This is a genomic window from Herbaspirillum sp. 3R11 (assembly GCF_004563925.1).
In the GTDB taxonomy this organism is placed as follows: domain Bacteria; phylum Pseudomonadota; class Gammaproteobacteria; order Burkholderiales; family Burkholderiaceae_D; genus Herbaspirillum.
Genome location: NZ_SPNJ01000002.1, coordinates 917,137 through 974,807, shown reverse-complemented (window position 1 = coordinate 974,807; position 57,671 = coordinate 917,137). Strand labels below are relative to the sequence as shown.

Here is a 57,671-nt window from a genome sequence, read left to right as displayed (position 1 = left end):
CCCGATCGAAAAATTGCTGTTCGACGGCCAGACCATCACCGTGCAGGTGATCAAGGATCCGATCGGCACCAAGGGCGCGCGCCTGTCGACGCAGATCTCGATCGCCGGCCGCATGCTGGTGTACCTGCCGCAGGACAAGCACATCGGCATTTCCCAGCGCATCGAGAACGAAGCCGAACGCGAACTGCTGCGCAGCAAGGTGCAGAGCCTGCTGCCGCCGGAAGAAAAAGGCGGCTTCATCATCCGCACCATGGCCGAAGACGCCTCCGATGCCGACCTGCAGATGGATGTCGAATATCTGCGCAAGACCTGGGCCAGCATCATCGCCCAGACCAAGACCAAACCCGCGCCGACGCTGATGTACCAGGACCTGAGCCTGGCCCAGCGCGTGCTGCGCGACTTCGTCAGCGACGACACCTCGAACATCCAGGTCGACTCGCGCGAGAACTTCCAGATGCTGCAGGAGTTCGGCACGCTCTACACGCCATCGGTGCTGCCCAAGCTGATGCACTACCGCGGCGAACGCCCGCTGTTCGACCTGTACGGCGTGGAAGAAGAAATCGAACGCGCACTGGGCCGCCGCGTCGACCTCAAGTCCGGCGGCTACCTGATCGTCGACCAGACCGAAGCGATGACCACCATCGACGTCAATACCGGCAGCTTCGTCAACGGCCGCAACTTCGACGACACCATCTTCAAGACCAACCTGGAAGCCGCGCACGCGATTGCGCGCCAGCTGCGCTTGCGCAATCTGGGCGGCATCATCATCCTCGACTTCATCGACATGGAAAACCTGGAGCACCGCAGCGCCGTGCTCTCGGAACTGAACAAGGCCTTGCATCGCGACCGCACCAAGATTTCGGTGTCCAATTTTTCGGCGCTGGGCCTGGTGGAAATGACGCGCAAGCGCACCCGTGAGTCGCTGGCGCATATCCTGTGCGAGACTTGCCCGGCCTGTAAAGGCAGGGGCCAGGTCAAGACTTCGCGCACGGTCTGCTACGAAATCCTGCGCGAGGTGCTGCGGGAGGCGAAACAATTCAACCCGCGTGAATTCCGCATCTTGGCGGCGCAGGTGGTGGTCGACATGTTCCTCGAAGAAGAATCGCAGCACCTGGCCATGCTCGGCGACTTCATCAAGAAGCCGATTTCACTGCAGGTGCAGACCGATTATCAGCAGGAGCAGTACGACATCATCCTGATGTAAGAGGCGGGCCGGAAGGATGGCCCGAATCAGGCGTGGAATGGCCGATAACAACGCATGACAGCGGTTGTCCCTGCGCTCGTCCTTGCCCATAATCAGCGTCGTTGCGGAGATCCCAGATCCCCACCTCCTCACCTTGATTATGTCCAGACAGCGCCGCCATGATGCCATCCGTTACTGTAGCCTCCTCTCTTCCCGATCTCCTTGCCCCCGGGCTTGACCTCGTCTTCTGCGGCATCAATCCAGGCCTGCGCGCAGCGGCGAGCGGACACCATTTCATGGGTAGGAGCAATCGTTTTTGGAAGACCGTGCATCTGTCCGGCTTCACGCCCGAGCTCATCGATCCGCTTGATGATCGCAACATTCTCGATCATCGCTGCGGCCTGACGACTGTGGTCGAGCGGCCGACTGCGCGGGCCGATGAGTTGCTGCGAGATGAGTTCATTCGTTCCGCCGAAACACTGCGAAACAAGATGGAACAGTTCAAGCCGAAGTGCCTGGCGTTCCTGGGCAAGCCTGCCTACCAAGCGATGACGGCACAGCCGAAAGTTGCGTGGGGAAAGCAGCCGGAAAAATTCGGCGGCGCAATGGTGTGGCTCCTGCCGAATCCCAGCGGACTTAACCGCGGGTTCAGCCAGGAGATGCTGGTGCAGGCGTACCGGGAATTGCGCGATGCGCTTGACCACGCAAACTTTGACGCGGTTTTGAACAATCCCGGCCTGAAACCAGCGGCATAGGCCGATTTATTGCATTTACAGCAACTGCCGTTTACCCCCGTTTTACAAGCAGCGCCGGTCATTTAGGGCGGCCCTTGCATTACAATGTGCGGTTTCTCCGATTTGCGGCCTGACCGCGTCCGCCAGGGCGCAATCAGGCCCGCCAAGGACCGCCTGGATGGTTGTATTCACCTCTGTCGCCGTATTCCTGTTTTCCGCCATCGCTCTGGTGGTGGCGAGCGGCTTTTCGCTGGGCGCCGCGTTGCTGGCGTTGGGGGGAATGGCGCTGCTGTTCAGGCGGCCGGCGGGATGGTGGATGGCGCCCCGGGACTGGGCGCTGGCGGGCGTGCTGGCGGCCTATTTCCTGATCAACGTCGCCGCCAATCTGTTCCATGGCGCACCCGCGCGCGACTATGACGCGCCGCTGCGTTTCCTGCTGGCGATTCCCGCTCTGCTGTTGCTGCTGGCATGGCCGCCGCGCGCCGCGGCGTTCTGGTCCGGACTGGCGCTGGGCGCGATCGGCGCGGGATTGCTCGGCGGCTGGCAACTCCTGATGGACGGCGTATTGCGTCCTGGCGGCTCCACCAATCCGATTCAATACGGCAACATCAGCATCACGCTGGGCATCCTGTGCCTGTGCGGATTATCGTGGGCGAAACAGCAGACACATGCGCGCGCGTGGACCGGAACACTCTGCATCGGAGCCGCCGCCGGCGTCGCCGGTTCGCTGTTGACCGGCAGCCGCGGCAGCTGGCTGGCCTTGCCGGTATGCCTGGCCATCTTTGCCTGCACGCAGGGGAGCGCTCTCGGCAAACGCCTGGCGGGCGCCGCCGCGCTTGCGCTATGTGCGATCTCCGTCGTACTGTGGGTGCTGCCGCAATCGGGATTGAAAGCGCGCATCGAACTGGCGTTCTCCGAGGCCGACGACTATGTCGTCAGGGGCAACGCCGATTCGTCCGTCGGCGCGCGCCTGGAAATGTGGCGTACCGGCATCGCGATGTTGCCGGGGCACTGGCTGGCGGGCTGGAGCAAACAAGGCATGATCGAGCGCAAGGCCGAGCTGGTGCGCCAGGGTCTGGCGGCGCCGTCGATCGAAGAGCATACCCATCTGCACAACGAATACCTCGATGCGCTGGTCAAGCACGGCCTGCCCGGTTTGCTGGCGCTGCTGGCGCTTTACCTGACGCCGCTGGCGCTGTTCGCCCGCCGTCTGCGCGACGGCGACGGCGACGGCGCGGCGCGCAGCTACGCGCTGGCCGGCACGCTGCTGACGGTGGCCTACCTGACATTCGGCCTCACGCAGGCATTTTTGACACACAATAACGGCGTCATGATTTTCGGCTTCATGACGGTCATCCTGTGGGCAAGCTTACGCACCCGCGAACGGCTGACCGTGGCATGATCGCCCCTCGTATTTCCATTTGCAGCAATCAGTAAGGAACAACATGCTTTTGTCGCACAACATGAAGAGGCTCGCCGCCTTGCACTGGCCCCACAAGAAACGCCTCGCCATCGCGTTCCTGGCCATGATCGTCACGGCGGCCACCGAACCGGTGGTGCCTTACATCTTCCAGGTGTTGCTGGACAAGGGCTTCGTCGGCAAACCGGCGTTCTCGCTGTGGCTGGTGCCGGTGGCGGTGATCGGCATCTTCTTCATCCGCGGCATCGCGACGTTCACCAGCTCGTACATGATGACGTGGGTGTCGACGCGCATCCTCAATGAACTGCGGCGCCAGATGTTTGCGCGCATGCTGGATCTGCCGATCAACTTTTACGCGACCAACACGGTCGGCAAAGTGATCAATTCGATGATGTTCGAAGTGCAGCAGATCATCGACATGGTGACCAAGGTATTCACCTCCATCGTGCGCTCGGCGCTGACGGTGCTGGGCCTGCTGGCCTGGCTGCTGTACCTGAACTGGGTGCTGACCATTGTCACGCTGGTGCTGCTGCCGCTGGTGACCATCGTCGTGCGCACCACCGGCAAGCGCCTCAAGAAACTCAACCGCGATTCGCTCGCGGTCAACGCCGAACTGACCCAGGTCATCGAAGAAACCACGCGCGCGCAGCAGGTCATCAAAGTGTTCGGCGGCCATGACTACGAAAAAGGCCGCTTCCACGAGCGCGCCGAAAACCTGCGCCGCTACACCATGCGCATGACCACGGCGTTTTCGGCGACAGTACCGATCACGCAGTTGATGACCGCCTGCGCAGTCGCGATCGTGATCGTGATGGCGCTGATCCAGTCGGGCAACGGCCAGATCACCGTCGGCGGCTTCGTCTCCTTCCTCACCGCGATGCTGATGCTGCTGGCGCCGCTCAAGCAATTGGCGGAAATCAACGGCCCGCTGCAACGCGGCATGGCGGCTGCCGAAGAAGTCTATATCCTGATCGACAAGCCGACCGAACGCACCGGTGGCGAAACGCTGAGCGCGCGCAGCACCGGAAAACTCGACCTGATCGACGTCGAGTTCTCTTATCCAGGTCATACCCAGTTGGCGCTGCAAAAGATCAACTTGAACGTGCAACCCGGTGAAACCATTGCCTTCGTCGGCATGTCCGGCGGTGGCAAGTCGACACTGGTGAGCCTGATCCCCGGCTTCTATTCCGCCACCGGCGGCCAGATCCTGCTCGACGGCAAGCCGATCGAGTCGATTTCGCTGATCAGCCTGCGCAATCAGATCGCCATGGTCAGCCAGAACACCGTACTGTTTGACGATACCCTTGCCGCCAATATCTCGTACGGCGACGCCCAACCCGATCCGCAACGCGTGCATGCGGCGGTGGTGGCGGCGCATCTGACCGATGTCGTCGAAGGGATGCCGGAAGGACTGGCAACCCGCATCGGCGACAACGGTTCGCGCCTGTCCGGCGGCCAGCGCCAGCGCGTGGCGATCGCACGCGCGATCTACAAGGACGCGCCGATCCTGATCCTCGACGAAGCCACCTCCGCGCTCGACACCGAGTCCGAACGCGCCGTGCAGGCTGCATTGGACCAGTTGATGGAAGGCCGCACCACCTTTGTCATCGCCCACCGCCTGTCGACCATCGAACGCGCCGACCGCATCGTGGTGCTGTCGCACGGCCAGATCGTCGAGGTCGGCAGCCATCAGCAGTTGCTGGCCAACGAAAGCGTCTACGCCAATCTCTACCGTCTGCAATTCTCCCAACAAGCCGATTGACTCCGCCGAGACAACAACAAACGTCAACCATGCCCCAGACACTGATCCCGCCAGCGCTGCTGAAGAAGTCGGACAAGATCCTGTTCATCGCCCATCTGGCGCTGGGCGACTTCACTTACCTGCAGAATTTCTTCCAGGCCTTCGCACGCGCCAACCCGCATCTGAAAGTCCATCTGTGGGTTGACGAAGTGCGCCGCACCAGCGACCCGGCACAGTGGAAGCATCTCGAAAAATATTCGCTCTACGACTGGGTCGCGGCTTGCCCGTTCTTCGACAAGATCTACACCCGCACTTACAGCCCGGCGCTGTACCAGGAGTCGATCGAGGAAGCGCAGCGCGAACACTATCCCATCGTGGTGTCGCTGGCGACGCTGCGGCCGCACCTGTACGCCGGCCTGGCGCGCAGCATCAGCCCGGACGGGCTGGCGATCGGCATGAAGAAGCGCGTCAAGTTCTACCAGCCGCACCATCAACTGGCCTATCGCAAGCTGAATGCATCGATCCCGCCGTACACTGTCGACCGCGCCAATCCGCAACACATCAGCGATGTTTATGCGCACTGGTTCAACCAGCTCAGCGGCCTGGAAGTCGGCGCAGCCGAGCGCTTCCCGTTCGTTGAAATTCCGCAGCAGTGGCGCGACTACGCGCAAGTCAAACTGGCGGCCTGGGGTTTCAAATCGGCGGATGGCAACACCGGTAAGCTGGTGTTCATCAATCCTTACGCCAAAACCAAAAAGCGCTGCTGGCCGCTCGAGCATGTCGCCGAACTGATCATCGCGATGAAGAAGCTGGACGCCTGGCGCGACAGCAGCTTCATCGTCAATGCCGTGCCGCAGGAGCTGGAGCACGCACGTTCCGTCATCAGCGGCTACCAGCTGGAGCGCACCGAACTGTTCAGCGCCGAAGAGAATTTTTTCCAGTTGCCGGCCATCCTCGAACGCTGCGACCTGATCATTTCGGTCGAAACCGCCGTGATGCACCTGGCCAACGCCGTTCACGTCCCGGTGATTGCGCTGATGCGTCAGAAGAATCCGGAATGGGTGCCGATCGATCGCGCCAACAGCACCGTCATCACCGCCCCCAACCGCCGCGACTGGGTCAAGGCCGTCACCGTTGAACAAGTATTGAAAGCCATCCAATGAATCAGCTCGTGAATCAATCAGTGAGTCAGCAAGCCGCGCCCGTGGGCAGCAACGGCAAGCCATCGTTCCACATTGCGTTCTGTGTCGACAACAATTATTTTCGTGCCATGGGCGGCACCATCTCGTCCATCATCGACAACAATCCGGGCCAGCATTTCACGTTCCACGTGCTGGCGTTCGAGGTTTCCGATGACCACCAGCGGCGCCTGAAGAAGCTGGAAGAAATGTATCCGGTCAGCACCCAGCTGCATCTGCTCGACCTGAGTTCATTTACGCAGTTTTCGCATTTCATCGGCCACTCGCATTACTCGCTGTCGATCTTCACGCGACTGGTGATTCCGACTGTACTCAAGGGACAAACCGACCGCGTGCTGTATCTGGATGCCGACATCCTGTGCGTCAACAAGCTTGATGAAATGGTCGACATGGACATCAGCGGCGACATCGCCGTGGTAGTGCCGGACGCGCCGGTCACGCTGCAGCGCCGTGTCGCCGCACTGAAGCTGAAGCACAACGAATACTTCAACGGCGGCGTGATCTTCATCAACATCGACAAGTGGATCAGCGAAGACATCACCCAGCAGACGCTGGATGCACTGCTCGACAGCAAGACGGACATGCGCTTCAACGACCAGGACGCGCTCAACATCGTGCTTAACGGCCGCGCGCGCTACATCTCGCCGCGCTGGAATTACCTGTACGACCTGATCCACGATCTGAACGTCAACAAGTTTGCATTGCGCCCGGTCGGCAAGGCGGTGTTCGTCCATTTCGCCGGCGCCGTCAAGCCCTGGACCGACTGGAGCGGCCACGACGCGCGCCATCTGTTCCGCAAGTATCTGTCGCTGACGCCGTGGGCCGACATGCCGCTCGATCCGGAACCGAAGAACACCAAGGAAATGCGCATGCACTCGCGCTTCATGTACCGCCAGGGACGCCCGCTGGAAAGCCTGAAGTGGTATATCCGGTATCTGCGCAAGCGCGCCGCCAAGTAAATATCGTCCTCGTCTACAGAACAACGCTACCTGATCCGCCGATAGAATGCCCATCACCAGCAAACACATACTCATCAGTCGCCAGGACAACATCGGCGACGTTATTCTGACGTTGCCGATGGCCGCGCGTCTGAAGCAACTCAATCCCGGCGTCCGCATCACAATGCTGTGCCGCGCCTACGCGGCGGAGGTGGTGCGCTACTGCACGGACATCGACAACGTCGTTGAAATTGAACGTATCGAAAACGATCTGACCGGTTATTTGAAACGATCGGACATCGACACTGTGATATTGGCGCAGCCGGACCGCGCCCTGGCGATTGCAGCGTTTCGTGCGGGCATCCGTCACCGTATCGGCAACGCACGGCAGAAGGTATATCAATTGATTTACTGCAATCGCCGCGTACGTTTCAGCAAGGGGTTATCTGAAAACCATGAGGCGCAGATCAATTTTGAATTTCTTCGCCCGTATGGTGAGAATCACATTCCAGATCGCACTGAGATACCTTCGTTCTATCACTTTAGTATTCCGGCCGATGCTGCGAGCACCGAGCATCTCAAGCCCTATGCATTTAATCTGGTTCTGCATACAAAATCGAATGGCCACGGACGTGAATGGCCGATTGAATCGTATCTGGAACTCGCGCAATTGTTGGCCTCGCGACCGGAGGTGCATGTCTGGCTAACCGGTAGCAAAGGCGAAGGAGAATGGCTGAACGAAAATGCGTCGGACCTGGTCCGACTTCCGAACGTCACCAACATCAGCGGCACCCAGACGCTTGCGCAGTTAACCAGTTTCATCAATCAGGCTGACGGCCTGATCGCCAGCGGCACCGGCCCCTTGCATCTTTCTGCCGCAATCGGTCAGCGTACTTTAGGCTTGTTCCCGCCGACACGTCCCATGCATCCTGGTCGATGGGCCGCCATCGGCAGACGCGCCAGCAACCTTTGCCTGGCTGAAAGTGGATGCGATGGCTGCAGCCGACGCGATAAAATGACTTGTGATTGCATGCGCCTGATTACGCCAGCAGCAGTTCTGGAAGTTGTAGAAAGCTGGATCGCGGACAAATCTCCGACAGTCGCACAATAGCTGGAAAAATGAAAAAATTGAGCACCGGGTGACGTCTCAGACAGCTCGCCATTGCATAGTCTGCACGTCGGGCAACGCATCTATGACACGGCCCAATGTAATTTTCTGCACCCAATCGTCACGCCCCTCCGTCATGACGACACGGCTGTTTTCCTTGTCAATCGGCATCCATTCCGGGGTCAGTTGCCGCATCAAGGCAATGACGGGCACATTAACTGCATTTGCCAGATGCATCACGGCAGTCTCTACCGAAATGATCAGATCACATTGCTCCAAAATCGCCGGCAGCTGAAAGAAATTGTCTCCGGCGCTGAACAGAAAGACATTCGATTTCACGTTCACGCGTTCCAAAGTCTGTTTCGTCTCAATCCATTTTTCTGGCACGGTATTAATGACGAAATCACTGCCCCGCCAACCGTCGAGGCACTGAATGGCGGCAATCAATTCCAACGCTTTTTCCACTGACCAGGAACGCTCATCCTGCTTCGAAAAAGCGTTCACAAATACCAGGCGATTCTTGCGTCGCACTTTCTCGCTAAGCCCCCATTGAAACAAACGCTTGCACGCATCCGTGCGCCATGCGTCGGGAATAGTCAGCTGCGGATAACGATCTTCTCGACTAATGTTCAGCCCGAACAGGCTATGAAACCAAGCGGCGTAAATATCGCTGACGTGAGTGGCCCCCTCAGGATAGTCGACGAGGCTTGCACTCAAACGCCCAAATACGCGCCGCTTCATAAAGTCGTAGGATTTGTAGCGTTTAATGATCGCAGCAGTAAAAGCCTTCGGCGCCAGCTTGTGCACCAATCCGGCATAGAAGGTTCGGCGCGACAGGCCGAACGAAATCACAATCGGATAATTTTTCGCGCGCGCTTCGCGCACGGAGCTCCGGAATGCGAATGGACTGTAGGTTTTCTTATAGATGGTGTCGAAATAAGGACTGACTTCCAACCAGTCGAACAAGGAATATTTCTTCAGTCCTGCCCATTGCCGAAAGTCATAGGTGCGCCTAAGTTCATCTACCCAGATATCGATTTTGATATGAGGATAGTTGTTATGAAAAACCTTGAAACAGCTCTCCATATAGGTGAAATCGCCCAGAGCAAGATGCGCCACAAAAAGAATTCTGTCTGCGCCATCTAATACTTGCGGAGGAATCAACTGATCTGTCATGTACATTTAAAAATCTGCCTCGTCGTACGCAGCGACGTCAAGCGTCGAGCAAATCCATTTTTCGCCGAATAATAAAAGCCATAAAAATTGCAATGGACATGACATAAAAGATATTACAGATTCGCCACATGAACATGACATCGACCAAGCCAAAAATAAAATAACCCAAACAAAGACTCAAGCCCATGGCTGCTGCAACTTTTATATCCTGATCGGCATGTCGGATTTCTCTACAAAAATAATAAATCGGAACAAAGTAAGCAGTCAGAATCCCGAGCAGACCAAACAAACCCAACGTTGCCATGTTGTACAAAATCTCGTTGTGTGAATGAGGAAAACCAGCCGCCATTTTCGAAATGATCCCTCGATTTTCCAATGACTTCAGCGCAGCTGGAAAATTATCCTTGCCGACGCCGAAGACAAGGTTTTCCTTAAACAAGACCCACGCCCCTTTCCATAACTGAAAGCGTATCCCGATTGAAGTATCAGGAGTGACTTTGTCTATGTAAAGGTGAATATCATTTTTTGCATCCGAGATTCGTTGTTGAACAATACTGGTTGCACTGGCAGCGAAAATCAGCACAACAACAATCACAGACGATAGCAACACCGTCTTGAACAATTTAATGTTTTTGAACAAGATCAGACAAGTCAGAACAATGAAAACCGGCACCGCGATCCAAGCGCCCCGTGCCTGTGAAAGATAAATGTTATATAGCCCGATCAAGGCGCTCAATATCAGCAAAAATGCTTTGAATTTCGAACGTGTATCGTTCCAGCCTATTGATAGAACCGAAAAAACGGAGAGCAATAACACAAGTTGGGAGTAGGCGATTAGCGGCACGAAATCCACGACAGTGACTCGTGTTTGTCCAAAGCCCGACATGTACGTCAGTTTGGCAGTTGCGAGGACAGCACCAAGCAGGAAAAACCAACGCAGACTCTTAATCAGCTTGCTTGGCAACAACAATCCTACCCAGGTCAGCACACCAAGAAATGCAATTCGCAGTACATTGTCGTAGGCACTTATCTGTATTTTTTGCTCAGACAGCTGGTGAACTAACAGGGCGAACGCCATCCCTCCTGACGCTACAAATATCCAACGCAATTGGAGCCATGCGCGAACAATTGTCGGCTGCGGAACCCATTTCAAGCTGATCGCCGAGCCCAGCGCAATCAATAGCAAAAAGTGATAGCTCAGATTACCGGCCTTGTTTACAACCAAGCCTACTGAGAAAAAAAGTGCAAAGAAAAACCATGGCACGAAAGAATATCGAGAGGCATGCTTCATTAATAATTTCCGTTATCTTTTTATCGTTCTAATATTCAACAACCACCGCTTCCTGTCCGAACGACTCGCGCAGCGACACCTGCAAACCGTCGCTCGGCACCACGCGCCATGCATCCCCCAGCATGACTTCGCAGCCGACGCCCGATTGCACATACTTCATCACGAATGGTAAGCCTTGCGGCTGACGATAGGATGACAGCGCGTCGCGCAGATGCGCCGGATCGACGCCCTTGTTGAGCGACACCACCACGCGCTGGCCGTACTGGATGCGGGCGGCGCCGATGTCCATGACTTTTTCAGCGGAGATGCGCAGGCCGCCGTTGAAGCGATCTTCCGACACCTTGCCCTGCACGATCAGCAACTCGTCTTCCTTGAAGAAGGCCTTGTTCGGTTCGGCCAGTTCGCCGTAGACCGTGACGTCGACCGTGCCGCTGCCGTCGTCCAGCGAGACGATCAGCAGCTTGCCGCGCTGGGTCATCTGCACCCGGATGCCGGTAATGATGCCGGCCATCGAACGCGGGTCGCGCGACGGCTCCAGACTGGAAATCTTGGTGCGCACGAACTGGCGCACTTCCTTTTCGTAAGCATCGAACAGATGGCCGGACAGATAGAAGCCGAGGGCGGTCTTTTCTTCGGTAAGGCGCTGCTTGTCGCTCCACGCACGCACCTGCACGTATTCCAGCGGCGTTTCGAGATCGCTGTCATCGCCGCCGAACAGGCTGACCTGGTTTGCCGATGCCTCCATCTGCTCGGCGTTTTCCCACGCCAGGCCGACAGTGGCTTGCAACACTGCGCGGTCGACGCCGAAGCAGTCGAAGGCGCCGGCACGGATCAGCGAATCGACTGTGCGGCGGTTGATCTGCTTCTTGTCGACGCGCTTGGCGAAGTCGAACAAGTCCTTGAACGGGCCGTCCTGGCGCGCTGCAATGATGGCTTCGATGGCGCTCTGGCCGGAACCCTTGACGGCGCCCAGGCCGTAGCGGATGTGCACGGCCTTCTTGCCCGGCTCGCCGACCGGGATGAAGCGGTAGTCGGACAGATTGATGTCGGGCGGCAGCAGGCTGAGGCCGCAGACGTCGAGCGAATCTTCGACCAGGATCTTGATCTTTTCGGTGTCGTCCATGGCCAGCGACAAGTTGGCTGCCATGAACGCGGCGGGATGATGCGCCTTGAGGAAGGCGGTGTGATACGACAGCAGCGCGTAGGCGGCGGCGTGCGACTTGTTGAAGCCGTAGCCGGCGAACTTTTCCATCAAGTCGAAGATTTCGTCGGCCTTCTCCTGCGACAGGCCGTCCTTGGCGGCGCCTTCGCGGAAGATGTTGCGGTGCTCCGCCATCTCTTCGGCTTTTTTCTTACCCATCGCACGGCGCAGCAAGTCGGCGCCGCCGAGCGAGTAGCCGCCCACGACCTGCGCCATCTGCATCACCTGCTCCTGATACACCATGATGCCGTAGGTTTCGGACAGAATGCCTTCGGTGCGCGGATCGGGATAGTCGAATTTTTCGCCGTGTTTGCGTTTGCAGAAGTCGGGGATCAGGTCCATCGGGCCCGGACGGTACAGCGCCACCAGCGCAATAATGTCTTCGAAGCGGTCGGGACGTGCATCCTTGAGCATGCCTTGCATGCCGCGGCTTTCCAGCTGGAACACGGCGACGGTCTTGGCCTTGGTGAGCAGGTCGTACGAGGCGCGATCGGTCAGCGGCAATCGGGCCAGATCGAAATCGGCCATGTTCGGATCGAGCTGCTTGATGTAGCGCACCGCACGGTCGAGGATGGTCAGCGTGGTCAGGCCCAAAAAGTCGAACTTCACCAGGCCGACGGCTTCGACGTCGTCTTTATCGTATTGCGACACCACGCCGGCGTCGCCGCCCTGCGTGTACAGCGGGCAGAAATCGGTCAGCTTGCCCGGCGCGATCAGGACGCCGCCGGCATGCATGCCGATGTTGCGGGCGATGCCTTCGACCTGCTGGGCCAAGCCCATGAGCTGCTTCACTTCTTCTTCGTTTTCCAGCCGCTCCTTGAGCAGCGGCTCTTCTTCGATGGCGTCGGCCAGCGTGACCAGCTTGCCCGGCTTGAACGGGATCAGTTTGGAGATGCCGTCGCAGAAGTTGTAGCCCAGATCGAGTACGCGGCCGACGTCGCGCACGGCGCCCTTGGCGGCCATGGTGCCGAAGGTGGCGATCTGCGAGACCGCCTCCTTGCCGTAACGATCCTTGACGTACTGGATGACGCGGTCGCGCCCTTCCTGGCAAAAGTCGATGTCGAAGTCGGGCATCGATACGCGTTCAGGATTGAGGAAGCGTTCGAACAGCAGGTTGTATTCGAGCGGATCCAGATCGGTAATCGACAGCGCATACGCCACCAGCGAACCGGCGCCTGAACCGCGGCCCGGCCCGACCGGCACGCCGTTGTTCTTGGCCCATTGGATAAAGTCGGCCACGATCAGGAAGTAGCCCGGGAATTTCATCTTGATGATGGTGTCGTTCTCGAACTTCAGGCGTGCCTCGTAACGAGGGCGTTCCTTTTCGCGACGGACCTCATCGGGATACAGTTGCTTGAGGCGTGCCTCCAGGCCGATCTTGGTTTCGGCCACCAGGAAGTCGTCGATGGTCATGCCGTCCGGCGTCGGGAAGTTCGGCAGTTGCGGCTTGCCCAGCGTGAGCGCCAGGTTGCAGCGCTTGGCGATTTCGATCGTGTTCAGCACCGCGCCCGGAAGGTCGGCGAACAGCTCGGCCATCTCGGCCTGGGTTTTGAAATTCTGCTGCTCGTTGAAGCGGCGCACGCGGCGCGCATTGGCCAGGATCTCGCCCTCGGCGATGCAGGTGCGCGCTTCATGGGCGACGAATTCGTCCTGCGACAGGAACTGGATCGGATGCGTGGCCACCACCGGCAAACCGAGGCGCGCCGCCAATGCGACCGACTGGCGTACCTGGACTTCCATGTTGGGCTGGTTGGCGCGCTGGACTTCGACGTAGAAAGCGCCTGGGAAAATCTCGCTCCAACGCTGGGCGGCGCGCTCGGCTGCCGCCACATTGCCGTTCTCGATGGCGATGCCGACGTCGCCGAAATGCGCGCCTGACAACGCGATCAGGCCGTTGCCGCCTTCATCGTGACGCAATTGTTCCAGCCACTCGGGGCGCAATTCGGCGCGGCCGCGATGCAGGTTGGTGAGCCAGCCACGGCTGAGCAGGTCGCACAGCTGCAGATAACCATGATGGTCCTTGACCAGTAACAGCAGGCGCGAAGGCTTGTCGCGGTCGTCGTCGTTGCTGATCCAGACGTCGCAGCCGGCGATCGGCTTGACGCCCTTGCCGCGCGCGCCCTTGTAGAACTTGACCATGCCGAACAGATTGGCCAGATCGGTGATCGCCAGCGCGGCCTGGCCGTCTTTGGCGGCCGCTTTGACGACGTCGTCGATGCGGACCAGGCCGTCGACGATGGAGTACTCGGAATGGAGTCGAAGATGTACGAATTGCGGTGTAGTCATAGCCCGCTATTTTACCGTGCCGTGACAAGGGACTCGCCCCGAATTTGCGTTTCAAGGGACTTGCAGACGCCCTTCGTTCGCCCTGATTCTGCCACCGGCTTGTTTGATCTGCATCATGGCGGGCGCAGATTGCGCCCGGTGGCCATCGCAGAACCGGCCCGGGGCGTTTATAATGCTGTTAATTCAAAGACTTAGGCAATACCATCATGCAAGAAATGCAACAATCTCAACACACCAGACAAGCGCAACAGACGCAGGAATCCGAGAATTCGTACGTCAACATCGCGGCCTACAAATTCATCACCTTCAGCGACACTGCGGAACAACGCCCGGTGTTTCTGGCGTTTTGTCAAAAACACAATCTGCGCGGCACCGTCATCCTGAGCCCGGAAGGCATCAACCTGTTCCTGGCCGGCAAGCGTGCCGACATTGACGCCTTCCTGAGCTGGTTGCGCGCCGATGCGCGCTTTGCAGATATTCAGGTCAAGGAAAGCTATTCCGAGCACCAGCCGTTCAACCGCATGCTGGTCAAGCTCAAGGCCGAGATCATCACGATGAAGCATCCGCTGATCAAGCCGGAAGAAGGCCGTGCACCCTTCGTCGATGCCGTCACGCTCAAGCGCTGGCTGGACCAGGGCCACGACGACAACGGCAAGCCGGTGGTCATGGTCGACACGCGCAACGCCTTTGAAGTCGACGTCGGCACTTTCGAGAACACCATCGATTACCGCATCAACAAGTTCACCGAGTTTCCGCAAGTCATCGCCGATCACAAGGAAGAGCTCAATGACAAGACCGTGGTGACCTTCTGTACCGGCGGCATCCGCTGCGAAAAAGCCGCGATCCACATGCAGAACATCGGCTACGACAGCGTCTATCAGCTCGAAGGCGGCATCCTCAAATACTTTGAAGAAGTCGGCGGCGCGCATTACGAGGGCGATTGCTTCGTCTTCGATTACCGCACCGCGCTCAATCCGCAACTGCAGGAAACCCAGACTGCACAGTGCTTCGCCTGCCGCGCCGTGGTGACCCCGCGCGAACAGTTGTCGCCGGCTTATGTGCCGGGCAAGTCCTGTCCGCATTGCGCGCCGGAAGCCGCTACCGCAGCAGAAGCAGCGACTGCCTCCGCAGACTGAGTCATCCGGCTCCGGCAAACAAAAAGCCCACCTCGCGGTGGGCTTTTTGCATGGCGGGATGCAACCTGAAACGGACTGCTTATTTCTTGAACTGCGCCGTGGTTTCCGCCACACGCTTGCCGAACAGCTTGGCGGTTTCCAGGTCGCCCGGCAGCGGACCTTCTTCCGGCGACGAGTCCGACGGGCTTTGCGCCATCAGGCCGGAGAAAGAACCGACGAAGTTGATGTCATTGCGCTGGGCCGCCTTGGAATTGGAAGGCATCAGGCCGGTGCCGACCCAGATCATGCTCTGCTGCATACCCAGCGTGAACAGGTAGTGCAGGGTCGACAGCTTGTCGCCATTCATGGTGGCCGAATTGGTGAAGCCGGCGCCGATCTTGTCTTTCCACTTTTGCGTAAACCATGGCTTGGAGGTGGCGTCCGCGAATTTCTTGAATTGCCAGGACACCGAGCCCATGTAGGTCGGCGAACCGAAGATGATGGCGTCGGCGGCGTCCAGCGTGGCCCAGTCGGCATCGGTGATATTGCCCTCGGCGTTGATGGCGATCAGGTCGACGGTGGTGCCTGCAGCCGCTGCGGCGCCGGCCTGGACGGCTTCAGCCTGTTTCTTGGTGTGACCGTAGCCGGAGTGGTAAACGATGGCGACTTTGCTCATGTTGATTTCCTTGTTGTGTGAGTAAAAACCGATGGAAAAACCAGCGAACGCTTGCTGCATCGGCGAGCATAACGCCCCGCAGGGCGTTTGTGCAGTACTTGCGTTGAGTTCATACAAATTTTTTGGTGCTGATTTACACTATATCCAATGGCGTGCCGCAGAATAAGCACTGCATTTTAGACATCTCATTCAAAAAATTTAAACAAGCGCATGAACCTGACGCTGGAATCCCTGCAGATCCTCGACATGATCGACCGCAAAGGCAGTTTTGCCGCCGCCGCGGTGACGCTCGACCGCGTGCCGTCGGCGCTCACCTACAGCGTGCGCAAACTGGAAGACGATCTGGATGTGCTGCTGTTCGACCGCCGCGGCCACCGCGCCAAGCTGACGCCGGCCGGGCGCGAATTGCTGACCGAAGGCCGCCACCTGCTGGCCGCTGCCGACGATCTCGAACAACGCGTCAAACGCACCGCCACCGGCCGCGAGACCGAATTGCGCATTGTCCTCAACAGCATCATCCCGTTCGCCAACATGCTGCCGCTGATCGCGGCGTTCGACCGTGAAGCCGGTGGCACGCGCCTGCGCTTCACGCCCGGGGTGTTGTCCGGCACCTGGGATGACATGCTGGCCGGACGCGCCGACCTGGTCATCGGAGCGACGCTGGACGGCCCCGAAATCGTGCGCACCAGCGGCCGCTTCCAGACCCGCCAGCTGGGCACGATCGAATGGATATTTGCAGTGGCGCCGGACCATCCGCTGGCCGCCGCGCCGGAACCGCTGTCGCCGGAGTTGGTGCGCCGGCATCGTGCCGTCGCGGTCGGTGACAGCAGCCGCAGCCATCCCGGCCTGACCATGGGGTTGCTGGCAGGCCAGGAAACACTGACCGTGCCGACGGTTTCGGCCAAACTGCAGGCACAGCTGGCCGGACTTGGTTGCGGCCATCTGCCGCGCTACTGGGCCGCGCCTTACCTGGCCAGCGGTGCGCTGATCGAAAAACAAACCCAGATGAGCAAACCGCACGAAAATTTCCTGATCGCCTGGCCCAAGGCGGAGCAGGGAAAGTCGCTCAAGTGGTTCTTGCAGCACCTGTCGCAACCTGAAGTCCAGCGTACGCTGCTGAGCGGCGCTCTCCATCATGAATAATATCGAACACTACGTCGGCCGCTTCGCCCCCTCCCCTTCCGGCCCTTTGCATGCCGGCTCGCTGGCCGCCGCCATAGCCAGCTACCTTGATGCGCGGGTGCACGGCGGACGCTGGCTGCTGCGCATCGAAGACATCGACGAGACGCGCACCGTGGACGGCGCGGCGCGCGAGATTGAAACGGCACTGCATACGCTGGGCATGCGCTGGGACGGTCCGGTGCTGGTGCAAAGCGAGCGCAAGCAACGCTACCTCGACGCCTGCGCGCGTCTTGCCGACCACGTCTACCCCTGCGGCTGCACGCGCAAGGAAATCGCCGATTCCAGCCTTGGCACCGGGGCCGACGGCGCCGCCATTTATCCCGGCACTTGCCGCCACGGACTGGGACCAGGCAAGCAGGCCCGCACGCTGCGTTTGCGCGTGCCTGATGCCGGTGAGGACGGTGAACAGATCAGCTTCCCGGATCGCTGGCTGGGCCGGCAGAGCCAGCACCTGGCGACGGAAGCAGGAGATTTTGTATTGAAACGCGCCGATGGTTTCTGGGCGTATCAATTGGCGGTGGTGGTGGATGATGCAGAACAGGGCGTCACGCACATCGTGCGCGGCGCTGACTTGCTTGGTTCAACCGCACGCCAGATTTACTTGCAGCGCCTGCTGGGTTATCCGACGCCGACCTATTTGCACGCGCCGCTGGTGCTGCACGACGATGGCGAGAAACTGTCGAAGCAGAATGGTGCGCAGGCATTGGATCTTGCGCGTCCACTGGAAGAGTTGCAACGGGCCGCGACGTTTCTGGGTCTGGACATGACAACGGCGACCGAAGTCGCCGCTTTCTGGGAGCAGGCGCTGCCGGCTTGGCAGCGTCGCCTCGCTGATATGAAGTTCTGATCAGCGCTTGGGCATGCCGCCCAACAATGCTGCCACCTTGTGTTTCGATGGCTTGCTGGTCGACTTGGTTGCGCCTGCCGCGCTGACGGAAGCGTCAACCGGCGCCGGTGCAGCAGTCGGTTCATACGGCTTCAGGAACCATGGATCGACCTTTTCGCGACGCGCACCGCCACCGCCGCTGCGGCCGTAGGATTGCGTATCACGGCGCACGCTGGAACGCTCACCATCGCGTTCGGCGCTGCTACTGGTGCTAGTGCTGGAGCTACCAGGAGCTGCACTGCTGCTGCGCTCACCGCGATCGCCACGTTCGGTACGCTCGCCGCGGCCGCTGCGCTCTGGGCGCTCACCACGCTCACCACCGCGATCGCTACGTTCACTGCGCTGACGCGGCACGAAGCCCGTCAGTTCGGAACGCACGAACTTGATCTTGATCAGCTTTTCAATGTCGACCAGCAGGCGCTCATCCTTGTCCGAGAACAAGGAGATTGCATCGCCCGATGCGCCCGCACGGCCGGTGCGGCCGATGCGGTGGACGTAGTCTTCGGCGTTGTACGGCAGGTCGATGTTGATCACGCACGGCAGGTCGGTGATGTCGAGACCGCGCGCGGCGACATCCGTCGCCACCAGCACTTCAACCTGGCCTTGCTTGAAGGCTTCCAGCGCAGCCATGCGCTCGCCCTGGGTTTTGTCGCCATGGATCGCGGAGGCCTTGACGCCCTCGTTCTCAAGCTGGCGGGCCAGCTTGGAAGCGCCGATCTTGGTGTTCGAAAACACGATCACCTGCTTGAGCTGGCGCTCGCGGATGATGTGCGCAACGGCGTCGCCCTTGGCGTCTTCGTTGACTTTGTAAATGATCTGCGTCACGCGCTCGGCGGTGGCATTGCTGCGCGCCACTTCGATGGTGACCGGATTGTTCAGGAAGCTGGCCGCCAACTTCTTGATTTCCGGCGAGAAGGTCGCCGAGAACATCAGGTTCTGGCGTTGCTTCGGCAGCAGGTTGATGATGCGTTGCAGGTCCGGCAGGAAACCCATGTCGAGCATGCGGTCAGCTTCGTCCATGACCAGGATCTGCGTTTGCGACAGGTTCACGGTCTTTTGCTGGACGTGGTCGAGCAGACGGCCCGGCGTGGCGATGACGATTTCGACGCCGGCGCGCAGGGTCGCAGTTTGCGGTGTCATGTCGACGCCGCCGAAGACCACGGTGGAGCGCAGCGGCGTGAAACGGGAATAGGCCTTGACGTTGTCGGCAACCTGGTCGGCCAGCTCGCGGGTCGGCGTCAGGATCAGCGCGCGCACCGGGTGGCGCGCCGGCGACATGCTGGCGCTGGCGTGCGCCAGCAGCAACTGGATGATCGGCAATGAGAAGCCGGCGGTCTTGCCGGTGCCGGTCTGCGCGGCGCCCATGACGTCGCGGCCCTGCAACACGATCGGAATCGCCTGCTCCTGGATCGGCGTCGGATGGACATAACCCTGCGCTGTGAGCGCCTTCAGGATGTCGGGGGAGAGGCCAAAGTCCTCAAAGCGGACGGCAGGCGTTTCTGGTGTTGCGATTTCGGGCAATTGCTCAGGCATGTTTGGAGAGTGTCCTCAGGCGAACCCTGCGTGAATCAATGCAATGCGAGACAATAATCTGCACAGCGGATTGCGGCGGATATATTCGCGAAGAGGCTCTGTAGCTTTCAGTAAAAACGGATGTTTGACATATCGCACGACGCCGCTCATGCAAGATCACGCAGGAAGGACAGGAGGCTCGCGTCAAGAAATTGCCGGCAGGAAATCGCCCGGCAAACCGCTATTATACGCCGCCCGGCAATTTGGCTTCATGACAGTTTCGTGTCGCTTTGTATCGCCGATATCAAAACGACAATATGGAACCGGCGCGGCTGTAGCAAACCAGACCGCGCCCATAGGAGAAAATCAGGCGATCGTGATGTTCAGGTCGACCAGGCCGTCGACGTGCCCGTGCAACTTGTCACCCTTGACCACGGCGCCGACGCCTTCCGGCGTACCGGTATAGATCAGGTCGCCGGGGAACAGTTCAACCAGTCCCGACAGGTAGGAAATGGTCTCGGCCACGTTCCAGATCAGGTCGGACAGGTCACCCTGCTGACGCACTTCGCCGTTGACCTTGAGCCAGATCGCGCCCTGATCGGGATGGCCGATCTTTGATACCGGCAGCAGCGGCGCGCACGGCGCCGAATGGTCGAAGCCCTTGCCCATGTCCCACGGGCGCGCCAGTTTCTTGGCTTCGCCCTGCAAGTCGCGGCGCGTCATGTCGAGTCCGACGGCGTAGCCGAACACCAGATCCAGCGCCTGGTCAGCCGGCACGTCGCGACCGCCCTTGCCGAGCGCCACGACCAGTTCGATCTCGTGCTGGTAGTCGTTGGTCTTGCTTGGATACGGAACGGCGCTGTCGGTCGGCACGATGGTGTCGGTCGGCTTCATGAAGAAGAACGGCGGCTCGCGGTTAGGATCGTGACCCATTTCACGCGCGTGCGCAGCGTAATTGCGGCCGACGCAGTAAATGCGGCGCACCGGGAAAGGATCGCCGCCGACGACAGGCACGGTGGTGACGGCGGGAACAGGAATGGCGTAAGACATGCTGGAGCTCCGTAAGTATTCTGATTTCTGATGAAACAGGGGATGCAGGGGCGCCGTAGAGGCTCTGGGAGTGTAAAAGAAAACGCCCGCCCGTGCAGGCGACCTGTGGCAAATTCCGACATGACGGAGGCTTTTTTGTGTAGCATCGTCAGACTTGACGCCTCGTTTGACGGCTTGCCACGCGAACCAGCAACCACACTCAGTAACCGACCTCATCTATGCGCCCCAACCAAAATCCCGCCGCCGCCGCAGTCCAGATCCAGCAAGCAGTCGCACTCCACCAGAGCGGCGAGCTCGACAAGGCCGAAGCCCTGTATACCAAGGTGCTCTCCACGTTCCCCCGGCATTTCCAGGCCCTGTACCTGCTCGGCATGCTGGAGCTGCATCGCAAGAACCACAAGGAAGCGCTGGACCTGATCGACGCCGCACTGAAGATCAATCCGACCCATATCGACGCCCTGTTCGACCGCGCCACCATTCTCGAAGACACGGAACGCTACACCGAAGCGCTGCGCGGCTATGACCTGGTGCTGGCGTTGAAATCCGACTTCACCGAAGCGCTGTACCGGCGCGGCAACGTGCTGCGCGCCATGAAGCGCCACATGGAAGCGCTGGATTGCTACAAACGCGTGCTGGCCGTCAAACCCGATCACGCACAGGCTTGGCTCAAGCAGGGCAATTCGCTCAACGACCTGGGCCGCCTGCGCGAAGCGCTGACCTGCTACGAAAAAGCGGTCGAAGCGGCCCCCGAATATCCGGAAGCGCTGTTCAACCTGGCCAACACGCTCAAGGAATTCGACCGTCTCGACGAAGCCATGGCGACTTACGACAAGGTGCTGAAGATCGAACCGGACTTCGCCGAAGCGATCGCCAACCGCGCCTTCCTGCTGGTCGGGCAGAACCGGCTGGAAGAAGCGCTGGCCGCTTACGACCACGCGTTGCGCTTGCTGCCCGACTCTGCCGAGGCACTGTACAACCGCGCCGTGACGCTGGAAGAACTGCAACGTTACGACGAAGCCATCGCCGCCTACGCCAAGATTCCGCAGAACGATCCGAGCTTCCAGTCGGCGCGCTGGAACGCCGCCTTGGCCAATCTGAAAATGGGCAATCTGGAAGCCGGCTGGCGCCAGTACGAGCAACGCTGGCAAACCGAACAGATGCGCAAGACCCAGCGCTATTTCAATCAGCCGCTGTGGCTGGGCCAGGAATCCCTGGCGGGCAAAACCATTCTGCTGCATTCCGAGCAGGGTTTCGGCGACACGCTGCAATTTGCGCGTTACGTTCCGCTGCTGGCCGAACGCGGTGCACGCGTCATCCTGCAGGTGCAACCGGCGCTCAAGCCCCTGATGGCCAATATCAAAGGCGCCAGCGCCGTGCTGGCTACCGGCGAGCAGTTGCCGCCGTTCGACCTGCAGTGCCCGCTGATGAGCCTGCCGCTTGCTTGCCAAACGTTTTCCCTCAATGACATCCCTGCAGCAAATTACCTGCAACAAGATTCCGGAAAATCTGAAAGCTGGAAAGTACGTCTGGGCGAAAAACACAAGCCGCGTATCGGTATCGCCTGGTCCGGCAGCAATCCGCGCGTCAACAGCCCGGCCACCAAGCGACTCGATGCCGCACGTTCGATCCCATTCAGCGCACTGTCGCCGCTGCTGCAAAACGACCAGGTTGAGTTCTTTGCCATCCAACCGCAAAACAGCGCCACTTCTCCGTTGGGCGGCATTTCCTCGCTAAGCCTCAACCTCAGCCTCGGCGGACAATCATCGGGTCTCAACCTCGGGGGGCAATCCTCCGGTCTCAACATCGGTGGCCAGCGCCTTGTCGACCACACACGCGACCTTCGCGATTTCTCGGATACTGCGGCGCTGATCGAGAACCTGGATCTGGTGATTTCGGTCGATACTGCCGTCGCGCATCTGGCAGGCTCGCTGGGCAAGCCGGTGTGGCTGCTCAACCGCTACAACCCCGACTGGCGCTGGCTGCTGGAACGCAACGACTCGCCGTGGTATCCGGGCATGCAGATTTTCCGCCAGAGCAAGGCCGGCGACTGGAATGGCGTCATCGCCGAAGTGCAACAGCAACTTCAACAGGCACTACGGTAAATCCCATCCCTCTGCAGTGACAAAAAAATGCCCGGCCATTGTGTGCCGGGCATTTTTCATTCTGCATTCACGGCTCCTCCGGGATTCACTGTCCGTCTGCCGCATCACTGTCAGAGCGCTGTCAGAAGCCTGTGCAAATATCCCTCAAGGGTTCTGGCCCCGTCCGACAACAAACTCCCGCGTCTCCACATGATGAAAACAATCAACTACCTGAGCATCGTCCTCGTGCTCGCAGAGCTTTCGGGGTGTGCAACCTACACCGAACCCGCCAAGGATGAACCACAGGCGACGTTGCACATCATCACCCACCTGCCTCGTGGTGTAACAGCTTCGTGGATGTCTTACGACGATGCGCAGTGCGAGAGCCAGGCCACGATGCTGGGTGCATTCAGCGCCTTGTACGATGGTGAGAAGAAGATCCAGCTTCGCGCAAACGAAACGCGTTATCTGCGTGTCAATGCGACCAGCCACCTGGCTGGCGATGGCAGCGTGTGCACGGCCAAGGGCATGGGACCAAACTGCCACGACAATCTGACCTGTACGGTGCAGTTCGAAATTACGCCGGTTGCAGGGAAGATTTACCGCACGGAACTGCTGGGAACCGGTAAAGAGTGCGCGATCAAGATAGCCGATGAAAGAACCGGCCACCCCGACCCCAGCTTCAAGCAGATTCCTACCCAGAAAAGCTGCATGCCGCGCAATTCAGTCCCTCGTTAAATCGGATTCAGCCGGACGCTCCGGCTCCGGTTCCTGCATCACTCATCCGCCGAAGCGGTTTTCCGGCAGACCTCGCACACCGTCCAGCCTCACCGCGAACAAGCCGCCGGCGGCCGGCTCACGCGCCCGTGCTGCATCATCCATACCTTCATGCGCAGTCGTCACGAACAGCGTGTCGAGATTCGTGCCGCCGAATGCAGGGCAGCTCGGCTGCGACACCGGCACCGCGACGATGCGATCAACCAGGCCATCCGGCGCATAGCGCACCACGCGCGCACCACCCCATTGCGCGTTCCACAGGTAACCCTGGCTGTCGATGGCGGAACCGTCGGGACTGCCCTTCTCTCCAGCGAGATCGACGAATACGTTTTGCGCACCGATTGCGCCGCTGACCGGATCGTAATCGCAGGACATGATCTTGCCCTGCATGGTGTCGCAAAAATACATGCGCGTGCCATCCGGGCTGAAACAGATGCTGTTGGAAATCGCCACGCCCGGCAACGGCAAACGCTCCAGGCTGAGATCGGCGTTGAGTCGGTAGAAGCTGCCGATCGGTGCGCGTCCCTTGTCTTCATTGAGCGTGCCGAATACGAAACGTCCTTGCCGATCGCAACGACCGTCATTCAGGCGCGTGGTCGGCAAATCTTCTTCCACCGTCCGGATCGTCGTGATCTCGCCGCTATCCAGATTGAAGAACGCCAGCCGCGAGGCCAGACCGATCAGAAGCCGGTTGGCTTGTGCGGTCAGCGCGAACACCGACAGACGTTCCGGCATGGGCCAGCTGCGTGTTGTTCCATTTGCAGGATGATGGTTCCACAAGGCGGCGCCCTGGATGTCGGTCCAGAATATCGATTGCGTCCTGTCGCACCAGATCGCGCATTCGCCGAGTTCATGTTTGCCGTCAACGATCAGGCTTGCTTGCATGGGATGTCTGCTCCGTGAGGGGAAATCCTGCTGCCGATTTCCTAGTGATGAAGAATGATGAAGGAAGAATTCGAAACTTTAAACGAAAAGAGGCAAGCCGTGGCTTGCCTCCTTCCGCTGCTGCGTTTTTACTGCGCTCTGCCGCTCGTTACGATCGGATCCTCATACGATCAGAACGAGTGGGCAATGCCGACGTAGCCGCCAGTTTGGCTTTGACCCGCCAATGGTGCACCGGCTTCGTCCGCTTCCAGCGAGAAGGTACCTGCGCCGCTGTTGCGAACCGTGCCTGCGCCGATGTACAGCAAAGTACGCTTGGACAGGTTGTAGTTCAGGCCGGCCATGTACAGGTTGGCAGAACCGCCGTTGTTGTTGGCGTTGACGTGAAAGACCGAACCGATCAGCGTCAAAGCTGGCGACAGCTGATAGTTGGCGCCGACCCAGTAATGATTGACCTTGTCCGTCGAGCCAGGTGCAACATCCGGCGCTTTCAGGTTTTCATAGCCCAGGTACAGCTTCAGCTTGTCGATGGTGTAAGTACCACCGAGGATCAGCTCCTTGGAGGAGTCATACACGTTGCCGGCAGTGGTGGTTCCGTCCTGGTTTGTCTTGATGCTGCCGTACTTGCCGTTGGCGTCGCGCACCAGATCATAGATCGCGCGCAGCTCCAGGCCTTCGTTCTGATAGACCAGCGAGACGCCGTCCTTGCGACCCTTGGTAGTGGAGCCGGCTTTCTCGCCCAGGCTGGTCTGGAAGGTAGCGTTGAAGCCACCCCAGGTCGGGGTCTGATATTCGATGATGTTGCTGGCGCCGCCCCAATTACGTCCATGCACCAGATTGGCGGTGCCGATCCATTGCTGACCGGTCGGATCGAGGAACCAGACGTCATTGTCGATGAACAGATTCTTGCCGACCTTGATCGAACCGGCGCTGCCGTTCAGGCCGACATACGAACGACGATTGAACAGTTCAGGACCGTTAGTGGCGCCTTTGGTGGCACCGAAGCCGGACTCCAGCAGGAAAAAGCTGTTCAGGCCGCCACCCAGATCTTCTTTGCCTTTGAAGCCGATCATGCTCGTGCCCCACTGGTTGCTGGCTGCACGCACCTGCGTGCCGGTGTTGCCGTTGGCTTGGTGCACATTGCTCTGCACGTCGATGCCGGCGACGACGCGTCCGTAGATGGTGACGCTGTCTTCCGCCTGTGCTGATGCCAGGCATGCGCCGAACAAAGAGGCCGTGCCCAAGGCCTTGAGAATGGTTTTGGTTGAGATGGACTGAGTCATCGTGAAGTCTCCGTAGATCTTTTGTAGTCAACAGGGTGGAGTCAATTGCTGCACCCTCACTTTTTTTGTATGAAACCCACATTGAATTGACGCGCAAAAATCCTCCTCGATACCGGTTTTCACAACCGTTCGATCAGCATTTCGTCAGCTTCATTTCAACGTGAAGTCCAGGACACGAAAGCGTCTGGACTGGGCTAGATACTAAGGATTAGTGACATATATTTCTAATGAATTATTTGCCTCAGCCGATACTTGATTTGATATCATCCTGAGATATAAAAAAGGTAGCGGAGACAAATGAAAAACAGCGACCCCAATTGGTTCCTGCGCGCGCGACTGAAGACCCGGCAACTGCTGTTGCTGATCGCTCTGGATGATGAACGAAACATCCACCGTGCCGCCAACGAACTCAACATGACGCAGCCTGCGGCATCCAAGCAATTGAAGGATCTCGAGGACATGCTCGGCGTAACCTTGTTCGATCGCCTGCCGCGCGGCATGCGACCGACGATCTACGGCGAAGCGATGATCCGCCATTCACGCATGGCGCTCACCAGCTTGTCGAAAGCACATGAAGACATCGTCGCGCTGAAGTCCGGTCTGTCCGGCCAGGTCGATGTCGGCGTGATCCTGTCGCCCGGCATGTCGCTGCTACCGGCAGCGATTGCGCACGTCAAGGAGCACTCGCCCATGCTGCGTATCGGCGTCGAAGTCGAGAGCAGCAACATCCTGCTGGCACGCCTGCTGCGCGGCGACCTGGACTTCCTGGTGGCGCGCATTCTCGATGAGGAAGTCAGCCACAACCTGCACTATGAAGAACTGTCCGACGAGCCGATCTGCGCCGTCGCCCGCGTCGGCCATCCGCTGCACGCGCACAAGAACCTCCAACTCAAGGACATCGTCGACGACCCGTGGATCATGGCGCCCAAAGGCAGCATCCTGCGCAGCCGCGTCGACCTGATGTTCCGCAAGAGCGGCCTGACGCCGCCGGCCAACGTGGTCGACACTACCGCGATCCTGACTATCACCAGCCTGCTGCAGCAGACCGATTTCCTGTACGCGATGCCGACCGAAGTCGCGCGCTATTATTCCCAGGCGCGCCTGATGGATCTGTTGCCGATAGAGCTGCCGTGCAAGATGGACGGCTTCGGCATCATCACCCGCCGCGAACATCTTCTGTCGCCAGGCGCGGTGATTTTGCAACAGGCGATCAGGGATGTGGCGAAAACGATTTACTAGTTTTTGGAATGTTCAGCCATAAAAAAAGCGAGACCTCAAGTCTCGCTTTTTTTATTTTCAGCTGCGCCCGCATAGATTGGTGAGAAAGTGCCGATAGCAAGGCGCGCCGACGCAGACAGTGCGTGAGCACGGCAAGACGGTGCAACGCCGCTAGCGGTGCTTTATCGCCAATCTATGCCCAGCCGGCGTCTACTATGAACTCTTGTGCAGTACACATGACGCTCTCATCCGACGCCAGGAACAACACCATCCGCGCCAGATGCCACGGCAGCAATTCACCTTGCAGGCATTGGTTGCGCTTGATGTCTTCCTTGCCCTTTTCGTCCAGCCACAATTCGATCTGGCGTTCCGTCATGACCCAGCCCGGCGTCACTGTATTGACGCGGATGTTGTGGGCGCCGAGATCGCGTGCCAGGCCGCGTGTCAGACCGAGCACCGACGACTTGGCCGTGGTGTAGACCGGAAAGCCGCCGCTCGATGTATGCCAGCTGATCGAGCTGAAGTTGATGATGGAACCGCCCTTCTTCTTGATCATGCCCGGCGCCACCGCCTGCACGGCGAAGAATGACGGACGCTGATTGATCGCGATGCGGTTGTCCCAATATTCCTGCGTCACATCTTCCAGCTTGTGGCGCTCGTCGTTGGCGGCGTTGTTGACCAGCACGTCGAAATCACCAAGCTGCGCAGCCAGTTCCTTGATGGTGTTTTGCAGCGAGGCGATGTCGCGCAGGTCGCAGTAACGGAACGATGGCGCGGTGAAACCGGCGTCGGCGATCTGCTTGCACAGCGCTTCGCTGGCGTCCTTGGCAATGTCGACGAACGCGACGATGGCGCCTTGTTCCGCCAGCGCGCTGACGATGGCCGCGCCGATGCCGGTGCCGCCGCCCGTGATGAAGACGCGCTTGCCCTTGAGGCTGGGGTAGCTCGCCAGTTGATATGGTGCAGACATGTGTTCTCCAGAAATTGAATGACGCCTTACAGCACCGTAACGTGCGGATGCGGCACGTCGTCCAGACTCAGGCGATTGCGCAATGCCGGTCCGAAGGCGGCGACGTCGATCTCGAACGTCTCGCCCGGCGCGACCGTGATGTTGTCCGAGCAGCTCAGCGTTGCCGTGCCGAAGAAGTGGATGTGCACGTCGCCGGGACGGCGGAACAGCGGATATTTGAAATGGTGGTATTCCAGATTCGACACCGTGTGCGACATGTTGTCCTCGCCGCTGACGAAAGGCTTCTCCCAGCGCACCTTGCCGTCTTGCCCGCGAATGCGCGACATGCCCTGCACGTGCGCCGGCAATTCACCCACCAGCAATGCCGGACCGACCGAGCAAACGCGCAACTTGGAATGCGCCAGGAACAGGTAGTTCTGGCGCTCGGTCACGTGGTCCGAAAACTCGTTGCCGATGGCGAAACCGAGGCGATACGGCTGGCCGTTGTCACCGATGATGTACAGGCCGGCTATCTCGGGCTCTTCACCGCCGTCGAGCGCGAAATGCGGCATCGCCAATGGTTCTTCCGCAGCGCGCACGATGGAGCCGTCGCCCTTGTAGAACCACTCCGGCTGCACGCCGATCTTGCCGGCCGCAGGCTTGCCGCCTTCCAGGCCCATGCGGAACATCTTCATGCTGTCGGTCAGGTTGTCGCCGGCGCCGTCGAGCTTCTTGTGCATGGCGTCGCGACCGTCGGCGCTGCCCAGGTGGGTCAGGCCGGTGCCGGTGACGTAGCAGTGCGCCGTGTCTTCATGATCCAGCGGGGCCAGCAAGCCGCCTCGCTCCGCAACCGATGCATAGTCGACCACGGTCGCGCCGAGCGCGGCGGTGGCGAATTCCTGCAAGGAAGCCTTCTTCGCGATGGCGGCGCGCGCCAAGGAATACGTACTGCGATAACCGTCGACGACACGGATCTTCTTGCCGTCATCTTCGAGGCTGCCGACCAGGCGCGAGCCGTCGGCTTGTTTGAATTGCACCAGCAACATGCTTGTCGCTCCTTATTTAGATTTTTAGAACGTTTTCACGATCTGTAGCGAGAGGCCGTCAGCCAGTGGCGGACGGAGCACAAGAACCGGAATGTACTTCAGTACATGAAGATTCTGAGCACCGCCCGACGCTGGATCACGGCCTCGCAGTAAGATCGTGGACACGTTATTAATGAGAATGCTTGGGGACGGCAGCGCCGCGGCAACCGACCAGGAAGTCGAAATCGCAGCCTTCGTCGGCCTGCAATACGCGGTCGATGTACAGCGACTGATAGCCGCCCTGCATCGCCGGCTTGACCTGCGCCAGCTTCTCGGCGCGCGCGGTCTGGCGTTGCGCCATTTCTTCGTCGCTGATGTCGAGATGCAAACGGCCTGCAGCGCAATCCATTTCGATCCAGTCGCCGTCCTGCACGATGCCCAACGGGCCGCCTGCAGCAGCTTCAGGCGCCACGTGAAGAACCACGGTGCCGTAGGCGGTGCCGCTCATGCGTGCATCGGAAATCCGCACCATGTCCTTGACGCCTTGTGCCAGCAGCTTGGGCGGCAAGCCCATGTTGCCGACTTCGGCCATGCCGGGATAGCCCTTGGGACCGCAGTTCTTCATCACCAGCACCGAGCTGGCGTCGACGTCCAGATCGGGGTCGTTGATGCGTTCCTTGTAGTGCGAAAAGTCTTCGAACACGACGGCCTTGCCGCGATGCTTCATCAGCTCGGGCGACGCCGCCGACGGTTTCAACACGGCGCCGCGCGGCGACAGGTTGCCGCGCAGGATGCAGATGCCGCCATCGTCGATCAATGGATTGTCCAGCTTGCGAATCACTTCGTCGTTGTACTGCGGCGCGTCCTGGTTGTTTTCCCACAGCGTCTTGCCATTGACTGTCATCGCATCTTTATGCGGAATCAGGTCGGCTTCGCCGAGGCGGCGCAGCACTGCCGGCAAGCCGCCGGCGTAGTAAAACTCTTCCATCAGGAAGCGGCCCGACGGCTGCAGGTCGACGATCGTCGGCGTACCGCGGCCGACGCGGGTCCAGTCTTCCAGTTCGAGGTCGACGCCCATGCGACCGGCGATCGCCTTCAGATGGATCACGGCGTTGGTGGAACCGCCGATGGCGGCATTGACGCGAATGGCGTTCTCGAACGCTTCGCGCGTGAGGATCTTGGACAAGGTCAGGCCTTCCCAGACCATGTCGACGATGCGCATGCCGGACATGTGGGCCAGCACATAGCGGCGCGCATCAACGGCAGGAATCGCAGCATTGTGCGGCAACGAAGTGCCCAGTGCTTCGGCCATGCAGGCCATCGTCGAGGCGGTGCCCATGGTGTTGCAGGTGCCGGCCGAACGCGACATCCCGGCTTCGGCCGCCATGAATTCGTGGATGGAAATCTTTCCCGCCTTGACCTGCTCGCTCAGTTGCCAGACCACCGTGCCGGAGCCGATGTCCTTGCCTTCGTGCTTGCCGTTCAACATCGGGCCGCCGGTGACGACGATGGCCGGCACGTCGCAGCTGGCCGCGCCCATCAGCAGCGCCGGCGTGGTCTTGTCGCAGCCGACCAGCAGCACCACCGCATCCAGCGGATTGCCGCGGATCGATTCTTCGACGTCCATGCTGGCCAGGTTGCGCGTCAGCATCGCGGTCGGACGCAAGTTGGACTCGCCGTTGGAGAACACCGGGAACTCAACCGGGAAACCGCCCGCTTCGATGATGCCGCGCTTGACGTGTTCCGCGATCTTGCGGAAATGCGCATTGCACGGCGTCAGTTCGGACCAGGTGTTGCAGATGCCGATGACCGGCTTGCCTTGGAATTCGTGATCGGGAATACCCTGGTTCTTCATCCAGCTGCGATACATGAAACCGTTCTTGTCGGCCGTACCGAACCAGGCTGCGGAACGCAGTGTGCGCTTCTTGTCGATAGTCATTTACTCATCCGTTTGGAATATGCGGTCGCCACCTCCCGGTGTGGCGATGCTGATAAAAACGGCTGCAAGAAAACCATCTCACAGCCACCCCTCTGGCAGAACTTTTATTTCTTGTTATTTATTTTTATTGTAGACATCAAAGAATACAGCGGCCAGCAACACCAGGCCCTTGATCACCTGCTGGTAATCGATGCCGATACCCATGATGGACATGCCGTTGTTCATCACGCCCATCACGAAGGCGCCGATGACCGCGCCCATGACCTTGCCGACGCCGCCCGAAGCCGATGCACCGCCGATGAAACAGGCCGCGATCACGTCCAGCTCGAAGCCGGTGCCGGCCTTCGGTGTCGCCGTGTTCAGGCGCGCCGCAAAGATCAGGCCGGCCAGCGCCGCCAGCATGCCCATGTTGACGAAGGTGTAGAAGCTCACGCGTTCGGTCTTGATGCCGGACAGCTTGGCGGCCTTTTCATTGCCGCCGACGGCGTAGACGCGACGACCGATGGTGGTGCGGTTGGTCACGAAGGTGTAGATCACCATCAGCGCAAACATGATGATCAGCACATTCGGCATGCCCTTGTAGGAAGCCATCAGGTAGCTGAACGCGATGATGGCGGCGGCAAACAAGACGTTCTTGAGCAGGAAGAACACGGCTGGTTCTTCTTCCATGCCGTGCTTGACCTGCTTGCGGCGGCCGTGGACTTTGACCGCCAGCAGGATGGCTGCGGCGGCGACGCCGACCAGCAACGACGTCAGGCGCACGCTGCCGGTGTCGGCAAAGAGTTCAGGGATGAAGCCCGAGCTCAGCAACTGGAAGCCACGCGGGAAAGGGCCGACCGACTGGCCTTCCAGCAGCGCCAGCGTCAGGCCCTTGAACACCAGCATGCCGGCCAGCGTGACGATGAAGGACGGGATGCGGAAGAACGCCACCCAGTAACCCTGCGCGGCGCCGATGGCGGCGCCGGCGATCAGGCAGATGATGGTGGTCAGGATGAAGTTGACTTCATAGTTGACCATCAGCACCGCCGCCAGCGCACCGATGAAACCGACCACCGAGCCTACCGACAAGTCGATGTGGCCGGCCACGATCACCATCAGCATGCCCAGCGCCATGATCACCACGTAGCTGTTTTGCAGCACCAGGTTGGTCAGATTGAGCGGCTGCATCAGCGTGCCGTCGGTCATGACCTGGAAGAAGGCCATGATCGCCACCAGCGACAGCAGCATGCCGTATTCGCGCATGTTGTTCTTGAGGAAACCGGCGTATTCCCGCTTGGCTTCAGGGACCGCGTCGAGCGTAGGTGTCTTGCTCATTTCATTGTTCTCCATTCTTCACATTCCTTACGATAGCGCGCATGATTTTCTCTTGCGATGCTTCTGCCGCGGCAAACTGGCCGACGAACTGCCCTTCGTTCATGACATAGATCCGGTCGCACATGCCCAGCAGTTCCGGCATTTCCGACGAGATCATGATGATGCACTTTCCTTCTGCGGCCAGCTGGTTGATCAGCGTGTAGATCTCGAACTTGGCGCCGACGTCGATGCCGCGCGTGGGCTCGTCGAGGATCAGCACTTCCGGATTCGAGAACAGCCATTTGCTGAGCACCACCTTCTGCTGGTTGCCGCCGGACAGGTTCACCACCTTTTGCAGCACGCTCGAACAGCGGATCCGCATCTTGCTGCGGAAATCGTCCGCCACCTTGAACTCGCGCGCCTCGTCGATCACCGACTTGTCGGAAATCGCATCCAGGTTGGCCAGCGAGATGTTCTTCTTGATGTCTTCGTCCAGCACCAGGCCGTCGCCCTTGCGGTCTTCGGTGACGTAGGCGATGCCGTGGTTGATGGCTTTCTGGATGGTGCCGACGTCGATCTTCTTGCCGTGCAGATGGACCTCGCCGCTGATCTTGGCACCATAGGCGCGGCCGAAGATGCTCTTGGCCAGCTCGGTGCGGCCGGCGCCCATCAGGCCGGCGATGCCGACGATCTCGCCCTTGCGTACGTTGAAATCAATGTCCTTGATCACCACGCGATCGGGATGAATCGGATGATGCACGCGCCATTGCTTGACTTCAAAAATGGTCTCGCCGATCTGCGGCTCGCGCTTCGGATAGCGGTCCGCCATTTCGCGGCCGACCATGTTCTGGATGATGCGGTCTTCGCTGATTTCTTCCTTGCGGCAGTCGAAGGTATCGACCGTGGCGCCATCGCGCAGCACGGTGATGGAATCGGCGACCTTGGAAATCTCGTTGAGCTTGTGCGAAATCAGGATCGACGAAATGCCCTGCGCCTTGAGCTCCAGCAGCAGTTCGAGCAAAGCGTCGCTGTCGCTTTCGTTGAGGCTGGCGGTGGGCTCGTCGAGGATCAGCAGCTTGACCTCTTTCGACAAGGCCTTGGCGATTTCGATCAGCTGTTGCTTGCCGACGCCGAGGTTGGTGATCAGCGTCGACGGCGGATCCTTGAGGCCGACCTTGGCCAGCAGTTCCTTGGCTTTGGCGTAGGACAGTTCCCAGTCGATCACGCCGCCGCTGGCCTGCTCGTTGCCGAGGAACAGATTCTCGGTAATCGACAGCAGCGGCACCAGTGCCAGCTCCTGATGGATGATGATGATGCCGACGCTTTCGCTGTCGACGATGTCCTTGAATTCGCGGGTCTGACCCTGATAGATGATGTCGCCGGAATAGCTTCCGTGCGGATAAACGCCGCTCAGGACTTTCATCAGGGTGGATTTGCCGGCGCCGTTCTCGCCGACCACGGCGTGGATCTCGCCGGTGCGCACTGCCAGGTTGACGTTGTTGAGCGCCTTGACACCTGGGAATGTCTTTTCAATTCCGCGCATTTCCAGAATTGTACTCATGTGTTCTGCCCTCTTCTTCTGCTCCGGCCTGCCATTGTGGTGGGATGCTGCGGGCCGCTATCCTGGCGTCCGGCCGGCGCCGCTGCAAGCTGCAACAACGTCGCCTCCGGAAACACCAACCCCGCGCGCGCGGCGCGGGGCTGCTTTTTTTCCGGCCGACACGCGCCGACCGGAGCATACACATTCAATGCAACAAGCGGAATTACTTCACTTGCGCTTCGGTGTAGTAGCCGCTGCCGACCAGCACTTCTTTCCAGTTGCTGGCGTCGACGCTGACCGGCTTCAACAGGTACGAAGGGATGACCTTCACGCCGTTGTTGTAGGTCTTGGTGTCGTTGATGGTCGGTGCTTTGCCCGACAACACGGCGTCCACCATGGAAACGGTGACCTTGGCCAGTTCACGTGTGTCCTTGAAGACGGTCGAACGCTGTTCGCCGCGGATGATGGACTTGACCGAAGGCACTTCCGCATCCTGGCCGGTCACGACCGGCATTGGCTGCTTCGGTGTACCGTAGCCGACACCCTTGAGCGAGGAAATGATGCCGATACTGATGCCGTCATATGGCGACAGCACTGCGTCGACGCGGGCATTGCCGTAGTAGGCGCTCAGCAGGTTGTCCATGCGGGCTTGCGCAGTCGCGCCGTCCCAACGCAGGGTGGCAACCTTGTCCATGCCCAGCTGTTTGCTGCGCACGACCAGCTTGCCCTTGTCGATGTACGGCTTCAGCACCGACATGGCGCCGTTGTAGAAGAAGAAGGCGTTGTTGTCGTCAGCCGAACCGCCGAACAGTTCGATGTTGAACGGGCCCTTGCCGCCCTTCAGGTCCAGCGCCTTTTCGATGTACGAAGCCTGCAGCACGCCGACCTGGTAGTTATCGAAAGTCGCGTAGTAGTCGACGTTCTTGGAGTTGCGGATCAAGCGGTCATACGCGATGACCTTGATGCCCTTGTCGGCGGCTTTTTGCAGCACGTCGGACAGGGTGGTGCCGTCGATCGCGGCGATGACCAGCACTTTAACGCCCTTGGTCACCATGTTTTCGATCTGCGCCAGCTGATTCGGGATGTCGTCTTCCGCGTATTGCAGGTCGGTCTGGTAACCCTTTTCCTTGAATACCTTGACCATGTTGTTGCCGTCAGCGATCCAGCGTGCCGACGACTTGGTCGGCATGGAGATCCCGATCAGGCCCTTGGTCTGGGCGCTCACTTGCGCGCTCACTGCCATCAGACCCATGCTCAGGCCAAGCGTCAGCCCGGCCAATACCGATTTGAGTTTCATACTTCTCGTCTCCTAAATGTTTGTTGTTTTACTGGCAATGCAAAACATGCCTACCTGCGCGGGGGAACGCGACATATTTTGCAAGGCCTCTACGATAACCATTAGAGCAATACATTTCTAATGATTTTTTTGCTAAAACCCATATTGTTTTCAACATCAGTTTTGCGCAAACGGCAGGACTCGCGTCTGCCGCCTTTTGCCCTTGCCAGACGCCTCAAGCCGCCTGTGCGGACGGTTTGACGGCGACGGCGGCGCCATTCGCATCTGCCGCCTTGGCCGCGCCCAGCGACATCAGCCGCTGCGCCAGGCAAAACACGAACAGCAGCACGCCGATCACGATCTTGGTCCACCAGGAGCTCAGCGTGCCGTCGAAAGCGATCAGGGTCTGGATCACGCCCAGGATCAGCACCCCGGTCAGGGTACCGGCCACATAACCGTAACCGCCCGTCAGCAAGGTGCCGCCGATGACCACCGCGGCGATGGCATCGAGCTCGGTGCCCTGCGCATGCAGGCCGTAACCGGACAGCATGTAGAACGAGAACAATACACCCGCCAGCGCCGCGCAGAAACCGCTGAATGCATAAATCGCCACCTTGGTGCGGCCCACCGGCAAACCCATCAGCAGCGCCGACTGCTCGTTGCCGCCAACGGCGTAGACCGCCCGGCCAAAGCGCGTGTAATGCGCCAGGTAGATCGCCAGCGCCAGCATCAGCACCGCAATCACTACGCTGGGCGAGATGAAGGCGTCACCCAATCCGAACTCCAGCCGCGTCTGCGACATCGCCACGAACAGCGGATCGTCGATGGTGATGGAATTGATGCTGATCAGATAACACAGCCCGCGCGCCAGGAACATCCCGGCCAAGGTGACAATGAACGGCTGCAGCTTGAAAAAGTGGATCAGCACGCCCATCGCCGCGCCGAACAGGCCGCCCAGCACCAGCACGCAGACGATCACCAGCACCGGATGCCAATGCCACGACTGCAGCAGGTAGGCCGAGATCATGGTGGTCAGCGCCAGCACCGAACCGACCGACAGATCGATGCCGCCGGACAGGATCACGAAGGTCATGCCGATGCCGATCACCAGCAGGAAGGCGTTGTCGATCAGCAGGTTCAACACCACCTGCACCGAAAAGAAGCCGTCGTAGGCGACCGAGCCCATCGCGAACAGAATCACCAGCAAGGCGACGGTGACCAGCGAGGTGAAATACGGCGTCGCCAGAAGGGAGCGAAAATTCTTCATGATTTTTCCTGAATGCTTAGGCTTGGTTGCCGGATTTGAACAAACGCAGACGACGGAACTCCGGCGACTGCGACAGGCAAACCAGGAACACCACCACCGACTTGACCACCATGTTGACTTCCGGCGGCACGCCCAATGAGTAGATCGTGTACGTCAGCGCCTGGATGATCAGCGCGCCGATCACGCTGCCGACCAGGCTGAACTTGCCGCCCGCCAGCGAGGTGCCGCCCAGCGTCACCGCCAGGATGGCGTCCAGCTCCAGCAGCAGGCCGGCATTGTTGGCGTCGGCGCTCTTGATGTTGGCGCTGATCATCAGCCCGGCCAGCCCGGCGCACAGGCTGCAGAAGATGTAGACGAAAAAGATCAGCGCGGCGGTACGGATGCCGGCCAGGCGCGACGCCACCGGATTGATGCCGACCGACTGGATGAACAGCCCCAGCGCCGTCTTGCGCATCAGCAGCGCCAGCACCACAAACATGCCGGCGACGATGAACAGCGAGAACGGCAAGCCCCACAGGTAGCCGCTGCCGAGATAGAAGAACGGCTTGTAATACACCGTGATGATCTGGCCGTCGGTCAGCAATTGCGCCAGCCCGCGTCCCGCCACCATCAGGATCAGCGTGGCGATGATCGGTTGCAGGCCCAGCGTCGCCACCAGCAGGCCGTTCCACGCGCCGCACAGCAGCGCCACGCCAAGCGCGGCGGCCAGCGCCCAACCCATCGGGATATTGCTGACATATTCCGGTACACCGTTGTTGACCACCATGGTGCCGCCGATCAGCATCGCCGCAATCGTGCCCGAAATCGCCACCACCGCGCCGACCGAAATGTCGATGCCGCGCGTGGCAATCACCAGCGTCATGCCCAGCGCCGCCAGCATCAGCGGCGCCGCACGGTTGACGATGTCGATCACGCTGCCGTACAGATGGCCGTCCTTCATTTCAATGCGGAAGAAACCCGGGATCATGAAGAAGTCGATCAGCAGCAGCACCGCCAGCGCGCCCAGCGGCCGGCTCAACGGATGAAACAAGACACGCCGCAGCCGGTTGGCGGCGGCGCCCGAAGAAGGATTGCGATTGGAGATCAGGTTGGAATTCATTGATGCGCTCATGTTGCTGTTCCTGCTGTCTGCCCTTCGGTCTCGCCCGCGATCACCTGCAGCACCGAGGCGTCGTCCAGTTCACCGCGCAGATATTCGCCGCAGCCGTGGCGATCGCGCAGCACCAGCATGCGGTCGCTGCAGCGCAGGACTTCGGGGATTTCGGAAGAGATGAAAAGAATCGACATACCCTTGCGGCACAAGGCCATGACGTAATCCATGATCTCCTGCTTGGCGCGCACGTCAATGCCGCGCGTCGGTTCGTCCAGGATCAGCATGTCGGGGTCGGTCGCCAGCCAGCGCGCCAGCAATGCCTTCTGCTGGTTGCCGCCGGATAGCAGGCCGATCGGGGTTTCGACGTCGGCGGTCTTGATGCCCAGCCACTTGACGTAATCGGCCGCGATCTGCTGCTGGCGCTTGCGCGGAATCACATGCAGCAAGCCGTTGCGGGCCTGCAGCGCGAGGATGATGTTTTCGCGCACCGACAGGTCGAGGATGGCGCCCTCCTTCTTGCGGTCTTCGGAACAGAAGCCGATGCCGGCGGCGATGGCGTCGCGCGGCGTCGAGAATTTCACCGGCTTGCCCTTGATGCTGATCTCGCCGCTGTCGGCCTTGTCGGCGCCGAACAGCAAGCGCGCGGTCTCGGTGCGGCCGGAGCCGAGCAAGCCGCACAGACCGAATACTTCACCGGCGCGCAGGTCGAAATCCTGCGGCGTCAACGCGCCCTTGCGGCCAAGTCCGCGCGCCTGCAAGAAGACTTCGCCGTCATTGGCGGCCGGTGTGATCTCGGCATTGTCGGCCAGCGCCTCGCCGGCGGCGGTGGCGTCAACCTGCACGCCCACCATCTTGTTGACCAGATCGAGGCGCGACAATTCGCTGGCGGCGTATTCGCCTTCGCGCACGCCGTTGCGCAGCACCGTGATGCGGTCGGAGATTTCGTAAGTCTGGTCGAGGAAATGCGTGACGAAGAGAATCGCCATGCCTTCGTCACGCAGGCTGCGCAAGACCTTGAACAGCAATTGCACTTCCGCCTCGTCGAGGCTGGAAGTCGGTTCGTCGAGGATCAGCACGCTGGCCGACACGCTCACGGCGCGCGAGATCGCCACCATCTGCTGGATCGCCAGCGGATACGCAGACAAGGGTTTTTGCACGTCGATATGCAGGTCCAGTTTGGCCAGCAACTTGGTCGCGCGGCGCTGCATGGTGGCCCAGTCGATCGGACCGACCCCGCCCCATTTGCGCGGATAGCGGCCGATGAAAATATTCTCGGCCACGGTCAGGTTCGGGCACAGGTTGACTTCCTGGTACACGGTGCTGATGCCGAGCTGCTGCGCTTCCAGCGTCGAGCCCGGACGGATGGCGCGGCCGCGCAGCAGGATGTGACCGTCGTCGGGCGTATAGACGCCGGTCAGCACCTTGATCAGCGTCGATTTGCCGGCGCCGTTCTGGCCCATGAGGGTATGCACTTCGCCCGGGAACAGGCGCAGGCCGACGTCGCTCAATGCCTTGACGCCGGTGAATGATTTATGGATGCCGGTGAGTTCCAACGCCGGTTCGGCGCCGCTGGCGGGAGTGTATTCTGAAGTTGCGTTCGACATGGCGTTACCGCAAGTGAAAAAACGGCGGGCCGAAGCCCGCCGCACAAAGCCTGTTGAGCAGATCCGCCACGACACAGAGGGGCATTGCGGCGCATCGTTCAAGGCCCAGGGGTTACTCCAGAGCAGAGGAGAAACAACACCGGAGAATTGCTTCCCCGGTCATACGATCGGAACCCGCATGCGCACATGGGTCACATGGCGCACATGCGGGCGGGAGACCGATCAATATCCGATATCAGGCATCAATATTTGCGGTTAGGGAATTCCTTGGCCGCGACTTCAGCCGGGAACACGCCTTCTTCCGTAGTGATGCGCTTCGGCACTTCCTTGCCGGCTTTGACGTCCTTGGCGATCGACATCAGCTGCGGTCCGAGTAGCGGGCTGCACTCGACGGTGACGTTGAGCTTGCCGGCCATCATGGCTTCGAACGCGCCCTTCACGCCGTCAATCGAAATCACGAGGATGTCCTTGCCCGGTTTCAGGCCGGCTTCTTCGATGGCCTGGATGGCGCCGATGGCCATGTCGTCGTTATGCGCGTAGAGCACGTTGATCTTCTTGCCGTCGGCCTTGAGGAAGGCTTCCATGACTTCCTTGCCCTTGGCGCGGGTGAAGTCGCCGGTTTGCGAGCGGATGATCTTCAGGTTCGGATTGGTCTTGATGGTTTCTTCGAAACCGGCCTTGCGGTCGATTGCCGGCGCCGAGCCGACGGTGCCTTGCAGTTCAACGATGTTGATGTCGCCGGCAGGCATGGTCTTTGCGCGGTCCAGCAACCAGCGTGCGGCGCGGCGGCCTTCTTCTACGAAATCGGAACCGATGAAGGTCACGTACAGCGACTTGTCGCTCACGTTGACGGCGCGGTCAGTCAGGATCACCGGGATCTTGGCGGCCTTGGCTTCGCGCAGGACGGTGTCCCAGCCCGATTCAACCACCGGCGAGAAGGCGATCACGTCGACCTTTTGTGCGATGAAGGAGCGGATGGCCTTGACCTGGTTCTCCTGCTTCTGCTGCGCATCGGCGAACTTCAGGTTGACGCCGGCCTTCTTGGCGGCGTCCTTGATCGAGGCGGTGTTGGCGGTGCGCCATTCGCTTTCGGCGCCGACTTGGGAGAAACCCATTGTCAGCGGTTTGTCGGCGGCCACAGCGCCGGACAGGACGCTCCAACCCAGGGTCATGCAAACGGCGGCGCCCAGCAGGGTTCTGCGAGTCATTTTCATTACTTGTCTCCAATTATGTTTATCAACACGAACTGTTTTTATTTGGTGTCCGGCGCTTTTCGTGGGGGAACGGTAGCGCCGTCATGTGCGCTTCGCTGTCACCTGGCGTGCAGCGAAATCTGCCGGTCAATAGTAGGAGACGGAGAAATATCTATCCAATGAATTTTTGGCGATATCCGATACCGAAACAGGCATGGCGCTTTAGTAAACTACATGAATCAAAAAACGCTGACAAAACACTGACGTGCCTCAGCCTGACAGATCATTTTTGATATCAATGTTTATAAATTTTTCATTATTCCGCATCGGTAGCCGATGTTAGGATCGGCGCTGTTTTTGCCTCATCCAGCGACACAGACAGCAGTACAGCAGGCCCAGGCGGAGCAGACCGCACAGCATCCGCCCTGATAATCGAGACAGCAACCGAGACGCCATGACCACATCCCCAGCAGCGCAGCGCAACAACGCGCCCGCCATTGAGACCGTGACCCTTCAGTCCGGACGTCAACGCCTGAGCGTGCTGCCCGGACTGGGCGCCAGCATCGCGGCCTGGGATCTGCAATGGCGCGACGCCTGGACGCCGCTGTTCCGTCCCTGGGCCGGCGTTGACGATCTGTACACGACCGCCTGCTTCCCGCTGGTGCCGTGGTCGAACCGCATCACCGAAGGCGGCTTCATGCACAAGGGTGCGCACTACCCGGTGCTGCAAAACCGCGCCGGCGAAAACTATCCCATCCACGGCGACGGCTGGCTGCAAGCCTGGCGCGTCGCCGGTCAAACCGACAACCGCATCGTGCTGGCGCTGGACTCAGCGCAATACGACGGCGATCCGTATACCTACAGCGCGACGCAGACGCTGACCCTGAACGACGACGGCCTGACCATCGATCTTCAAGTCACCAATCGCGGCGCTGAAGAACTTCCGTTCGGCCTCGGCCTGCATCCCTACTTCCCGCGCAACGCCGACACGCGCCTGCAATCGCGCGCCGACGGTGTATGGCTGTGCGGCACCGATCCGATTCCGACCGGGTATACGCGCGACTTCCCGGCCACCTTCGATTACAACCGGTTTGCGCCTGTGGAATTCCCTGTCGGCGGTCCGCTGATCGACAACTGCTTCACCGGCTGGGACGGCCTCTCGCACATCGACTATCCCGACCGCGGCCTGCGCCTGAGCATGCAAATGGAAAACTGCAAGGGCTACAGCCTGATGTATCGCCCACCCGGCCTCGACTATTTTTGCCTGGAGCCGATCACGCATCCGATCGACGCCTTCCACATGCCCGGCCGCGACGGCCTGGTCAACCTGGCGCCGGACGCGTCCATGCAATTGCTCACGCATTTCATCGTGAGCGAGCTTTGAATCTGCTTTGAATCCGCTTTGAACCTGCTTTGAATTTGTTTTAAAACCGAACACACAATGACGCAAGCCACTCCTTCCCCATCCTCCATCGGCCTGATCGCGCTCGACTGGGGCACCACCTCGCTGCGCGCCTACCGGTTCGACGCCGACGGCCGCGTGGCCGACAAGCGCGCGCTACCGTGGGGGATCATGAACCTGCCGCCGGCGGAAGACGGTGCGGGCACTTCTGCCGACGCCGGTTTCCGTCGCGCGTTGCAAGCCGCGTGCGGCGACTGGTTGCGCGACTTCCCGGCCACGCCGCTAATCGCCGCCGGCATGATCGGCAGCAAACAGGGCTGGCGTGAAGCGCCCTACCTCGACGTACCGCTGGCCGTCAGCGAAGTCGGCAACACCATGACCGTGGTCGACACCGGCTTCGGCGTGCCGCTGCACATCGTGCCGGGACTGCTGCAACGCTCGAAGCTGCCCAATGTGATGCGCGGCGAGGAAACCCAGGTCGCCGGCATCCTCGACCAGCTGCAAGTCGACGACATCCTGATCGGCCTGCCCGGCACGCACTCGAAATGGGTGCACGTGCGCGGCAAGCGCATCGAACATTTCGACACCTTCATGACCGGCGAGATGTACGCCGTACTGAGCAACCACTCCATTCTCGGCCGCACCATGCAGCGCGACGGCGCGACCGATGCCGACGACGACGCCGCCTTCGTGCGCGGCGCGCTGGTGGCGAAGTCGCCCGACGGCCGCGCCGGCATGCTGTCCAACATCTTCAGCAGCCGCACGCTGGGCCTGACCGGCGAACTGTCGCCGCGCGCCCAGGCGCATTACCTCTCCGGCCTGCTGATCGGCCACGAAATCGCCGCGCTGCTGGCGACCACCGACGGCATCCGGCAACAGCGCATCGCCCTCATCGGCGACGACGCGCTGTGCGAGCGTTACCGCAAGGCGCTGGCGCTGTACGACCTGACCCAGGTTGACATCGCCGCTGCCGCCACCGAACACGGCTTGTGGAAACTGGCGGTGCATGCCGGTCTGGTTTCCTCCTCACCCGAACACTGAGAAAGTAGAACCATGCTGAAGAATCTTTTCCACCACGCCCTGCAGCACTGCGGCCTGATCGCCATCCTGCGCGGCGTGCGTCCCGACGAAGTCGAAGCCATCGGCAAGGCCTTGTATGACGCCGGCTTCCGCGTCATCGAGGTGCCGCTCAATTCGCCCGAGCCGCTGCAAAGCATCGCCACGCTGCGCCGCACGTTGCCGGCCGATTGCGTGATCGGCGCGGGCACCGTGCTCAGCCCCGAACAAGTCGCTCAGGTCAAGGCCGCCGGCGGCGAACTGATCGTCATGCCGCACAGCGATGCGCGCGTGATCGGCGCCGCCAAGGATGCCGGCCTGTGCAGCGCCCCCGGCGTGGCCACCGTGACCGAAGCATTTGCCGCGCTGGCCGCCGGCGCCGACGTGCTCAAGATGTTCCCGGCCGAGCAGCTCGGCACCCACGTCGTCAAAGCCTGGCGCGCCGTGATCCCGGCCTCGGTCGCGTTGTTGCCGGTGGGCGGCATCATGCCCAGCAGCGTGTCGGTGTTCGTCAGTGCCGGCGCATCCGGTTTCGGCCTCGGCTCGGCGCTGTTCAAGCCGGGCATGTCGGCCGCCACCGTCGGCGAAAACGCCAAGGCCTTCGTCAGCGCCTGGCAAACCCGTCATGGTGCTTCCACACCGACCACCTAAAAAGAAGCCGGTCGCAGTGTCATAAGCATGACGACCGGCCGCTCCTCAACCAGCCCGCAGCAAGACTGGGCATTTTTTCTCAGAACGGATCATCTCCGATGAAAATCACAAAACTGACCACCTTTATCGTGCCGCCGCGCTGGTGCTTCCTCAAGATCGAAACCGATGAAGGCATCGTCGGCTGGGGCGAACCGGTGGTCGAAGGCCGCGCGCACAGCGTCGCCGCCGCCGTCGAAGAACTGGCCGACTACCTGATCGGCAAGGACCCGCGCAACATCGAAGATCACTGGACCGTGCTCTACCGCGGCGGCTTCTATCGCGGCGGCGCCATCCACATGAGCGCACTGGCCGGCATCGACCAGGCGCTGTGGGACATCAAGGGCAAGGCGCTCGGCCTCCCGGTCAACCAGCTGCTGGGCGGCCCGGTGCGCGACAGCATCCGCGTGTATTCGTGGATCGGCGGCGATCGTCCGGCCGACACCGCGAAGGCCGCCAAGGATGCGGTGGCGCGCGGCTTCACCGCCGTCAAGATGAACGGCACCGAAGAACTGCAATTCATCGACACCTATGACAAGGTCGAGCTCACGCTGGCCAATGTCGCGGCAGTGCGCGAAGCGGTCGGCCCCAACGTCGGCATCGGCGTCGACTTCCACGGCCGCGTGCACAAGCCCATGGCCAAGGTGCTGGTCAAGGAACTCGAACAGTACAAACTGATGTTCATCGAAGAACCGGTGCTCAGCGAAAACTACGAAGCGCTCAAGGAAATCGCCCACCTCACCGGCACGCCGATCGCGCTGGGCGAGCGCCTGTACTCGCGCTGGGACTTCAAGCGCATCCTCAGCGAAGGCTACGTCGACATCATCCAGCCCGACGTCTCGCACGCCGGCGGCATCACCGAGACGCGCAAGATCGCCACCATGGCCGAAGCCTACGACGTCGCGCTGGCGCTGCACTGCCCGCTCGGCCCGATCGCGCTGGCGGCTTGCCTGCAAGTCGACGCGGTGTCGTACAACGCCTTCATCCAGGAACAAAGCCTGGGCATCCATTACAACGAGAGCAACGACTTGCTCGACTATGTCACCGACGCCGACGTGTTCAGCTACAAGGATGGTTACGTCACCATCCCGAACGGCCCGGGCCTCGGCATCGAGATCAACGAGGAATATGTCAGGCAGCGTGCAGAAGTGGGACATCGCTGGCGCAATCCAATTTGGAGACATAAAGACGGCAGCTTCGCTGAGTGGTGATCCGATAACAATCTAACAAGCACCTGAAAAATCTTCACCAATGCGGCCCGCATCTGCTCAGCAGAGCGGGCCGCAGCCACGTAAAATAGCGCTTTCCCCGCAGCTCCCCTACCAGGATTTTCATCATGCATTGGCCCCTCTTCGCCCTCGCCGTTGCCGCCTTCGGCATCGGCACTACAGAATTCGTGATCATGGGGCTGTTGCCTGATGTCGCGCGCGACCTCGGCGTCTCTGCGCCGGCCGCAGGCATGCTGGTGTCCGGCTACGCGCTGGGTGTGGCGGCCGGTGCGCCGGTGCTGGCGATCCTCACCGCCAAGTGGCAACGCAAGCGCGCACTGGTCGGCCTGATGTGCCTGTTCATCCTCGGCAACGTGCTGTGCGCGATTGCGCCGAGCTACAACTTCCTGATGGTCGCGCGCGTGGTGACGGCGTTCTGCCATGCGGCGTTCTTTGGCATCGGCTCGGTGGTCGCCGCCGAACTGGTGCCGCGTGAAAAGCGCGCGCAAGCCGTGGCGTTGATGTTCACCGGCCTGACCGTCGCCAACATCCTCGGCGTGCCGTTCGGCACCGCGCTCGGCCACGCCGCCGGCTGGCGCTCGACCTTCGGCGCGATCACGGTGATCGGCCTGGCCGCCGTGATCATGCTGTGGATCTGCCTGCCGAAAAAAATCGCCATGCAAGGCGGCAGCATCTTCAAGGAATTCCGCGCCATCGTCCATCCGCAAGTCCAGCTCGCGCTGCTGACCAGCACGCTGGCCTCGGTCAGCATGTTCAGCGTGCTGACCTACATCGCCTACATCCTGCTCGACGTCACCGGCTTCACCGCGCATCAGGAAAGCTGGGTGCTGCTGCTGTTCGGCGCCGGCATCACGGTGGGCGGGCTGATCGGCGGACGTCTCGCGGACTGGCGACTGATGCCGGTGCTGTTCTCGATGTTCGTCTGCATCGCGCTGATCCTGGTGCAGTTCTCGTGGAGCAGCCACTACACGCTGCCGACGCTGATCACCATGTTCGTCTGGGGCGCGTTCTCGTTTGCCGTCGTGCCGGCTGCACAGATCCGGGTGCTGGACAAAGCCAAGGACGCGCCGAACCTGGCGTCGACGCTTAACCAGGGCGCGTTCAATGTCGGCAACGCCACCGGCGCCTGGCTGGGCGGACTGGCGATTTCGGCCGGCTGGCCGTTGACCGATCTGCCGCTGCTGGGCGCGGGCGTGTCGGTGCTGGGCTTCCTGACGGTGCTGACGTCGGCCTTGCTGGATCGCCGCGCAGCACGCGCCGCGGCGTGATTCGGCGGGTCTTGAAAAAAGTGCGGCTATAATGCCCTGCCATGAAACGCTACGTCCTCATTTTCCTGCTGATGCTGCTGCCCTTCCAGTTTTCCTGGGCGGCGGTGGCGTCGTATTGCCAGCATGAAAGCGATCCCGCTGCACAGCACGTCGGCCATCACGCCGCTGCCGACAGCAAGCAACAGAAGCAGGATCAGCACGCGGACAACAGCGACGACAGCAAGCTCAACGCCGCCAGCGACGCCGATTGCAGCTTCTGCCACTTTTCCTGCAGCAAGCCCATGAACTCATACACATCATGGACGCCGCCTGCGCAGGAGAAAAACAGCTTCACACCTTCCTTGCCTCCGCTATATCTCTCCCATATCGGGGAATCCCCCGAAGAGCCTGACTGGAAAACCGCCGCTTAAGCCGGCGGGTCGTCTTCCCCTTTTTTCCTTACTGCTGACCGCTCGCCGAATTCCTTCCCTTTTGTCCGGAGAATTCGATGTACACCCGTTTCTATCCGCTGGGACTGGCGCTTCTGCTCGCCTGCCCGGTCTACACGCATGCGCAGGAGGCGGCAACGCCCCTCACGCTGAGCAACGCCGTCGCGCTCGCGCTCGACAACAATCCCGACCTGTCCACCGCCCGGCACGAACTTGAGGCGGTCGACGCCACCGTCACGCAAGCCGGCGCCCGCCCCAATCCCGAGCTGTCGACGTTGATGGAAGACACGCGCAAAAGCACGCGCACCACCACCATCCAACTCAACCAGCCCATCGAACTCGGCGGCAAGCGCGCCGCCCGTATTGGCGCCGCCGAGCGTTCACGCGAGGCTGCCCGCATGGAGCTCACAATCAGACGCGATGAAGTCCGCATCGCCGCCACGTCGGCGTTCTTCGCCGTGCTGACGGCGCAGGAGCGCCGGCGCCTGGCACAAGAATCCGCCGACCTCGCCCGCAGCGCCGCCGACGCCACCGGCCGGCGCGTCACCGCCGGCAAGATCTCGCCGGTGGAAGAAACCCGGGCGCGCGTCGCCGCTGCCTCCGCCCGTCTGGAACTGAGCCAGGCCGAGGGCGAACTCGACCTCGCGCGCCGCCGCCTCGCCGGACTGTGGGGCAACGCCCAGCCCCGCTTCACGCTGGCCGAAGGCGCCGCAGGACAATTGCCACCGCTGCCGGCCATCGCCGACATCGCCGGGCGCAGCGCCGACGCACCGCAACTGCGGCTGGCCCGCCTCGAAGTCGAACGCCGCCAGGCCTTGAGCAAGATCGAGAGCAGCAAGCGTATTCCCGACGCCACGCTGAGCCTGGGCCGCAAACGCGACGAAGAAGCCGGCCGCAGCATGTGGGTGGTCGGCGTGTCGATGCCGCTGCCTTTCCTCGACAGCAATCGCGGCAACCTGGAAGAAGCCCTGCGCCGCACAGACAAGGCGCGCGACGAACTGGCCGCCGCCGAGACGCGCGTGCGCACCGACATCGCGCAGGCGTATGAAAAACTGCGCAACGCCCATGCCGAAGTCGCCGTCCTGCACAGCGACATCCTGCCCGGCGCGCAGAGTGCCTACACCGCCGCCGGCAAGGGCTTCGAACTCGGCAAGTTCAATTTCCTGGAAGTGCTCGACGCCCAGCGCACCTTGTTCCAGGCGCGCTCGCAATACCTGCGCGCGATCTCCGACGCCCATCTTGCCTCGGCCGAACTGGAGCGTCTGCTCGGTTCCGCCGGCCACAACCAATAAGCGAACACCATCATGACAAAAAAACAGAAACTCACCATCGCCGCAATTGCGGCCGTCACGGCGCTGCTCGCTGCGCTGATCCTGCTCAGCGGCGCCAGCAAATCGGCACCGGCCGACGCCCATGCCGAAAGCGGCCATGACCATGCTGCAGAGAAAACCACCAAGGACGATCACAAGGAAGACGGACACAAGGAAGCCAAAGACGATCATGACGACGACAAGGATCACAAGGACCACGATGAGAAAGGCCATAACGAAAAGGGTCACGACGAAAAGGGCCACGATGAAGACAGCAAGATCGCCTTCAGTGAACAGCAACTCAAAACCGCCGGCATCGTCCTCGACACCGCCGCGCCCGGTCGCATCCGCACCAGCCTGCAACTGCCCGGCGAAATCCGCTTCAACCAGGACCGCACCGCGCACGTGGTGCCCAAGGTCAACGGCGTGGTCGAATCGGTCAGCGCCAATCTCGGCCAGCAGGTGAAGAAGGGGCAAGTGCTCGCCGTCGTCAGCAGCAGCGCGGTGTCGGAGCAACGCAGCGAGTTGCTGAACGCGCAGCAGCGACTGACGCTGGCGCAATCGACGCATGCACGTGAAAAAACCTTGTGGCAAGAAAAGATCTCCGCCGAGCAGGACTATCTGCAAGCCGGACAAGCACTCAAGGAAGCCGAAATCGCCGTGCGCAATGCACAGCAGAAGCTGGCCGCCATCGGCGCAGGCACCAGTTCTTCAGGACTGAACCGTTATGAAATCCGCGCGCCCTTCGACGGCATCGTCGTGGAGAAGCACTTGGCACTCGGCGAGGCAGTGAAGGAAGACGCCAGCATCTTCACCATCTCCGACCTCTCCAGCGTCTGGGCCGAGATGACGGTCGCCGCCCGCGACATGAACGCCGTGCGCGTCGGCGAAAGCGTCACCGTCAACGCCACCGCGTTCGCCTCCAGCGCCAGCGGCAAGATCGCCTACGTCGGCGCCTTGCTGGGCGAACAAACACGTACCGCCAAGGCCCATGTGGTCCTGCCCAATCCGGGTAACGTCTGGCGTCCCGGCCTGTTCGTCAATGTCGACGTGCTGGCGCAGGAAGCTGAAGTCCCACTCGCCGTCGCCGCCGATGCGGTGCAATCAGTCGAGCAGAAACAGGTGGTCTTCGTGCGCGTCGCCGACGGCTTCAGGAAACAGGAAGTGACATTGGGCCGCACCGACGGCAAGCGGGTCGAAATCATCAAGGGTCTCAGTGCGGGCGATGTCTATGCCGCCGCGGGTAGCTTCGTGATCAAAGCCGAATTGGGCAAGGGGAGCGCCGAACATGCTCACTAAATATTTGATGAACAGCGACCGCCCCTCCCACTCCGAGCGAGAAGGACACACCCATGTTTGAACGCATCATCCGCTTCGCCATCGAGCATCGATGGCTGGTCATGCTGGCCGTCTTCGGCATGGCGGCCTACGGCGTCTACAGCTACCAGAGGCTGCCCATCGACGCCGTGCCCGACATCACCAACGTCCAGGTGCAGATCAACACCTCCGCGCCCGGCTATTCACCGCTGGAGACCGAGCAGCGCATCAGCTTCCCGATCGAGACCGTCATGTCCGGCCTGCCCAACCTGGAACAGACGCGCTCGCTGTCGCGCTACGGCCTGTCGCAGGTGACGGTCATCTTCAAGGACGGCACGGATATCTACTTTGCGCGCCAGCTGGTCAATGAACGCATCCAGGAAGCACGCAGCAAGCTGCCGTCCGGTATCGATCCCGCCATGGGACCGATCTCCACCGGCCTCGGCGAAATCTACCTGTGGACGGTCGAAGCCAAGGAAGGCGCGAAGAATGCCGACGGTGCGCCCTACTCGCCCGCCGACCTGCGCGAGATCCAGGACTGGATCATCAAGCCGCAGCTACGCAACGTGCCCGGCGTGACCGAGATCAATTCCATCGGCGGCTACGCCAAGGAATACCACGTCGCCCCCTCGCCGGCCAAGCTCGCCTCCTACGGCCTGACGCTGCAAAACGTCGCCGCCGCGCTGGAACGCAACAACGCCAACGTCGGCGCCGGCTACATCGAGAAGCGCGGCGAGCAATACCTGATCCGCGCACCGGGCCAGGTGGCCTCGCTCGACGACATCCGCAACATCATCCTCGGCAACGTGCAAGGCGTAGCGATCCGCATCCGCGACGTCGCCGAGGTCGGCATCGGCCGCGAACTGCGCACCGGCGCCGCCACCGAGAACGGCCGCGAAGTCGTGCTCGGCACGGTCTTCATGCTGATCGGCCAGAACAGCCGCACGGTCTCGCAGGCGGTCGACAAGAAGATGACCGAGATCAACCGCTCGCTGCCCGAAGGCGTGCAAGCCGTCACCGTGTACGACCGCACGGTGCTGGTCGACAAGGCCATCAACACCGTCAAGAAAAACCTCATCGAAGGCGCGGTGCTGGTGATCGCGGTGCTGTTCCTGTTCCTCGGCAACATCCGCGCGGCGGTGATCACGGCAATGGTGATTCCGCTGGCGATGCTGTTCACTTTCACCGGCATGGTGTCCAACCACGTCAGCGCCAACCTGCTGAGCCTGGGCGCGCTCGACTTCGGCATCATCATCGACGGCGCCGTCGTGATCGTGGAAAACTGCGTGCGCCGCCTGGCCCACGCGCAGCAGCATCACGGCCGGCCGCTGACGCGCAGCGAACGCTTCCACGAAGTCTTCGCCGCCTCGCGTGAAGCGCGCCGTCCGCTGCTGTTCGGCCAGCTCATCATCATGATCGTGTACCTGCCGATGTTTGCGCTGACCGGCGTCGAAGGCAAGATGTTCCAGCCGATGGCCTTCACCGTGGTGGCAGCCTTGCTGGGTGCGATGATCCTGTCGGTCACCTTCATCCCGGCGGCGATTGCCCTGTTCATCGGCGACAAGGTCGACGAAAAGGAAAACGCCCTGATGCGCGCCGCCAAGCGCGCCTATGCGCCGCTGCTGCAAGCCTCAATGCGCAACAAGCCGGTGGTGCTGTCGCTGGCGGCTGCCGTGATCGTCCTGTGCACGCTGCTCGGGACAAAGCTCGGCAGCGAGTTCGTGCCCAGCCTCAACGAAGGCGACCTGGCGATCCAGGCCTTGCGCATTCCCGGCACCAGCCTGACGCAATCGGTGGAGATGCAGCAGCAGCTGGAACGCACGCTCAAGGACAACTTCCCCGAGATCGAGCGCGTGTTCGCCCGCACCGGCACCGCCGAAGTGGCGTCCGACCCGATGCCGCCGAACATCTCCGACGGCTACATCATGCTCAAGCCGCAAGACCAGTGGCCCAAACCGCGCAAAACCCGCGACGAACTGATCGCCGCCATCCAGGAAACCGTCGCCGCCCTGCCCGGCAACAGCTACGAGTTCTCCCAGCCGATCCAGTTGCGCTTCAATGAACTGATCTCGGGTGTGCGCAGCGACGTCGCGGTCAAGGTCTTCGGCGACGACATGGACGTGCTCAACGACACCGCCGCCAAGATCGCATCCACACTGGGCAAGGTCCCCGGCGCAACCGAAGTCAAGGTCGAACAATCGACCGGCCTGCCGATGCTGACCGTCAAGATAGACCGCGAGAAGACCGCCCGCTACGGCCTCAACATCGGCGACGTGCAGGACACCGTCGCGATGGCCATCGGCGGCAAGGAAGCCGGCGCCCTGTTCCAGGGCGACCGCCGCTTCGACATCATCGTGCGGCTGCCGGAAAACGAACGCAACGACCTCGACGCCATCAAGCGCCTGCCGATCCCGCTGCCGCACAATGACGGAAAGCTCAGCTACATCCCGTTGGGAGAAGTGGCCGACTTCGACATCGCCCCCGGCCCCAACCAGGTCAGCCGCGAAAACGGCAAGCGCCGCGTCGTCGTCAGCGCCAACGTGCGCGGACGCGATCTCGGCTCCTTCGTCGACGACGCCGCCGCCGGTATCTCCGCGCAGGTAAAAATCCCGGCCGGCTACTGGATCGCCTGGGGCGGCCAGTTCGAGAACCTGCAGTCGGCAACACAGCGCCTGCAAATCGTCGTGCCGGTCGCCTTGCTGCTGGTGTTTGTGCTGCTGTTCGCGATGTTCAACAACGTCAAGGACGGCCTGCTGGTCTTCACCGGCATCCCGTTCGCCCTGACCGGCGGCGTGTTGGCGCTGGCGATGCGCGGCATCCCGCTGTCGATCTCCGCCGCCGTCGGCTTCATCGCGCTGTCAGGCGTGGCGGTGCTCAACGGCCTGGTGATGATCGCCTTCATCCGCACCCTGCGCGAAGAAGGCCGCTCACTCGACGACGCCATCTTCGAAGGCGCAATGACGCGCTTGCGGCCGGTATTGATGACCGCGCTGGTAGCGTCGCTGGGATTCGTCCCGATGGCGTTGGCGACCGGCACGGGCGCGGAAGTGCAACGGCCGTTGGCGACCGTGGTCATCGGAGGGATTTTGTCGTCGACGCTGTTGACGTTGCTGGTGTTGCCGTTGTTGTATCGGTTGGTGCACGGGGGAGACGACACCGACGACCGCGATGTGAACCAGCAGTCGTCATCGTGGCGTAGCCGCTTGCTCGGTTGGCGTCGCTAGGTTTTTTTCGTCAGTGCACCGATGCTACCAGCCTCTCTCTGAGAGTGAGGTCCGGTAGCATCGTGCCGTTAGCTGAATAAGGAACGTCGTCGGCCAGAAGCTACTCCTCTTAGCCGAAAATATTTCAAATAGCGAAGTTCATAGACCTAATCGATAGCTAAGTTTGCTATGCATTGTTCTGCAGAGGTACGTCGCTGTATCGAATCTTCGCGCCTATAGCGGCAGAAACTTGTACACTCCTTTCAAATTTCAACAACAAAGCAACCGTCGATGGATCAGCGTCTAGCACCTCAACGTTAGCCTCTACGTAGCGATCTGTAGCAAAGCGCCGAAAAGTTACTGAATCAAACACTTCACGCGGCACGATGAGTGACGCTGGTGGGGTCAGTGGCCCCACATATACGGCAATGTTGTTGAGATGGCATTGATAGTGCGCTGACTGGCCGTTGTGCTGATGAACGATCAAATCTTCTGGCCGAGGATGCTGCCCCTCCGTAAGAGCGTATTGCCAGTCCCATATCCAGTCCGGTTGAGTGGCATTATCGAGCAGTAAGATTGGGCTTAGTCCTAGGTTGGAAATTCGAGCTGCTTCTGCCTTTAACTCCTTCCAGTACGAATCAGAATCGGTGGCAACGATCTCACGAAGTTCACAGCGACTCAAAACATCGGTCAGCAGCACGCCATCGACAGCTTGAGCGACAACGTTAGCCAAATAGTCGTCTCCATTTATCGCAGGTGGGTCAAATGCGACAGTAGTAAATTCCCCTTTTCTAAGGCCATTCAATCTCAGCGTGTATTTTTCTTGTTCTTCGTTAGAGAAATTTACATTCCGGAACAGACATAGAGGGAATCGATTTGCCATCTTATTGAATGCTTCCGTGGAAGCATTCAACGCTGCCTGCTTTAACTTATCGGGATCAATGGTTGCCGCTGCTAGCAGTTCTCTACGCCTTGTTTCGATCGATTGCTTGAGTGTTGATAGAGCTTCGCTAACACGACTCCGTCGTATCTCTTCGTCAACTTCCTTTCCGATCCGGTTTGCCAATTCATCAATTACCGATGGCATTATCGGTTGCGGGTCCGAAAGCCTATTTAGCCAAGAATTAAAGACATCTCGCGCTTTGTCTAAATCTCCCCGCTCTATATGTCTTGGCTTCGACCAATTGGCTAACTGTCGACAAAATGGATCGTCCTCAGACCAACTAGCATCTGAAAGAATCATCATCAGTATTATTTGACTCTCATCTAGTGAATCTAGGCTGTTCGGTCCGCTATAGCTATAAACACGAGATCCAGTCATTCCAGGTCTTTCCATGTCCCTAATTTTTTCGACAAAGTCATTCAGCCGAGCTTCATATATACGACGCTCATCCATGCCCCCGATATGTTGACGCGTTTTCGCTAGAAGGTATCCGGCAGCGGTGAGACGATTTAACGGGGCAGACTGCGTTCCTCCATTGCGCCATTGCTTTCCTTGGACCATATCAGCAACAATGCCCATCGCAAGTGAGTTGTCAAAACTGGGCGATTTTGATTGAGAGCACCACTGAAGAAGAATTTCAACAGTGATGAGTCGAATATCTTGCAGATAGTTGTGGAGCGCGGCTAAGAGAACAGATCGTTGAAGATGCTCTGTGCCCTCACGGATTTCCAAGCTGAGTTCTGTATTGAGAAAATCCCACTCAAGAGAAATGTCTTCCACGGTAATAAATATTGCAGATTGATGAAGTGAGAACGATGTCCGCTCATACGAAAAATTTCCCCACCATTTGCTAAGTACATCGGCGAACCATTCTGCTGCGATTCTATCGCCTCGTTCGATCGACGCCAGTAGCATTCGCGCAGTTTCTCGTATGTGAAGCGTATTAAGTTGTACCAATACGCGCGCCTCACTCCATTTGAATTGCTCATCCTGATCGGGAATTCCTCCGATAGATTTTCGTGCGTTTTCCCATGCCCCTACGAACGAAACAAAAATATCTTCGTAGGCTCGATGAGCAGGTGCTTGTAGTGTTTGGCTATGATGCGCGCTATGGGAAACAAAACCTTGTTCTTCGATTCGCTTCACCCACCAACCACCGATAAGGAACATTAGATAGGTTGGCATCATCAAAATATTTTCTCGTATTTCGATAGGTGACTTAAGTACAGCATCGCTTGCGATGTGTTGTACAAAGTAGCAAATTCGTTTGAGAGGATTCGTGTCTTTATCTAAATTCTCAACTGCTGCTTGAAAGATAGAGCGATAAGCCTCGGTCCACCCGACATAAAGTCCTTGCTCCATCCAATGGCCCTTTTCCGGAAGCATTGCAAGGCTGCCAAATGTTCCGTCGTCGTTGCGAGATAAACACGCATCGAGAAGCAATTCGTGAACTTGCAGCAGCGTTTCATAGGACTTCCTGAATATTTGATCATTCTGATTGGATATCGCACTGCACACGTCAATTTCCAGCTCTTGAATGATTGCGCGCGGTGATATCGAATTTCGCTCACCCAGGTCGCTTCTAAAAACAAAAGCAAGACGTAAAAGACATCTCTGCCATCGAGGAAGATTGGGCCCATCTGCAACAATGGCTAACGGAATTTGGCCGTCATAAGTAGTTTCTGGCGACAGAGAGATAGATAGCATTGGTTTTCGAGAAGACCTTGCACCTCCAAATTCTGATTTAGTCTCGGGCCACGCACGTGCCCGGGAGAGCCAGCAAGTAGTTACAACGCGCAGAGGCCATAGCCGAACATCAACTAACTTTGACGGCCTCTTTAGCAGCAGATGGCCTTGTACGTCGCCTTTTCTATAGGAGTAGCGGCTAATCCATATTCGGGGCTCCGTTTCCTGATTTAGATTTTCAAAATCGGGCACAGGAATCGGAAGCCATCCATTGGAAGGAGCCTGTTCTAATACGTGAGGAATGGCGATTCTGGCGATCTCGCGCGGAAGCGCGACTCCAAGAAGATATCGTTTGACACCTTGCATCTGAACTACAGGCCGCAGAAACTCGACTGTTCTATACAAGAAGTACAACGTTAATATGGCATTCACGAAGAACCACACAGCATCCAGAATGGCCGTATGTTTTATTAGCGTAGTGCCATAGCGGGGAATTAACGCATATTGAATGGCCATCACAATAACCAAAGTAATAGACGACAGGCCTGCAACCAATCCACCAGAGTCAAGTATATAGATGTGCACAAACGCCTCGGCAGCCGGACGACGTTGGAGAAATACGGTGACGAAAGAAATTACAAAGGGGTATACGAGCGCTGCCAGCGTCGCTTGTATTGACCATAGCGCCGTAAAGTAGGTGAGGTAATCAGCATCCTCCTTCAGTTGGAGCGTAACTCCTGCTGCTGAGAGCCAAGAATCTGGAAGGAAAAGAGAAAAAGAAACGTACAAGGAAAAAAGCAACAGTGTCTGGAAAACGAACCGGATTGGACGTTCACCGTGGGATTGAATCTCCCGGGCCAATATTGACAGTCTCCATTTTCTTAGTAGCTCATTGCTACTACGCCAATTGTGTAATTCGCGACGGACGACTCTCGAAACTGACCATGGTGTCCCCAAAAATCCGATTTTTTTTGTCATTGTGCGTTCCCATTTCACGACTATGAAGCCTAGTCAATAATAAAACAGTTGCAGGCTCTGAGCATTGCGTACCTGAGAACGTGAACATCAGAGCCGAGTGTACTGCGATGGAAATTGCTCTACGCGAACAGTCCGGCGTATTCAGCGGACTTAGAAATAGAATAGCCGTAAGTAGGTACTTTGCCCCGTCGTCATGGCAACATCTGCCGATTGCAGACTTCTTCTATGGACTGAATCGTAACTCTATCAAGAAATTTACTAAGGGCATTTGACTAAAATTGATACTCCTCAGCGAATCCCCCCAAAAAAAAGGCCCCGCAACATCACTGTCGCGGGGCTTCTTTTATCTACGCTGCACTTCAAGCAATCCGCTGCTCCGAAGCCGGATCAAACAACAGCGCCTTGGTCAGATCAAACGCCAGCTTCAGCGGCTCATTCGGCAAGGCGCCTGCGCGCGGATGCGTGCGGCATGTCACCGGTGCATCGTTGAAGCGCGCCACCACCAAAGTATCCGGGCCGGTTGGTTCAGTCAGTTCGATAACGCAGTCGACTTCGGTCGGACGGTAGCTGCCGTTGGTACTCAATGGATCGCCGTTGCGGGCACTCATGGCGTCGGTCACGTGTTCCGGACGAATGCCGAGGACGATGTCGCGGCCTACCCATTTTGCGACGGCGTCGGTGTGGCCGTTCAGCGGCAGGGTCAGCAGGGTCTTGCGGCCGCCGTGGTCGAGTTCGAACGCCGGGGCGGAGCCGTCGGTGGTGAGCTTGCCGCGCAGGAAGTTCATCGACGGCGAGCCGATGAAGCCGGCCACGAACAGGTTGCTCGGCGAGTCGTAGATCTCCTGCGGGCTGCCGAACTGCTGGACCACGCCGTCCTTCATGACGGCGATGCGGTCGCCCAGGGTCATCGCTTCGATCTGGTCGTGCGTGACGTAGACGATGGTGCTGCCCAGGCGCTGGTGCATGCGCTTGATTTCGGCGCGCATTTCGACGCGCAGCTTGGCGTCCAGGTTCGACAGCGGTTCGTCGAACAGGAACAGCGACGGATCGCGTGCAATCGCGCGGCCCATCGCCACACGCTGGCGCTGGCCGCCAGACAGCAGCGCCGGCTTGCGGTCCAGCAGATGGGTAATCTGCAGGATGTTGGCGACGCGCTCGACGATTTCCTTTTGTTCGGCTTTGGGGATCTTGCGGATGCCGAGGCCGAAAGAAATGTTTTCGCGCACGGTCATGGTCGGGTACAGCGCGTACGACTGGAACACCATGGCGATGTCGCGCTCTTTCGGGGCGACGTTGTTGACGACGCGGTCGCCGATCATGATCTCGCCTTCGGACACGCTTTCCAGTCCGGCGATCATGTTGAGCAGCGTCGACTTGCCGCAGCCGGAGCCGCCGACCAGGATCAGGAACTGGCCGTCTTCGATTTCGAGGTCGATGCCCTTGAGGACTTCGTTACCGTTCGGATAGACCTTGCGTACGTTGCGAATTGATAAGCTTGCCATTTTTCTACATCTCCATGAATTCTTTTCAAACCGGCTCACGATCCTACTGCGAGGCCATGATCCGGCGTCGTGCGGTACTCGGAATCCTCATGTACTGAAGTACATTCCGGTTCCTCCGTTCCACCGCCACCGGCTGATGGCCTCTCGCTACGGATCGTGAACCGGTTTAGCCCTTAACAGCGCCGGCGGTGAGGCCACGCACAAAGTATTTACCTGCGAGGATATACACCAGCAGCGTCGGCAGCGCAGCGATGATCGCCGCCGCCATGTTGACGTTGTACTCGGTCACGCCGGTCGAGGTGTTGACCAGGTTGTTGAGCGCCACGGTCACCGGTTTTGCATCCGAGCCGCCGAACACCACGCCGAACAGGAAGTCGTTCCAGATCTGCGTGAACTGCCAGATGAAGCACACCATGAAAATCGGCAGCGACAGCGGGAAGATGATCTTGCGGTAGGTCAGGAAGAATCCTGCGCCGTCGATGCGCGCCGCCTTGACCAGCTCTTCCGGCACGGTCACGTAGTAATTGCGGAAGAACAGCGTGGT

The 57,671-nt window shown here is 59.8% G+C and carries 43 protein-coding genes and 2 other RNA genes (2 of these 45 only partly in view); 23 read left to right on the top strand and 22 right to left on the bottom strand.

Going from position 1 to position 57,671, the window contains the following annotated elements; all coding sequences use genetic code 11:
• The 7 genes from rng to E4P32_RS12685 form a co-directional block, all read left to right on the top strand.
• A protein-coding gene (rng, locus tag E4P32_RS12715) for a ribonuclease G (protein ID WP_116436782.1) crosses the window boundary here: on the top strand, nucleotides 1–1,204 show its 3' portion. The gene continues 278 nt to the left of window position 1, outside the view; 1,204 of the gene's 1,482 nt are visible here — the last part of the coding sequence; its start codon lies beyond the left edge, outside the window; its stop codon occupies nucleotides 1,202–1,204.
• A 158-nt stretch (nucleotides 1,205–1,362) separates the two neighbouring features.
• Nucleotides 1,363–1,938, top strand: a complete 576-nt coding sequence (gene mug, locus E4P32_RS12710) for a G/U mismatch-specific DNA glycosylase (RefSeq protein ID WP_167735649.1) — start codon at nucleotides 1,363–1,365, stop codon at nucleotides 1,936–1,938.
• Between the two features lie 157 nt (nucleotides 1,939–2,095).
• Complete coding sequence (locus E4P32_RS12705; RefSeq protein WP_116436783.1) at nucleotides 2,096–3,319, top strand: O-antigen ligase family protein; 1,224 nt, start codon at nucleotides 2,096–2,098, stop codon at nucleotides 3,317–3,319.
• 43 nt (nucleotides 3,320–3,362) lie between these two features.
• A complete protein-coding gene (gene msbA / locus E4P32_RS12700; RefSeq protein WP_116436784.1) occupies nucleotides 3,363–5,099 on the top strand; it encodes a lipid A export permease/ATP-binding protein MsbA in 1,737 nt (578 codons plus the stop codon).
• Between the two features lie 29 nt (nucleotides 5,100–5,128).
• Complete coding sequence (locus tag E4P32_RS12695; protein WP_116436785.1) at nucleotides 5,129–6,241, top strand: glycosyltransferase family 9 protein; 1,113 nt, start codon at nucleotides 5,129–5,131, stop codon at nucleotides 6,239–6,241.
• A complete protein-coding gene (locus E4P32_RS12690) occupies nucleotides 6,238–7,236 on the top strand; it encodes a glycosyltransferase (protein ID WP_116436786.1) in 999 nt (332 codons plus the stop codon). The genes E4P32_RS12695 and E4P32_RS12690 overlap by 4 nt, the downstream gene beginning before the upstream one ends.
• 46 nt (nucleotides 7,237–7,282) lie before the next feature.
• Nucleotides 7,283–8,326, top strand: a complete 1,044-nt coding sequence (locus E4P32_RS12685) for a glycosyltransferase family 9 protein (RefSeq protein ID WP_116436787.1) — start codon at nucleotides 7,283–7,285, stop codon at nucleotides 8,324–8,326.
• A gap of 36 nt (nucleotides 8,327–8,362) precedes the next feature.
• On the opposite strand, the gene E4P32_RS12680 is transcribed toward E4P32_RS12685, so the two are convergent.
• From E4P32_RS12680 to dnaE, 3 genes are read right to left on the bottom strand one after another with little or no spacing between them, the layout of a single operon-like run.
• Nucleotides 8,363–9,505: a glycosyltransferase family 9 protein gene (locus E4P32_RS12680; protein ID WP_116436788.1), complete on the bottom strand. Its 1,143-nt coding sequence runs from the start codon at nucleotides 9,503–9,505 to the stop codon at nucleotides 8,363–8,365.
• 31 nt (nucleotides 9,506–9,536) lie between these two features.
• On the bottom strand, nucleotides 9,537–10,790 hold the full coding sequence (locus tag E4P32_RS12675) for an O-antigen ligase family protein (RefSeq protein WP_116436789.1): 1,254 nt from the start codon (nucleotides 10,788–10,790) through the stop codon (nucleotides 9,537–9,539).
• Between the two features lie 28 nt (nucleotides 10,791–10,818).
• Nucleotides 10,819–14,277 carry a DNA polymerase III subunit alpha gene (dnaE, locus tag E4P32_RS12670; RefSeq protein ID WP_116436790.1) on the bottom strand — a complete coding sequence of 1,153 codons (3,459 nt, stop codon included), beginning with the start codon at nucleotides 14,275–14,277 and terminating at the stop codon, nucleotides 10,819–10,821.
• Nucleotides 14,278–14,492: 215 nt separating this feature from the next.
• On the opposite strand from dnaE, the gene E4P32_RS12665 reads away from it, so the two are divergent.
• Nucleotides 14,493–15,413 (top strand): sulfurtransferase, encoded by a 921-nt coding sequence (locus E4P32_RS12665; RefSeq protein ID WP_116436893.1) that lies wholly within the window; start codon nucleotides 14,493–14,495, stop codon nucleotides 15,411–15,413.
• Between the two features lie 79 nt (nucleotides 15,414–15,492).
• On the opposite strand, the gene E4P32_RS12660 is transcribed toward E4P32_RS12665, so the two are convergent.
• Nucleotides 15,493–16,068 (bottom strand): flavodoxin family protein, encoded by a 576-nt coding sequence (locus E4P32_RS12660; protein ID WP_116436894.1) that lies wholly within the window; start codon nucleotides 16,066–16,068, stop codon nucleotides 15,493–15,495.
• A gap of 210 nt (nucleotides 16,069–16,278) precedes the next feature.
• Between E4P32_RS12660 and E4P32_RS12655 the strand changes: the two genes are divergently transcribed.
• Nucleotides 16,279–17,211 (top strand): LysR family transcriptional regulator, encoded by a 933-nt coding sequence (locus tag E4P32_RS12655; RefSeq protein WP_116436791.1) that lies wholly within the window; start codon nucleotides 16,279–16,281, stop codon nucleotides 17,209–17,211.
• Nucleotides 17,204–18,097 (top strand): tRNA glutamyl-Q(34) synthetase GluQRS, encoded by an 894-nt coding sequence (gene gluQRS, locus E4P32_RS12650; RefSeq protein ID WP_116436792.1) that lies wholly within the window; start codon nucleotides 17,204–17,206, stop codon nucleotides 18,095–18,097. Before E4P32_RS12655 ends, gluQRS begins: the two co-directional genes overlap by 8 nt.
• On the opposite strand, the gene E4P32_RS12645 is transcribed toward gluQRS, so the two are convergent.
• Both E4P32_RS12645 and E4P32_RS12640 read right to left on the bottom strand, forming a co-directional pair.
• On the bottom strand, nucleotides 18,098–19,669 hold the full coding sequence (locus tag E4P32_RS12645) for a DEAD/DEAH box helicase (protein ID WP_116436793.1): 1,572 nt from the start codon (nucleotides 19,667–19,669) through the stop codon (nucleotides 18,098–18,100). It abuts the gene before it with no gap.
• A 345-nt stretch (nucleotides 19,670–20,014) separates the two neighbouring features.
• A complete protein-coding gene (locus E4P32_RS12640) occupies nucleotides 20,015–20,698 on the bottom strand; it encodes a fumarylacetoacetate hydrolase family protein (RefSeq protein WP_116436794.1) in 684 nt (227 codons plus the stop codon).
• A gap of 218 nt (nucleotides 20,699–20,916) precedes the next feature.
• Here E4P32_RS12640 and E4P32_RS12635 point away from each other — a divergent pair, with 218 nt between their 5' ends.
• On the top strand, nucleotides 20,917–22,800 hold the full coding sequence (locus E4P32_RS12635; protein ID WP_116436795.1) for a tetratricopeptide repeat protein: 1,884 nt from the start codon (nucleotides 20,917–20,919) through the stop codon (nucleotides 22,798–22,800).
• Nucleotides 22,801–22,989: 189 nt separating this feature from the next.
• Entirely contained in the window at nucleotides 22,990–23,517 is a 528-nt protein-coding gene (locus E4P32_RS12630; protein WP_116436796.1) for a hypothetical protein, read from the top strand.
• Nucleotides 23,518–23,559: 42 nt separating this feature from the next.
• Here the strand turns inward: E4P32_RS12630 and E4P32_RS12625 are convergent, their stop codons facing one another.
• Together E4P32_RS12625 and E4P32_RS12620 are read right to left on the bottom strand one after the other, a co-directional pair.
• Complete coding sequence (locus tag E4P32_RS12625) at nucleotides 23,560–24,441, bottom strand: SMP-30/gluconolactonase/LRE family protein (RefSeq protein WP_116436797.1); 882 nt, start codon at nucleotides 24,439–24,441, stop codon at nucleotides 23,560–23,562.
• A gap of 170 nt (nucleotides 24,442–24,611) precedes the next feature.
• On the bottom strand, nucleotides 24,612–25,721 hold the full coding sequence (locus E4P32_RS12620) for a porin (RefSeq protein ID WP_116436798.1): 1,110 nt from the start codon (nucleotides 25,719–25,721) through the stop codon (nucleotides 24,612–24,614).
• A 297-nt stretch (nucleotides 25,722–26,018) separates the two neighbouring features.
• Here E4P32_RS12620 and E4P32_RS12615 point away from each other — a divergent pair, with 297 nt between their 5' ends.
• On the top strand, nucleotides 26,019–26,960 hold the full coding sequence (locus tag E4P32_RS12615; protein WP_116436799.1) for a LysR family transcriptional regulator: 942 nt from the start codon (nucleotides 26,019–26,021) through the stop codon (nucleotides 26,958–26,960).
• Nucleotides 26,961–27,132: 172 nt separating this feature from the next.
• On the opposite strand, the gene E4P32_RS12610 is transcribed toward E4P32_RS12615, so the two are convergent.
• The 11 genes from E4P32_RS12610 to E4P32_RS12560 form a co-directional block, all read right to left on the bottom strand.
• Entirely contained in the window at nucleotides 27,133–27,909 is a 777-nt protein-coding gene (locus tag E4P32_RS12610; protein WP_116436800.1) for an SDR family oxidoreductase, read from the bottom strand.
• 26 nt (nucleotides 27,910–27,935) lie between these two features.
• Nucleotides 27,936–28,934 (bottom strand): AraD1 family protein, encoded by a 999-nt coding sequence (gene araD1 / locus E4P32_RS12605; RefSeq protein ID WP_116436801.1) that lies wholly within the window; start codon nucleotides 28,932–28,934, stop codon nucleotides 27,936–27,938.
• A gap of 32 nt (nucleotides 28,935–28,966) precedes the next feature.
• Nucleotides 28,967–29,041: non-coding RNA, sX9 sRNA (locus tag E4P32_RS12600), on the bottom strand.
• A 62-nt stretch (nucleotides 29,042–29,103) separates the two neighbouring features.
• Entirely contained in the window at nucleotides 29,104–30,852 is a 1,749-nt protein-coding gene (locus E4P32_RS12595; RefSeq protein WP_116436802.1) for an IlvD/Edd family dehydratase, read from the bottom strand.
• 114 nt (nucleotides 30,853–30,966) lie between these two features.
• A complete protein-coding gene (gene mmsB / locus E4P32_RS12590; RefSeq protein ID WP_116436803.1) occupies nucleotides 30,967–32,181 on the bottom strand; it encodes a multiple monosaccharide ABC transporter permease in 1,215 nt (404 codons plus the stop codon).
• Entirely contained in the window at nucleotides 32,168–33,706 is a 1,539-nt protein-coding gene (gene mmsA / locus E4P32_RS12585) for a multiple monosaccharide ABC transporter ATP-binding protein (protein WP_116436804.1), read from the bottom strand. Before mmsA ends, mmsB begins: the two co-directional genes overlap by 14 nt.
• Nucleotides 33,707–33,908: 202 nt before the next feature.
• Nucleotides 33,909–34,982 carry a multiple monosaccharide ABC transporter substrate-binding protein gene (gene chvE / locus E4P32_RS12580; protein WP_116436805.1) on the bottom strand — a complete coding sequence of 358 codons (1,074 nt, stop codon included), beginning with the start codon at nucleotides 34,980–34,982 and terminating at the stop codon, nucleotides 33,909–33,911.
• Nucleotides 34,983–35,196: 214 nt separating this feature from the next.
• Nucleotides 35,197–36,228 carry a galactofuranose ABC transporter, permease protein YjfF gene (gene yjfF, locus E4P32_RS12575; protein ID WP_116436806.1) on the bottom strand — a complete coding sequence of 344 codons (1,032 nt, stop codon included), beginning with the start codon at nucleotides 36,226–36,228 and terminating at the stop codon, nucleotides 35,197–35,199.
• Between the two features lie 16 nt (nucleotides 36,229–36,244).
• Nucleotides 36,245–37,339, bottom strand: a complete 1,095-nt coding sequence (locus E4P32_RS12570; RefSeq protein WP_116436807.1) for an ABC transporter permease — start codon at nucleotides 37,337–37,339, stop codon at nucleotides 36,245–36,247.
• Nucleotides 37,336–38,925, bottom strand: a complete 1,590-nt coding sequence (locus tag E4P32_RS12565; protein WP_116436808.1) for a sugar ABC transporter ATP-binding protein — start codon at nucleotides 38,923–38,925, stop codon at nucleotides 37,336–37,338. Before E4P32_RS12565 ends, E4P32_RS12570 begins: the two co-directional genes overlap by 4 nt.
• 242 nt (nucleotides 38,926–39,167) lie before the next feature.
• Nucleotides 39,168–40,139 (bottom strand): ABC transporter substrate-binding protein, encoded by a 972-nt coding sequence (locus E4P32_RS12560; protein WP_116436809.1) that lies wholly within the window; start codon nucleotides 40,137–40,139, stop codon nucleotides 39,168–39,170.
• A gap of 433 nt (nucleotides 40,140–40,572) precedes the next feature.
• On the opposite strand from E4P32_RS12560, the gene E4P32_RS12555 reads away from it, so the two are divergent.
• The 9 genes from E4P32_RS12555 to E4P32_RS12515 all read left to right on the top strand — a co-directional run bounded on the left by E4P32_RS12555 (nucleotide 40,573) and on the right by E4P32_RS12515 (nucleotide 52,039).
• Nucleotides 40,573–41,502: an aldose 1-epimerase gene (locus tag E4P32_RS12555; RefSeq protein ID WP_116436810.1), complete on the top strand. Its 930-nt coding sequence runs from the start codon at nucleotides 40,573–40,575 to the stop codon at nucleotides 41,500–41,502.
• Nucleotides 41,503–41,559: 57 nt separating this feature from the next.
• The gene (locus E4P32_RS12550; RefSeq protein ID WP_116436811.1) at nucleotides 41,560–42,561 is read left to right on the top strand and encodes a 2-dehydro-3-deoxygalactonokinase; all 1,002 of its coding nucleotides are present in this window, start codon (nucleotides 41,560–41,562) and stop codon (nucleotides 42,559–42,561) included.
• A 12-nt stretch (nucleotides 42,562–42,573) separates the two neighbouring features.
• The gene (locus tag E4P32_RS12545; protein ID WP_116436812.1) at nucleotides 42,574–43,227 is read left to right on the top strand and encodes a 2-dehydro-3-deoxy-6-phosphogalactonate aldolase; all 654 of its coding nucleotides are present in this window, start codon (nucleotides 42,574–42,576) and stop codon (nucleotides 43,225–43,227) included.
• A 98-nt stretch (nucleotides 43,228–43,325) separates the two neighbouring features.
• Nucleotides 43,326–44,474, top strand: coding sequence for a galactonate dehydratase (gene dgoD / locus E4P32_RS12540; protein WP_016836730.1), 1,149 nt, complete (start codon nucleotides 43,326–43,328; stop codon nucleotides 44,472–44,474).
• A gap of 125 nt (nucleotides 44,475–44,599) precedes the next feature.
• Nucleotides 44,600–45,760: an MFS transporter gene (locus tag E4P32_RS12535; protein ID WP_116436813.1), complete on the top strand. Its 1,161-nt coding sequence runs from the start codon at nucleotides 44,600–44,602 to the stop codon at nucleotides 45,758–45,760.
• A 41-nt stretch (nucleotides 45,761–45,801) separates the two neighbouring features.
• On the top strand, nucleotides 45,802–46,170 hold the full coding sequence (czcI, locus tag E4P32_RS12530; protein WP_116436814.1) for a cation efflux protein, CzcI family: 369 nt from the start codon (nucleotides 45,802–45,804) through the stop codon (nucleotides 46,168–46,170).
• Nucleotides 46,171–46,247: 77 nt separating this feature from the next.
• The gene (locus E4P32_RS12525) at nucleotides 46,248–47,480 is read left to right on the top strand and encodes a TolC family protein (protein WP_116436815.1); all 1,233 of its coding nucleotides are present in this window, start codon (nucleotides 46,248–46,250) and stop codon (nucleotides 47,478–47,480) included.
• Between the two features lie 12 nt (nucleotides 47,481–47,492).
• A complete protein-coding gene (locus E4P32_RS12520) occupies nucleotides 47,493–48,797 on the top strand; it encodes an efflux RND transporter periplasmic adaptor subunit (RefSeq protein ID WP_116436816.1) in 1,305 nt (434 codons plus the stop codon).
• A gap of 53 nt (nucleotides 48,798–48,850) precedes the next feature.
• On the top strand, nucleotides 48,851–52,039 hold the full coding sequence (locus tag E4P32_RS12515) for a CusA/CzcA family heavy metal efflux RND transporter (protein WP_116436817.1): 3,189 nt from the start codon (nucleotides 48,851–48,853) through the stop codon (nucleotides 52,037–52,039).
• Nucleotides 52,040–52,205: 166 nt separating this feature from the next.
• Here E4P32_RS12515 and E4P32_RS12510 read toward each other — a convergent pair whose 3' ends face one another.
• Both E4P32_RS12510 and ugpC read right to left on the bottom strand, forming a co-directional pair.
• A complete protein-coding gene (locus tag E4P32_RS12510) occupies nucleotides 52,206–55,625 on the bottom strand; it encodes a hypothetical protein (protein WP_135008742.1) in 3,420 nt (1,139 codons plus the stop codon).
• A gap of 359 nt (nucleotides 55,626–55,984) precedes the next feature.
• The gene (gene ugpC, locus E4P32_RS12505; RefSeq protein WP_116436819.1) at nucleotides 55,985–57,127 is read right to left on the bottom strand and encodes a sn-glycerol-3-phosphate ABC transporter ATP-binding protein UgpC; all 1,143 of its coding nucleotides are present in this window, start codon (nucleotides 57,125–57,127) and stop codon (nucleotides 55,985–55,987) included.
• Nucleotides 57,128–57,216: 89 nt separating this feature from the next.
• On the opposite strand from ugpC, the gene E4P32_RS12500 reads away from it, so the two are divergent.
• Nucleotides 57,217–57,290, top strand: a non-coding RNA gene (locus E4P32_RS12500) — sX9 sRNA.
• Between the two features lie 3 nt (nucleotides 57,291–57,293).
• Here E4P32_RS12500 and E4P32_RS12495 read toward each other — a convergent pair.
• Nucleotides 57,294–57,671, bottom strand: partial view of a carbohydrate ABC transporter permease gene (locus E4P32_RS12495; RefSeq protein ID WP_116436820.1) — the end only. Its footprint extends 522 nt past the window's final position; 378 of the gene's 900 nt are visible here — the last part of the coding sequence; its start codon lies beyond the right edge, outside the window — the gene reads right to left on this strand; it ends in the stop codon at nucleotides 57,294–57,296.

What these genes read in the sequence shown, in the direction of transcription:
- mug (WP_167735649.1), top strand. Translation starts at nt 1,363, where the DNA reads ATGATGCCATCCGTTACTGTAGCCTCCTCTCTTCCCGATCTCCTTGCC.
- E4P32_RS12640 (WP_116436794.1), bottom strand. Translation starts at nt 20,698, where the DNA reads ATGTCTTACGCCATTCCTGTTCCCGCCGTCACCACCGTGCCTGTCGTC.
- E4P32_RS12595 (WP_116436802.1), bottom strand. Translation starts at nt 30,852, where the DNA reads ATGACTATCGACAAGAAGCGCACACTGCGTTCCGCAGCCTGGTTCGGT.
- chvE (WP_116436805.1), bottom strand. Translation starts at nt 34,982, where the DNA reads ATGAAACTCAAATCGGTATTGGCCGGGCTGACGCTTGGCCTGAGCATG.
- E4P32_RS12525 (WP_116436815.1), top strand. Translation starts at nt 46,248, where the DNA reads ATGTACACCCGTTTCTATCCGCTGGGACTGGCGCTTCTGCTCGCCTGC.
- E4P32_RS12705 (WP_116436783.1), top strand. Translation starts at nt 2,096, where the DNA reads ATGGTTGTATTCACCTCTGTCGCCGTATTCCTGTTTTCCGCCATCGCT.
- E4P32_RS12515 (WP_116436817.1), top strand. Translation starts at nt 48,851, where the DNA reads ATGTTTGAACGCATCATCCGCTTCGCCATCGAGCATCGATGGCTGGTC.
- mmsA (WP_116436804.1), bottom strand. Translation starts at nt 33,706, where the DNA reads ATGAGTACAATTCTGGAAATGCGCGGAATTGAAAAGACATTCCCAGGT.
- E4P32_RS12610 (WP_116436800.1), bottom strand. Translation starts at nt 27,909, where the DNA reads ATGTCTGCACCATATCAACTGGCGAGCTACCCCAGCCTCAAGGGCAAG.
- E4P32_RS12565 (WP_116436808.1), bottom strand. Translation starts at nt 38,925, where the DNA reads ATGTCGAACGCAACTTCAGAATACACTCCCGCCAGCGGCGCCGAACCG.
- E4P32_RS12660 (WP_116436894.1), bottom strand. Translation starts at nt 16,068, where the DNA reads ATGAGCAAAGTCGCCATCGTTTACCACTCCGGCTACGGTCACACCAAG.
- E4P32_RS12685 (WP_116436787.1), top strand. Translation starts at nt 7,283, where the DNA reads ATGCCCATCACCAGCAAACACATACTCATCAGTCGCCAGGACAACATC.
- E4P32_RS12520 (WP_116436816.1), top strand. Translation starts at nt 47,493, where the DNA reads ATGACAAAAAAACAGAAACTCACCATCGCCGCAATTGCGGCCGTCACG.
- E4P32_RS12655 (WP_116436791.1), top strand. Translation starts at nt 16,279, where the DNA reads ATGAACCTGACGCTGGAATCCCTGCAGATCCTCGACATGATCGACCGC.
- araD1 (WP_116436801.1), bottom strand. Translation starts at nt 28,934, where the DNA reads ATGTTGCTGGTGCAATTCAAACAAGCCGACGGCTCGCGCCTGGTCGGC.
- czcI (WP_116436814.1), top strand. Translation starts at nt 45,802, where the DNA reads ATGAAACGCTACGTCCTCATTTTCCTGCTGATGCTGCTGCCCTTCCAG.
- E4P32_RS12695 (WP_116436785.1), top strand. Translation starts at nt 5,129, where the DNA reads ATGCCCCAGACACTGATCCCGCCAGCGCTGCTGAAGAAGTCGGACAAG.
- E4P32_RS12625 (WP_116436797.1), bottom strand. Translation starts at nt 24,441, where the DNA reads ATGCAAGCAAGCCTGATCGTTGACGGCAAACATGAACTCGGCGAATGC.
- E4P32_RS12690 (WP_116436786.1), top strand. Translation starts at nt 6,238, where the DNA reads ATGAATCAGCTCGTGAATCAATCAGTGAGTCAGCAAGCCGCGCCCGTG.
- E4P32_RS12645 (WP_116436793.1), bottom strand. Translation starts at nt 19,669, where the DNA reads ATGCCTGAGCAATTGCCCGAAATCGCAACACCAGAAACGCCTGCCGTC.
- E4P32_RS12635 (WP_116436795.1), top strand. Translation starts at nt 20,917, where the DNA reads ATGCGCCCCAACCAAAATCCCGCCGCCGCCGCAGTCCAGATCCAGCAA.
- E4P32_RS12510 (WP_135008742.1), bottom strand. Translation starts at nt 55,625, where the DNA reads ATGACAAAAAAAATCGGATTTTTGGGGACACCATGGTCAGTTTCGAGA.
- E4P32_RS12620 (WP_116436798.1), bottom strand. Translation starts at nt 25,721, where the DNA reads ATGACTCAGTCCATCTCAACCAAAACCATTCTCAAGGCCTTGGGCACG.
- E4P32_RS12665 (WP_116436893.1), top strand. Translation starts at nt 14,493, where the DNA reads ATGCAACAATCTCAACACACCAGACAAGCGCAACAGACGCAGGAATCC.
- ugpC (WP_116436819.1), bottom strand. Translation starts at nt 57,127, where the DNA reads ATGGCAAGCTTATCAATTCGCAACGTACGCAAGGTCTATCCGAACGGT.
- mmsB (WP_116436803.1), bottom strand. Translation starts at nt 32,181, where the DNA reads ATGGAGAACAATGAAATGAGCAAGACACCTACGCTCGACGCGGTCCCT.
- msbA (WP_116436784.1), top strand. Translation starts at nt 3,363, where the DNA reads ATGCTTTTGTCGCACAACATGAAGAGGCTCGCCGCCTTGCACTGGCCC.
- E4P32_RS12675 (WP_116436789.1), bottom strand. Translation starts at nt 10,790, where the DNA reads ATGAAGCATGCCTCTCGATATTCTTTCGTGCCATGGTTTTTCTTTGCA.
- E4P32_RS12560 (WP_116436809.1), bottom strand. Translation starts at nt 40,139, where the DNA reads ATGAAAATGACTCGCAGAACCCTGCTGGGCGCCGCCGTTTGCATGACC.
- gluQRS (WP_116436792.1), top strand. Translation starts at nt 17,204, where the DNA reads ATGAATAATATCGAACACTACGTCGGCCGCTTCGCCCCCTCCCCTTCC.
- E4P32_RS12535 (WP_116436813.1), top strand. Translation starts at nt 44,600, where the DNA reads ATGCATTGGCCCCTCTTCGCCCTCGCCGTTGCCGCCTTCGGCATCGGC.
- E4P32_RS12550 (WP_116436811.1), top strand. Translation starts at nt 41,560, where the DNA reads ATGACGCAAGCCACTCCTTCCCCATCCTCCATCGGCCTGATCGCGCTC.
- E4P32_RS12680 (WP_116436788.1), bottom strand. Translation starts at nt 9,505, where the DNA reads ATGTACATGACAGATCAGTTGATTCCTCCGCAAGTATTAGATGGCGCA.
- E4P32_RS12630 (WP_116436796.1), top strand. Translation starts at nt 22,990, where the DNA reads ATGATGAAAACAATCAACTACCTGAGCATCGTCCTCGTGCTCGCAGAG.
- E4P32_RS12545 (WP_116436812.1), top strand. Translation starts at nt 42,574, where the DNA reads ATGCTGAAGAATCTTTTCCACCACGCCCTGCAGCACTGCGGCCTGATC.
- dgoD (WP_016836730.1), top strand. Translation starts at nt 43,326, where the DNA reads ATGAAAATCACAAAACTGACCACCTTTATCGTGCCGCCGCGCTGGTGC.
- E4P32_RS12570 (WP_116436807.1), bottom strand. Translation starts at nt 37,339, where the DNA reads ATGAGCGCATCAATGAATTCCAACCTGATCTCCAATCGCAATCCTTCT.
- dnaE (WP_116436790.1), bottom strand. Translation starts at nt 14,277, where the DNA reads ATGACTACACCGCAATTCGTACATCTTCGACTCCATTCCGAGTACTCC.
- E4P32_RS12615 (WP_116436799.1), top strand. Translation starts at nt 26,019, where the DNA reads ATGAAAAACAGCGACCCCAATTGGTTCCTGCGCGCGCGACTGAAGACC.
- E4P32_RS12555 (WP_116436810.1), top strand. Translation starts at nt 40,573, where the DNA reads ATGACCACATCCCCAGCAGCGCAGCGCAACAACGCGCCCGCCATTGAG.
- yjfF (WP_116436806.1), bottom strand. Translation starts at nt 36,228, where the DNA reads ATGAAGAATTTTCGCTCCCTTCTGGCGACGCCGTATTTCACCTCGCTG.